We start from the raw sequence: 56760 nt of genomic DNA, 5'->3' as shown, positions 1-56760 counted from the left end.
GGCTGGTTCACCAGCGTCCACCCGGTCGTGCTGGACCTGTCCGAGGTCCCGGGGCAGGTCGACGACGCTGCCCTCGCGACAGCGGTGCGCTCGGTGAAGGAACAGCTGCTCGCGGTGCCGGACAACGGCATCGGCTTCGGCCTGCTACGCCTCGACCCGGCGCATCGGCTCACCGGTGGCCTCGGCCAGATCGGCTTCAACTACCTGGGCCGCGCGACGACCGGTCACGGGCCCGCCGAGGACACCGCCTGGCTGCCCGCCGCCGATCTCGGCGACATCGAGGTCGACTACGACCCCGCACTGCCCGCCGACACCGTCGTGGACATCAACGCGATCGCCGTCCCCACCGACGCCGGTCTCCAGCTCCGCGCCGACTTCCGTTACGCCACGGGCATTCTCGATGCCGATGACGTACTGGAGCTGGCCGACGAGTGGACGCGACAGCTGACCGCGCTCGCCGACCACACCCGGCATCCGGACGCGGGCGGCCTGACACCGTCCGATGTCGCGCTGGTGCCGGTGTCGCAGGCGGATCTGGACCTGTGGCGTCGCACCCACCCCGGTCTGACCGAGGTGCTGCCCCTGTCCCCGCTGCAACATTCGCTGCTGGCACTGGAAGAGCTCCTGGACGAGTCGGTGCACGCCTATGTCATCCAGCTCGTCGCCGAACTCACCGGCGATCTCGACACCGAGCGTCTGCGCCGTGCGGCCCGCACTGTCCTGGACCGGCACGCGAACCTGCGCTCCGCGTTCGTCACCGCCGCCGACGGAACGCCGGTGCAGGTGGTCGCCGACGCGGTCGAGGCGCCGTTGCGGATCGTCGGCGAGATCGACGAAGCCGACCTGCCCGCGCTGCTGGCCACCGATCAGCAGGCCGGATTCGATCCGGCGATCGCGCCGCTGCTGCGATTCACCGTCTACACCACCGGTTCCGGGCGCAGTCACCTCGTACTGACCGGCCATCACATCCTGCTCGACGGCTGGTCGATGCCGCTGCTGATGAAGGAACTGCTGGTCCTGTACGCGACGCACGGTGACGCGGCGCCCCTGCCGCCGGTGCGGCCCTACCGCGACTACCTCCAGTGGCTGAGCCGTCAGGATCGCGCGGTCGCCGAGCGTGCGTGGTCGTCGGTGCTGGCCGAGGTGGAGCCGAGCGTGCTCGCGCCGGAGCTGACGTGGCCGCCCGCCACTGGCACCGGATTCGGGCTGTGCGAGTTCGACTTCGATGCCGCCCGCACCGCCGAGCTCACCACGTTCGCCGCCCACACCGAGGTCACCGCGAACACGGTCTTCCAGGCGGCGTGGGGTCTGGTCGTCGCCGGGACCACCGGACGCGACGACATCGTCTTCGGCGCCACCGTCTCGGGCCGTCCGCCGCAGATCGACGGTGTCGGCGACATGATCGGCCTGTTCGTCGACGCGGTCCCGGTGCGGGTCCGGCTCGACCGGACCGCCACGGTGACCGACCTGGTGCGCGCGGTGCAGGCCGAGCAGGCCTCGGTGCTGGACCACCACCATCTCGGTCTCGGCGCGATCCAGCGGGTGGCCGGGCGCGGTGAACTGTTCGACACCATGCTGGCTTTCGAGTCCTACCCGGTCGACGCGGAAGGACTTCAGCAGGCGGGCGGTGCGCTCGACAACCTGAGCATCGACGGTCTGCGCGGGGCCGACTTCACGCACTACCCGCTCACCATCCTGGTCTTCCTGGGAGCGCGCACCCAGGTGCAGATCAAGTACCGGCGTGATCTCGTCGCCGACGCCACCGCGCAGGCGGTGACCGACCGGCTGCGCACCGCCCTGACCGACGTGATCACCGCGCCGGACACCGCGGCCGCCGAGATCGCGCATCGGCTCGCGGCCGTGCCCGCCGACCCGATTACGCGAGCCCGCTTCTGGCGCAACACCTTGGCCGATCCGCCCGGTCGGCTCGCCCTCCCCACGGCCCGGCGCGGCACCGCGGACGGGCAGGGTCGGACACAGCTGCCGATCCCGGCAGCGGTGCACCACGACCTGCGTCGGCTCGCCGATTCGGCGGGCGTGAGCTGGTCGGCGCTGATCCGCAGCGCCGTCGCCGTGCTGCTCGCGCGGCTCACCGGCACCGACGACATCGTGATCGCCGCGCCCGAGCAGGGCATGGTGGTCCGCACCCGCGTCGACTCGGCCCGGCCTTTCCTCGCGCTGCTCCCGCAGGCACAGCACAGCGAATCCCAGGCGCTCGCGCACGCGGGAATTCCACCGGCGGACCTGGCCGCCCTGCTCGGTGTCGATCACCTGGATCAGGTGTCGCTGAGCTTCGACGGTCTCGCGTCCGGTGAGCTGGCCCTCGCCGTGATCGAGCACGACGCGGGCTCGTCCATCGACATAGCCTTCGCGCGAACAGTGTTCGACGAGGAGGAAGCGCTGACATTCGGTCGGCGCCTGGTGCGGATCCTGGCCGCGCTGGCCCAGCGACCGGGGACACCGGTCGGTGACCTGCCGCTGGCGGACCGCGACGAGGACAGCTTCCTGATCCGTATCGGCGACGGCGGCACACCGTCGACCATCGCCACCCTGCCGCAGCTGCTGGTGCGCGGCACCGACTACGGACAGCACCGGATCGCGGTGCGCGACAACGGCCGCGGCCACACCTACGGTGACCTGGACGCCGATTCCTCGCGCCTGGCCCGGGTCCTGATCGCCGATGGCGTCGGGCCGGAAACCGTGGTCGCCTCGGCGATCCCGCGCGGCTACCCGGCGATTCTGGCGTTCTGGGCGATCGCGAAAGCCGGCGGCGTGTATCTGCCGGTCGACCCGAACTACCCCGCCGACCGGGTCCGGCACATGCTCGAGGACTCCGGTGCCACAGTGGGCATCACCGTCACCGGACACGCTCGGGCACTCGGTGAGTCGGCGCGCTGGCTGGTGCTCGATGATCCCGCCGTACGCGCCCGTATCGCCGGCTATCCCTCCACTGCGGTGCGGGACCGGGACCGCCGGGCGCCGCTGCGGCGCGACCACGCCGCCTACGTCATCTACACCTCCGGCTCCACCGGACGGCCCAAGGGCGTCACCGTGACTCACGCGGGCCTCGGTGCCCTGGTCACGCACTCGGCCACGATCATGGGCCTGCGGCACGACCATCGGATGCTGCACGTCTGCTCGCCCAGCTTCGACCAGTCGATCGAGGAGATCGGCACCGCCTTCCATCGCGGCGCCACCCTGGTGATCGCGCCACCGGACACCGTCGGCGGCGTCGACCTCGACGACCTGCTGCGCCGGGAGCGCGTGACCCACACGATCATCACCCCAGCCCTGCTGGGCACCCTCGATCCGGCGGGTCTGCCCGATCTGGTCTGTGTCTCGGCGGGCGGCGAGGCGACCACCGCCGAGCTGCTGGCCGCCTGGCAGCGCGGCCGCCGCTTCCTCAACGGATACGGTCCGACCGAGGCCACGATCGGCGCGACCTACGCGCGGTTACGCGCCAATGACCGGGTCACGATCGGCCGACCGGTGCCGGGGCTGCGCGCGGTGGTTCTCGACCAGCGGCTGCACCCGGTGCCCGTCGGTGTCACCGGTGAGCTGTATCTGGCCGGTTCGGCACTGGCCCGCGGCTACTACGGGCGCGGCGCCGTGACCGCCGATCGGTTCGTCGCGTGCCCGTGGGGTGCGGCAGGCGAACGCATGTACCGCACCGGCGATCTCGTGCGCTGGGTGCGTGGTGCGGACGCGGCCGACGAGCTGGAGTACCTGGGGCGCACCGATTTCCAGGTCAAGATCCGGGGTTTCCGGATCGAGCTGGGCGAGATCGACGCCGTGCTGGCGCGGCATCCGCAGGTCACCTTCGCGGTCACCGTCGGCGCCGAGAATCCGGCGGGTGAGACCACGGTGGTGTCGTATGTGACGGGTCGCGATATCGATCCCGGTGCGGTGGCCCGGTGGTCGTCGTCGATGCTGCCGGCGCACATGGTCCCGGCGGCCGTGGTGGTGCTGGACCGGATTCCGTTGACCTCCTCCGGCAAACTCGACCGCAAGGCGCTGCCCGCGCCCGTCTTCGCGGCCCGCCCCTACCGGCGGCCGGCGAGCGGGCTGGAACGCACCGTCGCCGGGGTCTTCGCGGAGGTGCTGGGTATCGACCGGGTCGGCGCCGACGACAACTTCTTCGAGCGCGGCGGCAACTCGCTGCTCGCGACCCGGCTCACCGCCCGCTTGAGCGCGGCCGTCGACGTCCGGGTCCCGGTACGGGTGCTGTTCGCGGCACCGACCGTCGCCGAGTGCGCGGCGGAGGTGTCCCGGTTGACCCGGGCGAGCCGTCGTCCGGCGTTGCGGGCGCAGGCTCGGCCGGAGCGGCTCCCGCTCTCGCCCGCCCAGCAGCGCATGTGGTTCCTCAATCGCTTCGACACCCGGACCTCCGCGTACACGATTCCGGTCGTGCTGCGCCTGACCGGTGCGCTCGATGTCGCGGCGTTGCGGGCGGCGTTCGGCGATGTCGTGTCCCGGCACGAGATCCTGCGCACGGTGTATCCGGCCGTGGATCACGCGCCGGTGCAGGTCGTGCTGCCCGCCGACCATCCTGACCTGCCCCGGCTGACGGTCCAGGCCACCACCGAGGTGGAACCCGCTGTGCTGCAGCTGGTTTCGACGGTCTTCGACGTCACCGCGGAGGTGCCGTTGCGGGCGATGCTGTTCGAGGCCGGGCCCGAGGACTTCGTCCTGGCCATGGCCATTCACCACATCGCCGGTGACGGTTTCTCCGGCGGGCCGCTCACCCGCGACCTGGTGACCGCCTACAGTGCCCGTCTCGGCGGGCATGCCCCCGCGTGGACGCCGCTGGCCGTGCAGTACGCCGACTACGCGGTCTGGCAGCAGACGCTCCTGGGCGACGACACCGATCCCTCGTCGGTGGGCGCCGAGCAGCTCGCGTACTGGCGGCAGGCGCTGGCCGGGCTGCCCGATCAGCTCGACCTGCCCCGCGACCGCCCGCGACCGGCGATCCAGTCCTATGCCGGTGGCCGGGTGCCGTTCACCGTGGACGCCGCCACCCACGCCGCGCTCACCGAACTGGCCCGCACCCAGGGTGCGACGCTGTTCATGGCCGTGCACACCGCGCTGGCGGTTCTGCTCGCCGGGCTGTCGGGGACCACCGACATCGCCATCGGCACCCCGGTCGCCGGGCGTGGCGAGGCCGAACTGGACGATCTGATCGGCATGTTCGTCAACACGCTGGTGTTCCGCACCGAGGTCGACGGCGACGCGAGCTTCGCCGAACTCCTGGCCCGCCAGCGCGAGATCGATCTGCGGGCGTTCGCGCAGAGCGACATCCCGTTCGAGCGGCTGGTGGAAGTGCTCAACCCGGCCCGCTCCACGGCCCGGCATCCGCTGTTCCAGGTCGGTCTGTCGTTCCAGAACCTCGCCGAGGTGCGGATGGACCTGCCCGGCATCAGCGTCGCCTCGATCGACACCGATCGTGAGCTCTCGCAGTTCGATCTGCACCTGATCCTGGCGGATCGCTACACCGCCGACGGCTCGGCCGCCGGAATCGGCGGCTACTGCACCTTCGCCACGGATCTGTTCGACGCGTCGACGGTGCGCGGGTTCCTGGAGCGGTTCACGCGGATCATCGACGCCGTGGTCGCCGCGCCCGGTGCACCGCTGCACCGGATCGATCTGCTCGCTCCGGCCGAGCGCACCCGGATCGTCGAACGGTGGAATCGCACCGCGCGCCAGACCGATCCGGCCGCGACCCTGGTGTCACTGCTGGACGAGACCGTGGCCGCGGACCCGCATGCGGTGGCCCTGGTCGCCGGCACCGAACGGTGGACCTTCGCCGAGCTCGACGCACGGGTGAACCGGCTGGCCCGGTACCTCGTCGCCGCGGGCGTCGGTCCGGAGACCCGGGTGGCGCTGGCCATGCGGCGCTCGGTCGACCTCGTGATCGCGATGTACGCGGTCGCTACCGCCGGTGGCGCCTATGTGCCGATCGATCCCGATCAGCCGCTCGCGCGCACCGAGTACATCCTGGACACGGCGTTGCCGATCCTCGTGCTCACCGACACCGCCACCGGATTCACGGCCGCCGGTACCCGGGTCGTGGCCGTCGACCAGCTGGATCTGTCGTCGCTGCGCGCCGCCCCGCTCACCGATCGCGACCGGCGCGCACCACTGCGGGCGGCCAATACCGCGTACGTGATCTTCACGTCCGGCTCGACGGGCCGCCCGAAGGGTGTCGCGGTGTCGCATGCCGCCGTGGTCAACCAGTTGCGGTGGAAGGCGGAGAGATTCGGTCTCACCGCCGAGGATGTCGTGCTGCTGAAGACGGCTGCGACCTTCGACCTGTCGGTGTGGGAGTTCTGGTCGACGGCGGTGTCGGGCGGCCGCCTGGTCATCGCCGCACCCGACGGCCACCGCGATCCGGCCTACCTCGCCGAGCTGATGCGCCGCGAGGGCGTCACCACCCTGCACGCGGTGCCCTCGATGCTCGACGCGCTGCCCGCCGACGCCCTGCCCGCCTCGCTGCGCCGCGTACTGGCCATCGGCGAGACGCTGCCCGCGGCGCTGGCCCGCCGATTCGAATCCGCGGCACCGCAGGCCACCCTGTTCAACGTGTACGGACCGACCGAGGCGGCGGTCTCGATCACCAGCCACCAGGTCGGCGCCGCGGACACCGTGACCGTCCCGATCGGCACGCCGGTCTGGAACAGTCAGGTCTACGTGCTCGACGCGCGCCTGCGGCCGGTGCCGGTCGGTGTGCCGGGTGAGCTGTATCTGGCCGGCGCCCAGCTGGCCGACGGCTACCTCGGCAGGCCCGATCTGACGGCGGAACGCTTCGTGGCGAATCCCTTCCACGCGGGTACCCGGCTGTACCGCACCGGTGACCTGGCGGCATGGAATGCCGACGGGGCGCTGGAGTATCGCGGGCGCACCGACTTCCAGCTGAAGATCCGGGGCTTCCGCATCGAACTCGAGGAGATCGATGCGGTGCTCGCCGCGCACGCCGATGTCGGCTACGCCGTCACGATGGGGCGGGAGAACCAGACCGGCGCAACGGTGCTGGTGTCCTATGTGGTCGCCGCGCCCGATCGGGTGGTCATCGTCGAGGATCTGCTCGAATGGGCGGCACGGTCACTGCCCTCGCACATGGTGCCCGCCACGATCATGGTCATCGACCAGGTACCGCTCACCCATGTCGGCAAACTCGACCGCGCCGCGCTGCCCGCTCCCGAACTCGCGGTCCGCGCCTACCGTGCCCCCGGTACCGCGATCGAGCAGACGGTGTGCGAGATCTTCGCCGATGTCCTGCGCCTGGAACGGGTCGGCATGGACGACCACTTCTTCGAACTGGGCGGCACTTCGCTCAGCGCCACCCGCCTCGCGACGCAGCTGAGCGACGCGGTGGCTGTCACTATCCCGGTTACCTGGCTGTTCACCACGCCGACGCCCGCGGGCATCCTCGCGGCGTTGCGTGCCGACGGGGCGGACAGCACCGGCGCCGACGCGGCGTTCGACGTCCTGTTGCCGTTGCGTACCGGTGGGAGCCGCGAGCCGCTGTTCTGTATCCACCCCATCAGCGGTGTCGCCTGGTCGTTCGGCGGGCTCGCCGCCCACCTGCATCCCGACCGGCCGATCTACGGCCTGCAGTCACCGGCGCTGAGTTCGGCCGAGCCACTGCCGGATTCGATCGAGGAATGGGCGCTGCTCTACCTCAAGCAGATCCGCGAGATCCAGGCCGAAGGGCCGTATCACCTGCTCGGCTGGTCGCTGGGCGGCGTGCTCGCGCACGCCATGGCGGTGCAACTGCAGGAAGACGGTGAAGAGGTCGCGGTGCTCGGCATGCTCGACAGCACGCTGACCGCCGCGTCGCACGGCACGACGAGCCCGGTCACCGCGGCCGATCTGCTCGGCGGGTTCACCGGTGACCTCGCCGCGGAGGGCGCCTTGGACGAGATCGCCGACGCCCGGGGTCTGGCCGATGTCCTCGGTCGGCTCGCCGCACCGCTGGCGTCGCTGGACCCTGCCCGGATCGAACGCATCGTCGACGCGGCGATCACCTCGGCAGCACTCGACGCGGCCTACCGGCCCCGCCGATTCGACGGCAGCATCACCTATTTCACCGCCGCCCAGGACGATCCGACCGGCTCCGCCGGCGCCGCGTCCTGGACCGATGCCGCCAGCCGCCCGGTGCGCAATCACCTCGTGGACGCGACGCATTGGCGGATGGCCGAGAGCCGAGCCCTCGAGTCGATCGCCAAGGTGTTGCGCGAGTGGCTGTGACGATCGCGAGTGGAAGGGATTACCGGACCGGTCATACGGAACACCGGTGAGCTGGGACGGAGTTCGCGGCCAGGGTGTTCCGGTGACCGATCGTCACACGGAACAGTCAGACGAGGCCGACTCGCTCATCTCACGTTCGAGTTCGGCGCGGATCTCGGCGATGTAGTCCGCGGGATCGGAGCGGATACGGGTGATCACCCGCTCCAGTGGTTGAGCGTGCGGTTCGTGTTCCATGCTCCACAGAGCCATCTCGAACAGCACCGGCAGCGCGTCGACGGCTCGGCTGGTCGGGACGTAGTGGACCTGGTTGCGTTCCCCCTGGCCCACCCGCGCTACCAGGTTCGCGGCTTCGAGGCGCTTGAGCCGGTCCAGCAGCACGCTGGTCGAGATCCGCTCGGCCGAATCGAGGAATTCCACCGGGCGCCGTTTGCCGACCAGCAGCATGTCGCGCAGCACCAGCAACGTCCACGGATCCCCGAACACCTCGAGGAACATGTTCATCGGGCACGTCGACTTTCCCACCGCACGTTTCATGCCCCCAGCATACCCACAACATTTGCATAACCAAAATGTTGAGGTATGGTCGGTCGGCCACCGTTCGAATGCACTGTCCGAACAGGTGAAGCGGCGTCTCCCGCCAGCACTCGAACCGAGGAATCCTTATGCAACAGAACGTGATCGACACCGTCTCCGCGATGACCGCCGCGCTGGAACGCGGTGACATCGACACCGTCATGGCCTTCTATGTCGACGACGCGGTCGTCGCCTTCGAACCGGGCGTGCCGGCGCGGGGCAAGGACCAACTGCGGGCCGGGTTCGCCGCCTTCGCCGCTGTGAAACCCGAATTCCGCTACGACAACGGACATGAGGTCATGATCTCCGGTGACACCGCCGTGCACATCGCGCCGTGGACGATGAGCGGCACCGCCCCCGACGGCATCCCGATCGCCGAGAGCGGACTGTCGGTGGCGACCCTGCGTCTCCAGGGCGATGGAAGCTGGAAGATCATGCTCGACAACCCCTTCGGCAGTCGCCTCCTTCCCTGACGACACCCCCGCCGTGACGGGTCAGCGGGCCAGGCGCCGGGCAGGCAGCGCGACCCGGTCGAGATCGTGCGCGAGCACGGCCTCGGGAAAGTCCGCCTGCTCCAGGAACAGCGGGTCGTCGGCTTCGCTGTAGCGTTCCGAGAAATGGGTCAGGACCAGGGTTCTCACCCCACACGAACGGGCCACCGCACCCGCCTGCCGGGCCGTGAGGTGGCCGCGTTCGTGGGCCTGGCTGGTCTCGGAGTCCAGGAACGTGGACTCGATGATGAGCATGTCGACCCCCTCGGCCAGCGCGTAGACGTTGTCGCACAGGCGCGTGTCCATCACGAAGGCGACCTTCTGACCCGGCCGGGGCACCGAGCACTCGTCGAGCAGCGGGCCGGACAGCTCCCGGACCGCCGCACCGGAGATCCCGTGGGCGCGTAGGCGTTCGGGCAGGAACGTCCGGCCGTCGGGTTCGGCGAGCCGGTAGCCGTAGGTGGTGATGCTGTGGTCGAGCGGCAGCGCGGTGAGGGTGAAACCGTCGGCCTGCAGCGTTTCACCGGGCCCGCTGAGCGGATGTTCCACCAGATGCGGTTCGTCGTAGTAGCTGGTCGCGTATCGCAAACGCTCCCAGTAGTCGGCGCCGTCGGCGGGGAACACCGCGTGCACGTCGTGCGGGACGCCGTCGCGGCCCAGCCGCTGCACGATGCCGGGGACTCCGAGGGAGTGGTCACCGTGGAAGTGGGTGACGCACAGCCAGTGCAGTTCGGTCGCCGACGCGCCCGCCCGCGACATCTGCCGCTGGGTGCCCTCGCCGGGATCGAACAGGACACCACGCCCGTCCCAGCGCAGGAGATACCCGTTGTGATTGCGGCGCCGCGTCGGGACAGCTCCGGCTGTCCCGAGCACGACCAGTTCGCGTGTCGACATCGGCCTATCCTCGCGGGTGCGGCCAACCGTGTCGAGAACCGGCTGGGCCGCTCCCGCTGGCCGAGCAGGACCCGAGCCGGTGGGACGCGGCGGCGATCGCCGAAGGCATCGACTTCCGGCAGGCGGCACTCGCCCGCGACCGGCTGGGCGAACTCCAGGCCCAAGCCGCCATCGCCGCCGGGACCGATCGGGTCCAGATCGTCGAGTGGTACGACGAATCCGAACCCTCAACCACCACAACGGATCACGGTGATCATCTCGGGTGAGGCCACCGCGAATCGATCACCCGACGGATGCACGGCGACCGCCGGAACCGGCGAACGGCAGATGCTGAACTCCCGGTCGCCGGTGTCCAGCTCGGGCCAGGCCGCGATCACCGCGCCGGTATTCGTATCGATCACCTTCGGGTGCCCGTAGAGGCCGAGCACACCACCGAGTACAGGGAACACGGTCCCGACCCGCCCGTCGGGACTGCACCGACTTACCCACCGCCCCTGGCTGATCGACCACACCCCGAGCGAGCCGTCGCCGAGCACGGTGCCGGCAGGATCGCCGACACCCTTCTCGTCGGGGCTCGACGTGATCGCGATCCGGTCCGCGTCGAGCCAGCAGGCCGACTCCACCTCGCCGTAGACCTCGGACGTTCCGAACAGACCGGCCTCATCTAGCGAATCCGGGTCTGCCAGGACCGCTTCGACGTCGTACACCTGGGCGATGTTCCAGGGATGCCACACCCACCCGGCCGAGATCAGCCGTCTGCCATCGGGGCTGAACGCCAGCCGGGAGTGGAAGAAGCTGGGAGCACCCTCGTGCGGGCCGGTGAGCCGGACACCGTCTCGAGATGGAGCTGGTTGTACTCGTCGGGGCAGTGGGCGATCGTGTAGAGCACCGTGTAGGCCCCCGACGGCGACCGAACGGCCCGATCGAACACGTAGCCGTAGCTGACGCGGGGACCGGTCTCGACGCCGCCGGCATCCCACCGTCGGTGACCGCCGACCGGATCCACGAGATCGTCACCGTCCCACACCAGCGACTCGGCCGGATACGTCACCGGTATCCGCTGCACGCTTGCCTCCCCGAACACGTCGGCGAGCCTAGCAACGGACCACGGTGGTCGCCGGGTGGCTGTCCGGCGGAGCCCTCCTGTCGAACGATCTGTCGGACACAAGACGCCGGCGTCCGTTCCCCGTGTGACAGCGCGGGGACAGAAAATTTCCGCCCGTAGTCGGATCTGCGGGGCCGGGGACCGGGCTAGCGTGGGTGGAGCGGTTCGGCGAAAGGCGGGGAAGCTGTGAACAGCAAGACCATCGCGCGGCAGTGCACACTGTGCGAGGCACACTGCGGAATCCTGGTGACGGTCGAGGACGAGCAGGTCACGCGGATCGAGGGCAACCCCGACGACGTGCTGTCGAAGGGCTATATCTGCCCCAAGGCGACGGCCATGGGCGGCCTGCACCACGACCCCGACCGACTGCGCACGCCCGTGCGCCGCATCGGTGACACCTTCGAGCCGATCGGCTGGGACGAGGCGTTCCGCGAGATCGGGCAGCGCTTGCGGGCGGTGCGCGCCGCCCATGGTCCCAGCGCGATCGGGATGTACATGGGCAACCCCGCCGCCCACAGTTCCTCGGTGATCTACGGCATCGCGTTGCGGACCGCGCTGCTGACCCGCAACTTCTTCTCCGCCTCCTCGGTCGACCAGTTCCCACAGGAATTCGTCGCCTGGCGGATGTTCGGCGCCAACGTGCTCATGCCGGTCACCGATATCGACCGCACCGACCGGCTGGTGGTGCTGGGCGCCAACCCAGCGGTGTCCAACGGGTCGATCACCACCATGCCCGGTGCGAAACTGCGCATCAGGGACGTCCGCAAGCGCGGCGGCACCGTCGTCGTGATCGATCCACGGCGCACCGAGACCGCCCGGCTGGCCGACGAGCACGTCGCGGTGCGGCCCGGCGGCGACGTCTACCTGCTGCTGGGGATGCTGCACGTGCTGGTCGCCGAAGGGCTGTGCGACGAGCGTGCGGTGCGCGCGCAGTGCGCGGGCTGGGAACAGCTCACCGACCTGGTCGCGGACACGACACCGGACCGGATGGCAGCGCACGCCGGCGCCGACGCCGACACCATCCGCCGGCTGGCCCGCGACCACGCCGCGGCGCCCTCGGCGGTGCTGTACGCGCGGATCGGCGTCTGCCTGCAGACCACCGGCGCGCTGACCCACTGGCTGGTGAACACGATCAACGCCGTCACCGGCAATCTCGATCGTCCGGGCGGGCAGATGTTCGCGACCCCGCCGGTCGACGTCGCCCGCTACGGCAAATACCTGCCGATGGGCTACGGCGCGTGGACCGATCGCTCCGGCACCCAGAAGTCCTTCCGTGGCGAACTGCCGGTGTCGGTGCTGGCCGAGGACATTCTCGCCGAAGGCCCCGGACCGGATCCGGGCGATGATCACCTACGCGGGCAATCCGGTGCTCTCCACGCCCCAGCGCGGCCGCCTCGACGCGGCCCTGGAATCACTGGACTTCTACGTCGCCGTCGACATGTACGTCACCGAGACCACCCGGCACGCAGACATCATCCTGCCGCCGGTCTCGCCGCTGGAGCGCGAGGACCTCAACGTGCTGTTCCCGGTGTTCAGCGTCCGCAACAATGTGCGCTTCGACGCGCCCGTCTTCGATCCGCCCGCCGACGGACTCGACGACTGGCAGATCCTGGCCCGCCTGCTCACCGAAGTGGTCCCGTTGCCCGCACGGCGCTTCACCGGCCGTGCCCTCACCGGCGTGCTCGGACAGCTCAGCCCGCTGCGGTTGACCGCCGCCGCCATCGCCGCCGGACCCTACGGCGTCCTACGCAAGGGCCGGAAAGGATTGACGGTCAACAGGATCCGGTCCGCTGTGGGCGGCGTCGACCTGGGACCGCTGGTGCCGCGACTGCGCGAGCTGATCGGAACGAAGGATCGCAAGGTCCAGCTGGCACCGCCGGATCTCCTGGCCGCGATCCACACGGTCCTCGACGAAGCCGCCACCGCGAGTACCGACGGCTACGACCTGCAACTCATCGGCCGACGTCACTTGCGCAGCAACAACTCCTGGCTGCACAACATCCCGTCGATGATGAAGGGCCGCGATCGCTGCACCGTCCTCGTGCATCCGGACGACGCCTCCGCACGCGGTCTCGCCGACGGCGATCGGGCCAGCGTCGAGTCGGCGGTGGGGACGATCGTCGTGCCGGTGGAGGTCAGTGACGACATCCGCCCCGGCGTGGTGGCCATCCCGCACGGCTGGGGCCATCGGGAACCCGGGGTCGGCTGGCAGGTGGCCGCCGCGCAACCGGGCGTCAATGTCAACCTGCTGCACGACCCGTCGCGCACCGACCCGCTCACCGGCACGGCGGCGGTCAACAACACGTGGGTGCGCGTCAGCCCGGTCGTGACCGCGCAGAACCCGGCCGACACCGAAGACGGCCGGATCGGCGTGTCCACGGCAGGCTGAACCGGCCGACGTGGTGAACCCGGCAGCCCGGGTTCACCACGATCGGATCAGCGGAAGCGCAGCGTGGTGGTGGCCAGGCCGAAGATCTTGCGGCCGCCGGACTTGGCGACGATGGCGATCACCGCGGTCTTGGTGTCGGCGTCGAGCGACTTCACCCGGCCGGTGAACTCCACCTCGCCGCCGCCCTGGAAGTCGACGATGGTGTAGTTCGACAGCCGCACGCCGTAACGGGTCACCGCGCCCGGGTCACCGGACCAGGTCGAGACGAAACCGGCACCCAGACCCATGGTGAGCATGCCGTGCGCGATGACATTGGGCAGTCCGGCGAGGCGAGCGATGCTCTCGTCCCAGTGGATCGGGTTGCCGTCGCCGGAGACGCCCGCGTAGTTGACGAGGTCACCGCGCGAGAGGTGAGCGTCGCGCAGCGGGAGTTCGTCGCCGACGGTGAGTTCCTCGAACGACAGCGTGGTGCTGGGGACGCGGGCCGCGCCGGCGGCCGAGAGCCGGATCTCGCCTTCCGGACGCAGCGGCGTCTCGGTCGCTTCCTGGGCTGCGGCGTCACCGTTGCCGAACACCTTGACGCCGTGCACCATCACGTTCTCCACCGCGCTGGTGATCTCCGGATCGACGCCCTCGCCGGTGATGCCGACGACCGTGGTGTGCATGATGTGCACCGTCTCGCCCGCTTCGTCGGCGAAGGTGTTGGTGACGGTGATCAGGTCCTTGCCCGCGATCCGGCGCACCGAGGACAGCTCCACGTCGACGACCAGCCGGTCACCGGCGACGATCGGCTTGTGCTGTTCGAAGACCTGCTCGGTCTGCACGAACATGTCGTAGCCGACGACGACCGACTCGAACAGCGGCCGGTTGGCGGCCATGGCCGGGATGGAGACGAAGGTCAGCGGCGCGACCAGACCCGGGTAGCCGAGCGCGACCGCCGCGTCCTCGTCCCAGTGCGCGGGATGGAAATCCTGTACCGCGCGGGCGTATTCGCGGATCTTCTCGCGGCCGACCTCGTAGACGTCGTCGACCCGGTAGTAATGCCCTACCTTCGACGCGATATCAGGGGCATCGACCACGGAAGTCACTTTTGGATCACCTTCGTTCGGGGAACGGACACCCGGCAGGCTATCGGACTCGTCGCGGCACCGCGCACACCTTGGCACACTTCACAGTGGCGTCGCCCGGTATGCACGCTCTTTGCGGGGCCCAGCCGAACCGTCCCGGGCCTGGTCAGCGCGCCGGCAGCATCGACACCGGACCGGCCCCTGGGCCGTCGATCGGTGTCAGATCCCGGCCCAGCACCCGCTCTCCGCAATGCGAGCACACCGGTTCGACAGTGGCGACGTGACCGCAACCGCGATGCACGGCGACGACCGGCGCGCCGTTGGGCGCCGCCCATGCGTCGCCCCACTGCCGCATCGCCGTGACGACCTGCCACAGCGAACGTCCCTTGGGGGTGAGCCGGTAGTCGTAGCGCACCGGATTGTCCTGGTAGGGCTCCTTGGTCATGATCCCGTGCTCGACCAGGCCGTCGAGCCGCTGGGTGAGCACATTGCGCGCGATGCCGAGCCGCTCGCGGAACTCGTCGAAGCGGGTCACCCCGAACAGGGCATCGCGCACGATCAGCAGCGTCCACCACTCCCCGACCACCTCCAGGCATTGGGCCAGCGAGCAGTTCATGTCCTCGAAGCTGGTACGGCGCATACCCCGAGTCTAGTGGGTTGCTTCAAAGAACTCACCCATCTACCGTAAGTTGCATGATGAAACTCACTGGGCGGCTGGGTGCCGAGTTCGCCCTTACCGCCATCGAACCGGGGCAGTGGCATGGCGTCGTCGACGAATCCTGGCGTGGCTGGACCGGCCCACACAGCGGTGCGCTCGCCGGGCTCCTGATCGACACCGCCCTGCGCGCGAGCACCCGCGACCAGCCCGTGCGCGCCGCCGACATCCGATTCCTCGGCAGACCGGCGACCGGCGCGTTCACCTTGCGCACCGCCGAGCACATCGTCGGGCGCAGCACGACGATCCTCGACGTGGTCGCCGAGCAGAACGGCGTGCCCGTCGCCGCGGCCTCGGTCACCCTCGGCGCGGCGGGCGTGACCGCGATCGCCGCCCACTCGGCCCGGCCCGCCCCCACCGTTCCCGCGCCGCAGGAATGCGCGCTGTTCCAGTTGCCGCCGGAGATCGTCCCGGTCGGCGCGCATTTCGTCATCCGGCCCGCCGCGGGCCCGCTTCCGCTCAGCGGCGCGGACGAGGCGATGATGTGCGCCTGGATCGCGCTCGATCCCGCGCTGCCGGTGGACGCGCCGAGCCTGGCCGTCCTCGCCGACGCCCTCCCACCCGGACTGTTCCCGCTGCTCACCGCGCCGGTCGCGGTTCCCACCGTCACCCTGTCGCTGCAACTGCACGCCGATCCCGCCCGACTCGGCGCGGCGCCGGTGCTGGTGCGCGCCGCCGCGGTCAGCTCCGGAGACGGCTGGTCGGTCGACGACACCGACATCTGGGACCGCGACGGGGTCCTGCTCGCCACCGCCCGCCAAACCCGCCGCGTCCTCGGCTGATCGGGAGCTTTCGCATGAATTCCGTCGCCACCGCGCGAAGCACCGATCCCCGGGTGGTGCTCGCCGTCGTCTCCACCGGTGTCCTGCTGTCGAGCCTGGACCTGTTCATCGTCAATGTCGCCATGCCCGCCATGGCCACCGATTTCGGCGCCGGGCTCACCGAGCTGTCGTGGGTGCTCAACCTCTACGCGATCGTCTTCGCCGCGCTGCTCGTGCCCGCGGGCCGCCTCGGTGACCGCAACGGCAATCGCGCGACCTTCCTGATCGGCCTCGCCGTCTTCGTGCTGGGTTCGGCACTGTGCGCGGTGGCCTGGGACGTGCCCTCGCTCGTCGGTTTCCGCATCGTCCAGGCCGTCGGGTGCGCGCTGCTGACACCATCCTCGCTGGCCTTGGTGCTGGCCGCGACGCCGCCCGAGCGACGGGCGGGCGCGGTGCGGCTGTGGGTCGCGTTCGGTGGTCTCGGCGCCGCGCTGGGGCCGGTGATCGGCGGCCTGCTCGTCGAACTCGATTGGCGCTGGGTGTTTCTGGTGAATGTGCCGATCGGGCTGGTCGCCCTGGCGATCGGCGCGCGGACCCTGCCGCGGCCACCCGCCGATCGCGGTCCGCTGCCGGACCTGCTGGGCGCGGTGGCGCTGATCGGCGCGGTCGGCTCGTTCATCCTGGCCGTGGTGCAGGGTCCGGACTGGGGCTGGACGTCTGCGGGGGTGCTCGCCGCGTTCGCCGTGGCGCTCGTCCTCGGCGTGGTTTTTGTCGTGTCGTCGGCACGTCACCACAGTCCCGTGGTCGATCCGGCACTGCTACGTGCCCCGAACTTCACGCTGGCGAGCGCCAATTCGCTGGTCTTCCAGATCGCGTTCGCGGGCATGTTGCTGTCGGTCACGCTGTGGGCGCAGAACGTGTGGGGGTGGTCGGCCTTGCGGACCGGGCTCGCGATCGCGCCAGGACCGCTGGTCGTCCCCTTCGTCGCGATCGCGGCGGGCCGGATCATCGGCCGCGTCGGCGCGGGCCCGGTGATCGCCGCCGGCGGGCTGGCCTTCGGCGGCGGGTTGCTGTGGTGGGCACGAGCCGCCGAGCTGACCCCGGACTACGCGTCCGGGCTCCTCGGCGGCATGCTGCTGACCGGTCTCGGCGTCGGCCTCACCCTGCCCACCGCCTTCGCCGCGGGCGCGGGAACCCTTCCCCCGCACCGCTTCGCGACCGGGTCGGCCGTCCTGAGCATGTCCCGCCAGCTCGGCCTCGCCGTGGGCGTCGCCCTCCTGGTCGCCCTGCTCGGCGCCCCCGAGACACCCGCCGCGACCCTCGACACCTTCCAACGCGCCTGGTACGTGACCGCGGCAGTCGCGGTACTGGCCGGCCTGATCGGCCTCGGCATCCGCCCGCCCGCGACGCCGACGCCGGTGGACCAGTCGGACGCCGAGCTGGAACCGGCACCGCAGGGGTAAGGGAGTCAGATCACGCTCGAGTACGACCGACGTCGAGCTCGAAGTTCCGCCGCGCCTCGGCCCACCTGTTCCTGGAACCGCGCGGGGTGTCGGGGACCATAGCCTCTGACAGCCCGCGCGGCTCCCCACAGCTGCACTCCCGCCGTAGCTCGGATCGGGTGAGCACACCAGCAGGCACCGGCTTCCGGCTGGTTCGCTATCCGGTGATGATGCCCGAGGGCGTACCGCTGGACGGCGAATTCGTCTGAGCTCGGTCAGATCTGGTGGGTCCAGGCGATGAAGAACAGGGCTCCGGCGGCGGTGAGGGCGATGCTGATCGGGATGGTCCACCAGGTTCCGTCGCGGCCGAGGACGGTGCGGGTCAAGCGCAGTTGCAGGCGGCCGAGGAGGGCGACGATGCCGAGGAAGGCGGGCGCCAGCAGCAGCGCCAGCGCAGCGTGGACGAGCCAGGCACCGGCGAGAGTGGGGCCGCCCCAGGAGTTTTCGTAGCCGCCCCCGGTGACCACCGGGTAAGCGAGACCGCGGACGAGGGCAACGACCGTGAGCAGGGTCAGGAACCAGGCGACCGCGCCGGTGCCCGCGGACAGGACGGAGTGGATCAGGCAGCGCGGTGGTGAGACGCGGCGGGCGGCGACAGGTTCGTGCAGGAGCAGGCGCGGGACCCGCAGCCGGGTCCGGACCGGCGACAGCGCCAGCGGCAGCGCGAGCAGCGCGTAGGTGATCGTCCGCCCGACCGCGCTCACCGTAGGGAACCTGCCGCCGCCAAGTCGTCGAAGAGCAACTGGTCGACCGGCGGCACCAGATCACGATCGCGGTAGCCGAACCAGGCCAGGGCCTCGATCTCGCTGCTGGCGGTCAGGACGCCGCGGTATTCGGCGGTGTAGCAGGCCATCCGTACGACGGTGGGGTGACCGTCGGAGATCGCGGCCTCGTAGGTGCCGACGTGCGCCGCGCTGTCGGGCGCCAGGTCGACGCTCAACTCCTCGGCGACCTCACGCACCAGGGTCTGCACATCGGTCTCGACACCCTCGCGTTTACCACCCGGAATGAAGAAGACATCCTTGCCCCGGGGGCGGGCGCACAGGATGCGCCCGTCCTCGATCAGTACCCAGGCCACGGTGTCGATCAGCTGCTGTACCGGAGAGTCCACCACGGCCCGCAGCCTACTGCGCCCGCGTCAGTGGCCGGGCAGGACGCAGACGGTGTCCAGGCCGAGCACCCGGTTGAGCCGGCCGAAGGCGAGCCACGATCCGATGCTCATGCTGAGCTCGACCACCTCGGTCTGGGTGTAGTGCTCGAACATCCTGGCCCAGAACTCGTCGTCGAGGCTGTGATGGTCGGTGGCGTAGCGCTCGGCGTATTCGGCGGCGAGCCGGGCCCGCTCGTCGAAGAGTTCGGTGGTGCGCCAGTTCGTGACGGCGTCGGCGAACTCGGCCTCGACCTTCTGCCCGTCGCGCTCGGTGCGCCAGTCCTGACAGAACAGGCACCCGTTGATCTGCGCGATCCGCAACCGGGCCGCCTCGAACTCCCGCAGCCCCAGCGTCGAGTGCTCGTAGACCGACAGCGAGAACGCGGCGGCGGCGACCCCGATACCGGGCACCATCTCGCCCCAGACGTAGCCGATCGGGTCCTTGCCCTCGGGAATGTCGATGATCATGGTGTTTTCCTTCCGAGTTTGCCGACCGCCGCCCGCAGCGGCACATCCAGTGCGTCGTAGAGGCCGGGTTCGGCCCCGACCAGCCAGTCGATGGCGTTCACCAATCGGCCCACCGCCGTGGCGTTTCCGCCCGCCGACCGGTTGCCGCCCTCGTCCGCGGCCTCCACACTGACCTCGATCCGGGGCGTGCCCTCGATGATCACGCGGTGCGCGCCGACGCCGTCGGGCGGTGTCGGCCAGTCCGGGGCGCAGCTGGGGTGGATCCGGGTGACGTGCTCGATGACGATGCGCGGCTCACCCTCGACGATGCCTTGCACCTCGAAGCGCACCGCGCCCTGGGTGCCCGCCTCGAAGTCGCCCATCTGCACGGTCTGCACCGTCGCATCGAGTGCACGCCGGTCCAGTGTCTCGCGGATCTCGTCGAGTTCCACGCCCAGCGCCCTGGCCATGAGCCGGACCTGCCCACCCCAGACCATGGTCGGTACCGAGGGCAGCAGCATCGGCGGCTGGTAATCCATCGGCTGTCCCATGCCGACCAGATAGCGCACCGAGTCGGGCTGGTCGTAGGTGGAGTAGTCGAAGATCTCCTGGCAGCGGACCACGTCGACGGTGCTCGAGAGCCCGCTGATCAACAGCGGCAGCACATCGTTGCCCCAGCCGGGATCGACGCCGGAGACGAACAGCGAACCGCCGCCCTCGGCGATCGCGGCCAGCACCGGCTCGCGCAGCTCGGCGGGCGCGTTGCGCGGGTCGTAGAGCGCGTAGAGGGCGGGTGTGACGACAACGGCTCCGGCGCGGATCGCGCGCACGATGTCGGCGAGGGCGTCATCGGGGCGGATGTCACCGGAGGCCGCGTAGACGACCGCGCGTGGCCCGGTGGCGAGCAGCGCGTCGATGTCGTCGGTAGCCGCCACCCCCAGCCCGTAGTCGAGTCCGGCCAGTGCACCGGCGTCGCGGCCGACCTTGTCGGGGTTGTGCACCAGCACCCCCGTGAGTTCCAGCGCCGGGTGGGCAGCCACGGCACGGATGGCCGCTCGGCCTACGTTGCCGGTGCCCCAGACGATCGTGGGGATCATCGCGCGAGCGTAGCAAGCGCTTGGTTTGGTGTCCGGAATATCCGTGATCCGGGTCCTGATCAGCCTTCTCGCACTGCGGCCAGTGCTGTCGACAGTGCGCGTGAGGGCAGCTGTCCACCGTCGAACATCGACACGACGATGTCGCCGTCGACGCGGTCCCAGGTCCCCGTGATCCGCCCGTCGGCCACGACCAGCGGCGAGATCCAGCCCGCCGTGCGGCTGACCTTCGCGCGATGCTCGGCCGGGAGCAGTGCGGTGTCGGCGGTGCCCGGTCCGAGGACGTACTGATCGAACGGGCCGAGCAGGTGAATCGCGCCGTCGAGGCGTGCGGCGGCCAGGTCGTCGGCGAATTCGGTCGGGATCCAGCCGCGGCGGCCCTCGACGTCGACCTCGGTGAGCGCGTCACCCATCGCGGCGAACCACCCGCGGACCACGGTTTTGCGCAGGCTGTTGCGGCTGAGCCAGGCGTCGAAGACCTCCGGTGTCGCCGGACCGTACGCGCCGAGGTAGGCGCTGATCAGGGTCGGCGCGGCGAGCTCGGGGTCGGGCACGCCCGGCCAGCCGGGGACCAGATGCCCGGGACTGGTGAAGGTGATCTTCGTGCCGCGCGCGGGACCGTGGCACAGCGCGCCCTGCCACGCCAGCGGCTTGAGCACCGCGCCCCAGCCGGAGCGCAACTGCGCACCGAGGTGGGCGAAGCCGGGCTCGGCGAGGACGGCATCGACGAGTTCGTCGCGCGTGCGGACCTGATCGGCCAGGACCGCGGACACCACCTCCACCAGCGCCGCCACCTGGTCGGGGGTGGCGCCGAAGGTCTTCTGCCACGACGGCTTCTCCCACGTCCGCGCCGAGCCGATCAGCGACAGTGCCGCGGCGGCCTGGTCGGGGACCATCGCGTGCAGGGTGCCGCGCATCGCCCAGGTCTTGATCAGGGTGCCCGCCGCGAGCGCGCCGGCCACCACGTCGGGCGCCACGTCACGGCTGCGGACCGCGACGGCCGTCTCCGCCGCCGAGGCGACCTGCGCCTGCACCCCGGCCAGTCTGCCCGCGATCGCCTCCACGCCGCCCGTGGTCGGCTCGGCGAGGAACTGCCTGCGCAACCGCCAGGCGAAAACCTGGTCCCACCCGACCTCGAGCACTAGTTCTCCTCCGAGCGCCGCGTGGCAACCCGGCGTAACGCGGCCCGTAATCCGGCGAATTCGTCGTCGCTGATCCGGTCGACGAAATGACTCAGCACCAGATCGGACCGGCCGCCGATCCCGAGCGCCTCGTGCATGAGCTGGGCGCTGTGTTCCTCGCGGGTCATCGTCGGCCAGTACCGGTAGGCGCGACCATCGCGTTTCCTGGCCAGCCACCCTTTGCGGTGCAGGTTGTCCATGGTCGACATGACCGTGGTGTAGGCGATATCGCGTTCGGCGGCGAGTTCGTCGAACAGTTCACGCACGGTGGTCGAGTCCACATCGCGATCCCAGAGGCGGTCCATCAGTACCGCCTCGAGATCGCCGAAACCACGCACCGCCTACCGTCTCCCTCATCATCGCCGACTCGCCGAAACCGGCTTCACACTACCGGCTGTCGTGCGGTGAGACCGCTATCGCACGGCAACCCTTTCTGTCGTACCCCGATGCGAACATATGTTCGTGTCCGACTCCGCTACACCCCGCCGCCCGCGCATCCAGACCCGCGCCGAGGCGTCGATCCTGCACGCCGACCTGGATTCCTTCTACGCCTCGGTCGAGCAACGCGATCAGCCGTGGTTGCGGGGCAAGCCCGTCATCGTGGGTGGCGGGGTGGTGCTGGCCGCGAGCTACGAGGCCAAGGCGTTCGGCATCCGGACCCCGATGAACGCCGGCCAGGCGCTGCGCCTGTGTCCGCACGCGGTGGTGGTGCCGCCGCGGATGTCGGCCTATGCCGCGGCGAGCAAGGCGGTGTTCGCGGTCTTCCACGACACCACCCCGATCGTGGAGGGCATCTCGATCGACGAGGCGTTCCTCGATGTCGGCGGGTTGCGGCGGATCAGCGGCGAGCCGATCGAGATCGCGCGCGTGCTGCGGGCCCGGGTCAGCAGCGAGGTCGGGCTGCCGATCTCCGTCGGCATCGCCCGCAACAAGTTCCTCGCCAAGGTGGCCTCGGCGGTGGCCAAACCCGACGGCCTCCGACTGGTGGAGTCCGGTCGCGAACTCGACTTCCTGCACCCGCTGCCGGTGGAACGGCTATGGGGTGTCGGCACGGTGACCGCCGCGACCTTGCACGAGAACGGCATCACCCGGGTCGGGCAGCTCGCCGAACTCGGCGAACCACATTTGCGGGCCATCCTCGGACCGGGCGCGGCGCGGCACCTGTTCGCGCTCGCGTGGGGTCGTGATCCCCGGCGCGTGGAGACCGGGAAGCGCCGGCGCTCGATCGGCGCGCGGCGCGCACTGGGCCGCCGCCACCGCACCCCGGAGGAGATCGCCGCCTATCTCGACGGTCTGACCGATCGGCTGGGCCGTCGGCTGCGCGCCGCGGATCGCGTGTGCCGCACCGTCATCCTGCGACTGCGCTTCGACGATTTCACCCGCGCGACCCGATCGCACACCCTGGTCGAAGCCACCGACGCCACCGCCACGCTGCGCCACGCCGCCCGCCTGCTGCTCGACACCGCGCAACCCCTGATCGCCGAACGCGGGATCACCCTCATCGGGTTGTCGCTCACCAATCTCGACGACGCCGACACCATGCAGCTGACCCTCCCGCTGGAACCCCGCGCCGAGAACACGCTCGACGCGACCCTCGACGATCTGCGCCGCAGGTTCGGCTCGGCCGCCGTCACCCGCGCCACGCTGCTCACCAGCGGGGAAGGCCTGTCGGTCCCGATGCTCCCGGACTGAACGCCCGCACCGCCTCACACGAATCGTTTGGGCCGCTTGTCCATCAGCCGCAGGATGAGCGGCGTGAAGATCAGCTGCATCGCCAGGTCCATCTTGCCGCCGGGCACCACGATGCAATTCGGCCGCGACATGAACGAATCGTGCAGCATCGACAGCAGATACGGGAAGTCGATCACCTTCGGATCGGCGAACCGAATCACGACGAAACTCTCGTCGGCCGTGGGAATGCTGCGTGCGATGAACGGATTCGACGTGTCGACGGTCGGCACCCGCTGGAAGTTCACATACGTCCGCGAGAACTGCGGGCAGATGTACTTCACATAATCGGGCATCCGGCGCAGGATCGTATCGATCACCGCCTCACTGGAATACCCGCGATGGGTCTTGTCCCGGTACACCTTCTGAATCCACTCGAGATTGATGATCGGCACCACACCCACCAGCAGGTCGGTGTATTGGGCGACATCGACGGCGTCGGTGACGGCCGCACCGTGCAGTCCCTCGTAGAACAGCAGGTCACTGCCGGGCGCCAGATCCTCCCACGGGGTGAAGGTACCCGCGGGCTGTCCGTACGGTTTCGCCTCCTCGTCGTCGTGCAGGTATTTGCGCACCTGCCCGACACCCGATTCACCGTATTCCCGGAACAGCGCCTCCAATTCGGGCAGCAGATTGGCGTCCTCGCCGAAGTGCGAGAACGTCGTATCGCGTTGCTGCTCGGCCTCGGCCATCGCGATCTTCATTTCCGCGCGGTCGTACCGGTGGAACGAATCGCCCTCCACCACCACCGCGCTGATGCCCTCGCGGCGGAAGATCTCCTCGAACGTGCGGGTGACACTGGTCGTTCCCGCGCCGGAGGACCCGGTAATCGCGACAACGGGATGCTTGACCGACATGGGCGACTCCTAAGTGCGCTGGTCGTGCTTGGCCGGACGGAACAGTGACCGCGTACCGAACAGCGAACTGTCGAAGCTCGGGCCCGCGTCCGGCTCGGAGTGATAGCGCTCGATGCGCAGAACCTCGGTGCGGGAACCGAAGATGAACGGCACCCGCTGATGCACCTCCGAGGGTGGCACGAGCATCACCCGGTCGTGCCCGGTGGTGGCCGCACCGCCCGCCTGCTCGACGATGAAAGCGATCGGATTCGCCCCGTACAGCAGCGAAACCCGCCCCGGCCGTTCGGGATTGCGCGTATCGCGCGGATAGAGATACACCCCGCCCCTGGTCAGGATGTGGAAAGTGTCGGCCACCAGCGACGCGACCCAGCGCATATTGAAATCACGCCCCCGCGGCCCGTCCAGCCCCTGCAGGCATTCCTGCACATAACGGCGCACCGGCCGCTCCCAGAACCGCTCGTTGGCGGCATTGATCGCGAACCCGGAGGTGCCCTCGGGGATGCGCATGCGCGGATGGGTCAGTACAAACGCGCCGATCTCCCGGTCCAGCGTGAATCCGTCCACGCCACTGCCCGTGGTGAGCACCAGCATCGTCGCGGGCCCGTACAGGGTGAACCCGGCACACACCTGCCGCACACCCGGCTGCAGGAAATCGGCGTCGACCGGTTCCGCCGTGCCGTCGAGCACCTCCTGCGGCGCGCGCAGAATGCTGAAGATCGAACCGACGGGCAGATTCACGTCGATATTGCTCGACCCGTCCAACGCGTCGTAGGCCAGCAGATACTTGCCGCGCCGCTGGGTAGCGGGCACCGGCAGTGCGGTGGCACGCTGCTCGGACAGCAATCCCGACAGATGGCCCGTCCACTGCGTCTGCGCCACCATGACCTCATCGGTCAGCACATCGAGGCGAGCACTCACCGACAACGGCTCCGCGTCGCTGGTCGAGCCGATGATCGCGCCGCGCGTCACCTGATTGGCGATGATCTTCGTCGCCGTGGCCACCACGTTCACCAGGGCCGAGAACTCCCCCGACGAGCCGGGATGGCGGTGCTCCTCCTCGATCGTGTAGCGGGTGAGGGTCTTCAATCCGTTCGGCATGGCGTCGTGGCCACCTCCTGCACCGTCTCGTCGAACACGCTGCTGCCGTAGACGTCCCGGTCGCACAGCGTGATCAGGTCGGTCTTCGACAGTGGCCGCGCCGCCTCGACCAGCCGCTTGGCCTGCCGCAGCCGGCACCGGTCGATCGCATTGCGCACGCTGCGCGCGTTGGAGAACCGCGGTTTGGTCATCCGCACGGTCAGGTACTCCGCGAACGCCACGTGCGCGGCCGCGTCGAACCGGAAGTTCTCCCCCGCCACCATCAATTCGGCGATGCCCATCAGCTCGTCGTGGGTGTAGTCGGCGAACTCCAGGTGGTGTGCCACCCGTGAGGACAGGCCCGGATTGGCGGAGAAGAACCGGTCCATCCGGTCGGGGTAGCCGGCGAAGATGACCACCAGATTCGCCCGCTCGCTCTCCATCTCCTGCAGCAGGATCTCGATCACCTCCTGCCCGTAGTCGCGCTCGTTCTCCGGCCGGAACAGGTAGTAGGCCTCGTCGATGAACAGCACCCCGCCCGCGGCCTTGGCGATCGCCTCCTTGGTCTTGGGCGCGGTGTGGCCGATGAACTGCCCGACCAGGTCGTCGCGGGTCACCGTGTGCACCTTGGGTGTGCGGATGTAGCCCAGCGCGTGCAGCATCTGCGCCATCCGCAATGCCACCGTGGTCTTGCCGGTGCCGGGCCCACCGGTGAAGCTCATGTGCATGGTCGGGCGCGAGGACTCCAGGCCGAAGCGGCGCCGCGCCCGGTCGATCATCAGCAGCGCCGCGATCTCGCGCACCCGCTCCTTCACATTCGCCAGGCCGATCAGCTCGGCGTCGAGCGCGGCCAGCGTTTCGGCCACGTCGTGCCCGGCCAGGTCGAGGGAAAGATCCAACAGCGCGTCCTCGCTCAGCGGTTCCTCGGTCGCGGTGGCGCCCTCGGCGGGCGGGCGCGACGGCCGGGCGTCACCGACGCCCGGCCGCGGCAACCGGAATCCTCCAGCGGCCCCGTCAGCCGCCATACCGCTGTCCCTGCGGACGACCGGTGGCGTAGGACCGCACGCTGTAGATCTGGCGCCGATCCGGCCCCTCGGCGCGCGCCAGCTCGAAACCGGGCTCCTCGGCGGGGCGCTGCACCAGGAAGCTCAGCGCCGTCGTCTGTTTCGTGTAGGTCGCGTCGTAGGCGGTGACCCGCACGTAGTGCCGGGGGAACGTGGCCCGGCACGCGTCGATCTCGGCCATCACCCCGTCGGGTTCGTCGAGGTCGAACAGCGGCAACCCCCACATCTCCCAGTAGGTGTTGCGCGGATGCGGGTCGTCGGTGTACTCGATCGAGACCGGCCAGTTGTTGAGCAGCGCGTAGCGCACCTGGGCGGCGATCTCGGCGTCGGTGAGCTCGGGCAGATACGAGAACGTCCCGTGTCGCAGATACATGGTGCTCCCTACAGGCTCGGCGTCGGCACCGCGTCGGGTGCGTCGGTGGACGTGTAATCGAAAGTGACATCACCCCAGGTCGACAGCGCGACCTCCAGCGAACGACAGGTCGAGGCCGCCGTGCGCAGCACCTCCGGGCCTTCCTTCAACAGGTCGCGGCCCTCGTTGCGCGCCTTGACGACCGCTTCCAGCGCCACCCGGTTGGCCTCGGCGCCCGCCGCGATGCCGAGCGGATGACCGATGGTGCCGCCACCGAACTGCAGGATGACGTCGTCACCGAACAGGTCGAGCAGCTGATGCATCTGGCCGGCGTGGATACCGCCCGAGGCCACCGGCATGACACCGGGCAGGCTCGCCCAGTCCTGGTCGAAGAAGATGCCGTTGCCGAGCTCGGTGGGAATGTGGTTCTCGCGCAACGTGTCGTAGAAACCGCGGGTGGTCGCCGGATCGCCTTCCAATTTGCCCACCACGGTCCCCGCGTGCAGATGGTCGACACCGATCAGCCTGCACCACTTGGCCAGGACGCGGAAGCTCACGCCGTGCGTCTTCTGCCGGGTGAAAGTCGAGTGCCCGGCCCGGTGCAGGTGCAGTAGCACCCCGTTGCGCCGGGCCCACTTCGACATCGACTGCATGGCTGTGTAGCCGACGGTGAGGTCCATCATGATGACCACCGACCCGAGTTCCTTGGCGAACTCGGCCCGCTCGTACATGTCCTCCATGGTGGCGGCAGTGACGTTGAGGTAGTGACCCTTGATCTCGCCGGTCTCGGCCATCGCCCGGTTCACGCCCTCCATCGCGAACAGGTACCGGTCGCGCCAGCGCATGAACGGCTGGGAGTTGATGTTCTCGTCGTCCTTGGTGAAGTCGAGACCCCCCTTGCAGGCCTCGTAGATCACCCGGCCGTAATTCCGGGCGGACAAACCGAGTTTCGGTTTCACCGTCGCGCCGAGCAGCGGCCTGCCGTATTTGTTGAGATATTCGCGTTCCATCACCGTGCCGTGCGGCGGGCCCTGGAAGGTCTTGACATAGGCCACCGGAATGCGCATGTCTTCGAGCCGCAGCGCGAGCAGCGGTTTGAATCCGAACACATTACCGATGATCGAGGACGTGAGGTTGGTGATCGACCCTTCCTCGAAAAGATCCAGATCGTAGGCGATGTAGGCGAAGTACTCACCCGGCCTACCCGGCACTTCGTCGATCCGGTAACACTTGGCCTGATACTTCGAGTGCGCGGTGAGCCGGTCGGTCCACACCACAGTCCAAGTGGCAGTGGAGGATTCACCCGCGACGGCGGCCGCCGCTTCGATCGGATCGACGCCGCGCTGAGGCGTCACCCGGAACACCGCGAGCACATCGGTATCCGAGGGTACGTAGTCGGGCGCGTAATATCCCATCGACGCGTAGGACTGTACGCCCGGATCCCAACGATCCCGTTCGGTTTCTTCCGCCATCGTTCCTCCTGTGGAATCCGGTGTACGCCTTGCGAATTCCAGGATGAGGCCCGCGCGGGCAGCAAACAATGTGAATGTTTCTGGGAACGCTCAACCGAAACGTTGAGTTTGCTACCGTCGGGTAATGGGCAGGGTGAGCGCGGGGCGGATGGAAACCTTCCTCGCGGTGGCCCGGCTGGGCAGCATTCGCCGCGCGGCCGCCCAGTTGCACGTCACCGAGGCGGCCGTCTCCGCCGCCGTCGCCCATGTCGAGAAGCAGCTCGGCGCCAAGCTGATCACCCGTTCCGGGCGTGGGATCGCGCTCACCGAGGCGGGCCGGGTCTATGCCGAGTACTGCCGCGGCATCCTGGGCCTGATGAAGGAAGCCCACGCCGCGGTCCGTCAGGCCGAGGCGGGCCGGCTACGCATCGGCGTCGTCGCCACGGCGGGCGAATCGGTGGTGCTGCGGCCGCTGGCCTCGTTTCGGCACCGCTACCCCGACGTGGAACTGAGCCTGTCGATCCAGCCCCGCGACGTGCTGTTCCTCGAATTGCAGCACCACGAGACCGATCTCGTCATCGCGGGCCGTCCCCCACACGAGGCGAATCTGGTGATCCAGGCGCGGCGGCCGAGCACGCTCGTCGTCGTCGGCGCGAACGATGCCCACGACCCACGCCACGACACCTGGTTACTGCGCGGCAACGGCTCCGGCACCCGGGAAGCGACCCTGGCGCTGATCGACCGCCTCCAGATCGACCCGCCCACCCTGACGCTGGGTTCGCACGGCGCGGTCATCGCCGCCGCCCGGGAGGGCCTCGGCATCACCCTCATCCATTCCGATGCCGTCGGCGAGCATCTGGAATCCGGTGCGCTACACACGATCGACGTGCCGGGCACACCGCTGGATCGGGCCTGGCACGCCGTCACGACACCGACACCCACCCCGGCGACCCGCTTGTTCCTGGCGCACCTGATCGACCCGCTCGAAACCGGAACCGACGCCTTCCACGCCGCGATCGGGCCGTAGCGGGGCAGTTTCGGCCGTTATCGAGCGACACCGAAGCGAGCCTCGAAGGCCGCGCGGTTGGCCGACACCGCCGCCCGATCCCACACGGCGAACACCACGCGGTCGAACGCCGCACCCCACTTCGCCAGTGCCGCATCGAAGGCGGCGGCCACCTGGACGGGATCGTTGCGGAACACTCCGCACCCCCACGCCCCGAGTACCAGCGCGCGCACGTCGTGCCGCACCGCGGCCGCGATCACACGTTCGGCCCGTTCGGTCAGCAGCGGAGCCACGTCGACAGTCGCCGTCCGCCGCGCCAGTTCGCCGGCATTGGGCGCGGGTGAGGTCAGGAAGGTCACCGGAAAGGGCTCGGCCAGTGCGCCCTGATCATCGCGGATCACCGGCACATCCGGCGAGACGATCACGCGGTGGCTGTAGGCGAGATCCGGCGACGCACGGTGCGCCGCATAGTAGTCCGGCGCCTCCAGCAGGCAGGTGTACAGCAGCGCGCTGCGGCACAGGTCTTCCTCCTGGGCCCGTGCGCCACGGAGGTACCCGCCTCCAGGATTGCGTGCCGAGGCGAAGTTGAGGACCCCGATCCGCCCGTCGATACCGGCGCTGTGCAGTCGCCGGGCCGTCTCCATACTGCCTTCGCCGGTCACGTCGATGGCGACCGGTCCCGCGCCGGGTGTTGTCGTGCGGACCATCTCGTCCAACCGCGACGGTGGGTAGGACACCGTTCCCTGTCGCGCCGCCATCAGTGCCGCACCGATCTCGACAGCCACTCCGTCGGCGGTCCGGTAGGTGCCTCGGTCGGAGATTTCTTCGTTCACCACGGCCACGTGGTGCCATTTCTTCGTCATCGTCGTGACCATAACCGGCGAGACTTTCAGCCCGCCACTGGTTTTTGTCATAGCAACAACAACGTGGCTGATCGGCGGCTCCGGAACCCTGTCGGTGCACCGTGTCACGATGCCGCCCATGACTCGCGACGCGGACCTCGCCCTGGAACACCGCTGGGAACTGGCTCTCGACTACGGCCAGTTCGTCCTGCACGGCGGCGAGGGCGAGGAAGACACCGAACTGGCCCTGCTCGAGGCGGCGCTCGCCGCGGGCCCGTCCGCGGGTGACGAGCCGATCGCCGCGCTCGCCGACGTCTACTCTGCTCGCGAACTGGCCGGATTCGACCGGGCTCTCGCCGAGTCGATCGCGGAGATGGACGCCGGCCAGCTCCGTGCGCTGAGTGTGTTCTGCGCCGAGCGGGCCTACGAGTACGCCGGACTCGCGGACCGACCGTGGGTCCGTCCCGCGCTCGCGGCGCTGCGATCCGGCGACCCGTTCCCCGAGCACTTCCAGGACGCCTCCGCGACCTTCGCCCGGTTGGACGTGGACGAGTACGGCCCCGACGCGGCCCAGTTCGAGTCCACCGTCCGAATAGTCCTCGACCGTCCCGCGCGCTCGAATCCCTACGACCGCGGCAACATCAGCCGGCCGCACTACGCCGTCAACACGCTGTTCCACGCACGCCTCGCCGATCCGCTCCAGGGCGCGCTCTCGGCGCTCAACGAAGCCGCGATCACGTTCGGCGACCAGGTCGAGGTCCTGTTCGCGGGCATCCGCGCCGAGTTCGGACTGCCGCCGCGGCACTGACGGCAACGCCGTGGACGGTCACCGCCGCCACGAGTACGGTCCTCGGCAGGGGCGGGTCCATCGTCTGCGCGCAATCGATCGAAGGGGTGGGACATGACAACGGAAGTGACGCTGTCGGGGGATGCGCTCGAACTGCCGGGTGGCGTGCGGGTGACGTTCGTGCGCACCTTGCGGCTGCCCGAGACGGGCACCTATCCGCTGCCGCCCGGTCTCGGCAGCTTTCCGCTGCGCCGGGTTGCCGACTACCCCGGCACGGTGCCCGAGGAGTGGCGTCGGCGCGGCGGGGTGATGCTGCCGGTGTACCAGCGTGAGGCCATGTGGCTGCGGTTCTCGGCGACCGCGCCCGCGGCGCTGAAGGTCGGCGTCGGCAAGGTCTGCGCGGTCTCCGGGAAACCGTGGAGCGAGACCATCGGCCAGGACCCGCAGAACTACCTCGCGCTGCCCGAACAGCCGTGGATGGACGGCATCAATTCCGGCGACGGCACGGTCCGGCAGTTCGTGGCCGTACCGCTCGGGCTCGGCGCGACCGTCGAAGGCCAGGTGACCGGCGTCGAGCAGTGGGGTGGCGTGCAGCTCGCCGTGCACGGACTCACCGATGTCGCGCGCGCCGCCTGGCGCGCCGCCGAGGAAGCCCGCCAACGGGCCCTGCGCGCCGTGCCCACCCCGCCCTGGCAGTCCGGGGAGCCGGTCTACGGCGCGCCGATGCCGGTCAGCGCGCCGCCGCCTGGTGCCGTGTTCTCCGGTCCCGCACCGGGCGGGCCGCCGCAGGCCGCCGCACCCACCAGCGCGGCCCGGATGCGCGGTGCGGCCAGGAAGATGGGACTCGGCGCGAGTGGCACCATGCGGCAGGAGATCTTCGCCGACCGCAGGTCGATCGAGGACTATCACGCCGAGACCGACGGCCGCGTCTTCGTTCACCTCGCCTCGGCCGCCGAATGGCAGCAGATCACGGGTGAACCGGCACCGCCGACACCGATCACCGCCCAGGCCTACGCCCAGCACAATCTCCCGTGGTTCGACTACTACGCCGCCGACGCCGACGACCTGGCCCCCTCGGCCGAGCTCACCGACGTGAAACCCACGGGCGAGTGGCTGGCCGACGAGCAGCCCAATCCGCCGATCGAACAACCACTTCCGGTGATCCCTTTGGGCGCCAAGAAGGTCCAGGACGGGGACTGGTAGCCGCCACGGGCCTGCGCTGGACTCGGTTGGCCCGCAGGCCAACCGGCCGATCCAGCGAACCTGCCACGCCGCGCGCCCGCGCGGACGTACGATCCGAGCGTGGCCGAATCGAATGGTTCCACCCCGCTGCGCGTGCTGGTCTACAGCAACGATGCCGACACCAGGCAACAGGTGATCCTCGCGCTGGGCCGTAAGCCGCGCCCCGATCTGCCGGAGCTCGACTTCTTCGAGGTCGCCACGGCGCCCGTGGTCATCGAGCAGATGGACGCCGGCGGGATCGATCTGGCGATCCTGGATGGTGAGTCCGCGCCGGCGGGCGGTCTCGGCATCGCCAAGCAGCTCAAGGACGAGATCGACCAGTGCCCCCCGGTGGTCGTGCTGACCGGCAGGCCCGACGACGCCTGGCTGGCGAACTGGTCGCGCGCCGAGGCCGCGGTCTCGCACCCGATCGACCCCATACAGCTCACGCACGCGGTGACCAGCATCCTGCTCGCCCGCTGACCGGCGATCTCCGGGGATCGTCCCGACCCTTCGGATAGTCCCACACCCCACAGTTCTGCCTATTACCACTGGTAACACCAGTGGTTATGTGGCGTGCGCCGATCCGGGATTACCCCCGGATCGCTCATGAATCGCTGTATCGAAATCGATCAAACCCCGCCCCGGAAACGCGCGGCGCACCCCCACAACGGCGGTACTCTGTGCTCTAGCTCACACGAGCGCGGGCTCCTGTATAACGCTCCGCCATCGCTGCACAGCCTTGCGCGAGCCCCGTATCGGCGGACAACGTTGTCGGCCCCGTCTCGCCAAAGCTGCCGTCCGCGGCCGGGCCACACGGCTCGACCTGCTCCAGCGAGGAGGGGAAAGCAGTCGTGAATATCGAGGTGCCCGCGCTCGTTCTCGGCGCCATCGCCGCTGCGTTCGCGGTGTTCTCCGTCATCATGGCGGCGCTGATCGGCCCGAAGCGATACAACAGGGCCAAGCTGGAACCCTACGAATGCGGCATCGAGCCGACCCCGCATGCCATCGCGGGCGGCCCCGGAAACGCGACGGGACAGCGCTTTCCGGTGAAGTACTACCTCACCGCGATGTTGTTCATCATCTTCGACATCGAGATCGTGTTCCTCTACCCGTGGGCCGTGCACTTCGATGCGCTCGGGCTCTTCGGTCTCGCCGCGATGGCGCTGTTCATCGTCAATGTGTCGGTCGCCTACGCCTACGAGTGGCGGCGCGGCGGCCTCAGCTGGGAATGAGTGGGAAATAATGGGTCTCGAAGAGAAACTGCCCAGCGGGTTCCTGCTGAGCACCGTCGAAGATTTCGCCGGCTACCTGCGTAAGGGCTCGGTCTGGCCCGCGACGTTCGGCCTGGCCTGCTGCGCGATCGAGATGATGGCCACCGGCGCGGGGCGATTCGATATCGCCCGCTTCGGTATGGAGGCGTTCCGCGCCTCCCCACGCCAGGCCGATCTGATGATCGTGGCGGGCCGGGTGAGCCAGAAGATGGCCCCGGTCCTGCGTCAGGTCTACGACCAGATGACCGAGCCGAAATGGGTGCTCGCCATGGGCGTGTGCGCCTCTTCGGGCGGCATGTTCAACAACTACGCGATCGTGCAGGGCGTCGACCACATCGTCCCGGTCGACATCTACCTGCCCGGCTGCCCGCCGCGACCGGAGATGCTGCTCAACGCGATCCTCGCGCTGCACGCCAAGATCGCCGAGATGCCGATGGGCGTCAACCGCGAGGAAGCGATCCGCGCCGCCGAACAGGCCGCGCTGGCGAGCACGCCGACCATCCGGATGGAGGGCCTGCTGCGATGACCTTCGACGCTCCCGACAACGCCGACAGCACTGCGGGACAAGACATTCCGGACGAGACTCCGTCAGCGCCCGAGCCGCCCGCCCCGCCCGAGGACGAGGTGATCGGCACCCGGCGCGGCATGTTCGGTGTCACCGGCACCGGCGACACCTCCGGCTATGGCGGCCTGGTCACTCCCGTCGCGCTGCCCGCAGGCACCCCACCGCCCTACGGCGGCTGGTTCGACGCCTTCGTCGGCACCCTGCGCGCCGCGCTGACCCACCGGGTGATCGCGCTCGACACCGCGATCGAGAAGATCGTCGTCTTCCGCGACGAGATCACCCTGCACGTTCGGCGCGAGCACCTCGTCGCCGTCGCGAGCGCGCTGCGCGACGACACCTCGCTGCGTTTCGAACTGTGCCTCGGCGTCAACGGCGTGCACTACCCCGACGACGAGGGTCGTGAACTGCACGCGGTCTATCACCTGATGTCGATCACGCACAACCGGCGGATCCGGCTGGAAGTGTCGGCCCCCGACGCCGATCCGCACATCCCCTCGCTGTTCTCGGTGTATCCGACCACCGACTGGCACGAACGCGAGACCTACGACTTCTTCGGCATCCTCTTCGACGGGCACCCCTCCCTCACCCGCATCACCATGCCCGACGACTGGCGCGGCCATCCGCAGCGCAAGGACTACCCGCTCGGCGGGATCCCGGTGGAGTACAAGGGCGCGCGGATACCGCCGCCCGACGAGCGGAGGGCCTACAGCTGATGACCGACACCGATTTCCGCCGCGACGAACCGCAGGTCGTCACCGTCGCAGGCCAGGACTGGGACCAGGTCAGCGAAGTGATCGCAGGCGGCGGCGAAGAACGCATCGTCGTCAACATGGGACCGCAGCACCCGTCGACGCACGGGGTGCTGCGCCTGATCCTCGAGATCGAAGGCGAGACCGTCACCGAGGCCCGCTGCGGCATCGGCTACCTGCACACCGGCATCGAGAAGAACCTGGAATTCCGCAACTGGATCCAGGGCGTCACGTTCGTGACCCGGATGGACTACCTGTCCCCGTTCTTCAACGAGACCGCCTACTGCCTCGGCGTGGAGAAACTGCTCGACATCACCGAGCAGATCCCCGAGCGCGCCACCGTCGTGCGCGTCCTGCTGATGGAGCTCAACCGGATCTCCTCGCACCTGGTCGCGCTGGCGACCGGCGGCATGGAACTGGGAGCGCTCACCCCGATGCTGTTCGGTTTCCGCGAACGCGAACTGATCCTCGACGTGTTCGAGACCATCACCGGCCTACGGATGAACCACGCTTTCATCCGCCCCGGCGGCCTTGCCCAGGACCTGCCCGACGACGGCGTCACCAAGGTGCGCGAGCTCCTGGAGATCATGCCGGGACGGTTGCGCGACATGGAGCACCTGCTCAGCGCCAACCCGATCTGGAAGAAGCGCACCCAGGACATCGGCTACCTCGACCTCACCGGCTGCATGGCACTCGGCATCACCGGCCCGGTCTTGCGCGCCACCGGTCTGCCCCACGACCTGCGCAAGTCTGCACCGTACTGCGGTTACGAGAACTACGAATTCGACATCCCGACGACCACCGGGTGCGACTGCTACGGCCGCTACCTGATCCGCGTCGCCGAGATGCGCGAGTCGCTCGAGATCGTCGAACAGTGCCTCGACCGGCTGCGGCCCGGCCCGGTCATGGTCGACGACAAGAAGATCGCCTGGCCCGCCGACCTGCAGCTCGGTCCGGACGGACTGGGCAACTCGCCCAAGCACATCGGCAAGATCATGGGGACCTCGATGGAGTCGCTGATCCATCACTTCAAGCTCGTCACCGAGGGGATGCGGGTGCCCGCGGGCCAGGTGTACACGGCGGTGGAGTCACCACGCGGTGAGCTCGGGGTGCACATGGTCAGCGATGGCAGCACCCGTCCGTACCGGGTGCACTACCGCGATCCCTCGTTCACCAATCTGCAAGCGGTGGCCGCGATGTGCGAGGGCGGCATGGTCGCCGACGTCATCGCCTCGGTCGCCAGCATCGACCCCGTCATGGGCGGAGTGGACCGATGAAGATCGAACTGAACCTCACCACCAGGCCGGAACCGTATCCGCCGCACGTGCGGCAACGACTCGAAGTCGACGCCAAGGAGATCATCGCCCGGTACCCGCACCCGCGCTCGGCGCTGCTGCCGCTGCTGCATCTGGTGCAGGCCGAAGAGGGATACGTGACCGGCACCGGAATCGACTTCTGCGCCGACAGTCTCGGTCTCACCGGCGCCGAGGTGACCGCCGTCGCGACCTTCTACTCGATGTACCGGCGCACCCCGACCGGGGACTACCACGTCGGCGTGTGTACCAACACCCTGTGCGCGGTCCTCGGCGGCGACGCCATCTACGAAGCGCTGCAACAACATTTGGGTGTCCGCCACGGCGAAACCACCGCCGACGGCGCCATCACCCTCGAGCACGTCGAGTGCAACGCCGCCTGCGATTACGCGCCGGTGATGATGGTGAACTGGGAGTTCTTCGACAACCAGACCCCGGAGTCGGCGCGTGCGATCACCGACGCCCTCCGCGCGGGGCACCAGGTGCGCCCCACGCGGGGCGCGCCGCTGTGCACTTTCCGGGAAACCGCCCGCATCCTGGCCGGTTTCCCCGACGAACGTCCCGGCGCCATCGACGGCGCACCGGGCGCGGCCACTCTCGCCGGGCTGCACGCCACGGAAACCACTGTCGCGGAATCCGATTCCGCCGGACAGGGGGAATGAGATGACGACCCTCACCCCCGTTCTCAGCGAACACTGGGACCGCCCGCGGTCCTGGACCCTCGACAGCTATCGCGCCACCGGCGGCTACGAAGGACTCCGTGCCGCCGTGCGGATGGCCCCCGACGACGTGATCCAGACGGTGAAAGACGCCGGCCTGCGCGGACGCGGCGGCGCGGGCTTCCCGACCGGCATGAAGTGGTCGTTCATCCCGCAGGGTCCCGGCCCCGACGGCACGACCACACCGCACTATCTCGTCGTCAACGCCGACGAGTCCGAACCCGGTACCTGCAAAGACATTCCGCTGATGCTGGCTACCCCGCACACCCTGATCGAAGGGGTGGTCATCGCCGCCTACGCGATCCGCGCCGCCACCGCCTTCATCTATGTGCGCGGCGAAGTGGTGCCGGTACTGCGCAGGCTCCAGGCCGCGGTCGCGGAGGCCTACGCCGCGGGCTACCTCGGGCGGAACATCCTGGGATCGGGATTCGACCTGGAACTGATCGTGCACGCCGGTGCGGGCGCCTATATCTGCGGCGAGGAAACCGCACTGCTCGATTCGCTCGAAGGCAGGCGTGGTCAGCCGCGACTGCGCCCGCCTTTCCCGGCGGTGGCCGGGCTCTACGCGTGCCCGACGGTCGTCAACAATGTGGAATCCATCGCCAGCGTGCCGTCGATCCTGCGCAAGGGCACCGAGTGGTTCCGGTCGATGGGCAGCGAGAAGTCGCCGGGGTTCACCCTGTACTCGTTGTCGGGGCATGTCGCGCGGCCGGGCCAGTACGAGGCCCCGCTGGGGATCACCCTGCGGGAACTGCTCGGCTACGCCGGTGGCGTGCGGGCCGGACACACCCTGAAGTTCTGGACACCGGGCGGTTCGTCGACGCCGCTGTTCACCGCCGAGCACCTCGATGTCGCCCTGGACTACGAAGGTGTCGCCGCCGCCGGATCCATGTTGGGCACCAAGGCCTTGCAGATCTTCGACGACACCACCTGCGTCGTGCGTGCAGTCCTGCGTTGGACCGAGTTCTACGCCCACGAATCCTGCGGCAAGTGCACACCGTGCCGCGAGGGCACCTACTGGCTCGTGCAGCTGCTGCGCAGGCTCGAAGCCGGTCAGGGCACCGAGGCCGACCTCGACAAACTCGCCGATATCGCCGACAACATCAACGGCAAATCGTTCTGCGCGCTCGGAGACGGCGCGGCCAGCCCGATCTTCTCCTCGTTGAAGTACTTCCGCGACGAGTACCTCGAGCATCAGCGCCGCGGCGGCTGCCCGTTCGATCCGGCCCGCGCCACGGTGTGGGCCTCGGCAGGGAATGAGGACCGATGACAGCCATCGCGCCAGGCAACAGCAGCGGCGTGGTTCCCGCGGATCTGGTGAGTGTCACCATCGACGACACCACCGTTCAGGTACCCGCGGGCACGTTGCTGATCCGCGCCGCCGAACTGGTCGGCGTGCAGATCCCCCGCTTCTGCGATCATCCGCTGCTCGACCCGGTCGGCGCGTGCCGGCAGTGCCTGGTCGAGGTGGAGGGACAGCGCAAGCCGGTGGCGTCCTGCACGATTCCGGTCACTGACGGCATGATCGTGCGCACCCAGCTCAGCTCCCCCGTCGCCGAGAAGGCGCAGCGCGGGGTGATGGAACTGCTGCTGATCAACCATCCCCTGGACTGTCCGGTCTGCGACAAGGGCGGCGAATGCCCGTTGCAGAACCAGGCGATGTCTACCGGCAGCGCCGAATCCCGGTTCGACGGGGAGAAGCGCACCTATCCGAAACCGATCCCGCTGTCCTCGGCGGTCCTGCTGGACCGCGAACGCTGCGTCCTGTGCGCGCGATGCACCCGATTCTCCCAGCAGGTCGCCGGTGATCCGTTCATCGAACTGATGGATCGCGGTGCGCTGCAACAGGTCGGCATCGCCCAGGCCGAACCGCTGGACTCCTACTTCTCCGGCAACACGGTGCAGATCTGCCCGGTGGGTGCGCTCACCGGCACCTCCTATCGCTTCCGGGCCCGCCCGTTCGACCTGGTGTCCACCCCGAGCGTGTGCGAGCACTGTGCGTCCGGGTGTGCTCAGCGCACCGACCATCGTCGCGGAAAGGTGCTGCGCCGCTTGGCCGGTGACGATCCGCAGGTCAACGAGGAATGGAACTGCGACAAGGGCCGGTGGGCCTTCACCTACGCCACCGAACGCGACCGCCTGACCACACCGCTGGTGCGCGGCTGGGACGGCGTGCTGGCCCCGGCCTCCTGGTCCGAGGCGCTGGCCGCCGCGGCGACGGGGCTGCGAGCGGCGATCGGCAACGCGGGCGTGCTCGTCGGCGGCCGGGTCACCGAGGAGGACGCCTACGCCTACAACAAGTTCGCGCGAATGGTCCTCGCCACCAACGACATCGACTTCCGTAGCCGCGTGCATTCCGAGGAGGAGGAACGCTTCCTCGCCGCCCGCGTCGCCGGGCACGGCGTGGCTGTCGACTACGCGGCGCTGGCCGCCGCGCCGGTCGTGCTGCTGGTGGGATTCGAGCCCGAAGAGGAATCCCCGATCGTCTACCTGCGACTGCGCAAGGCAGCGAGAACCCGCGGGCTGCGCGTGGTGTCGCTGGCGCCGTTCGCCTCGCGCGGCCTCGAACGGATGTCGGGCGCGCTGATCCAGACCCCGCCGTGCGGCGAAGCCGATGTCCTCGACGCCATCGCCGCCGAGACCTCGGCGGACGCGGCCGAGTTGATGGCGCTGCTGCGCAGTCCGGGCGCGGTCGTGCTGGCGGGTGAACGGCTGGCGGGCAGCCCCGGTGCGCTGTCGGCCGTGGTCCGCCTCGTCGATGCCACCGGCGCCGGACTCGCCTGGGTGCCGCGCCGGGCCGGCGAACGCGGTGCGCTCGAAGCGGGAGCCCTGCCCAGCTTGCTGCCCGGCGGCAGGCCGGTGGTCGATCCCGCCGCGCGGCAACAGGTTCGGCACCGCTGGCAGGCCGAGGACCTGCCCGTCACGCTCGGCCGCGACACCGCGGGCATCCTGGCGAGCGCGCCTCAGCTCGGTGCGCTGGTCATCGGTGGTGTGGACCCCGACGACCTGCCCGACCCGGCGGCCGCACTGGCCGCCATCGATGCCGCGCGGTTCGTCGTCAGCCTGGAGTTGCGGCACAGCGCCGTCACCGAACGCGCCGACGTCGTGTTCCCGATCGCGCCCGTCATGGAGAAGTCCGGCACCTTCCGCACCTGGGAGGGCAGGCCGCGCCCGTTCGCCGCCGCGCCGCTCGACACGACCCGCCGCGCCGCCGCGCCGCTGTCGGACCTGCGGGTGCTGCACTCGCTGGCCGCCGAGATGGGGACGCCGATCAACCTGCCCGACACCGCGTCCGCGCGCAGCGAGCTCGACCTCCTCGGCGCGTGGAACGGCACGCCGATCGCCGCGCCGGAGCTGACCAGCCAGACCCGACCGGTGCCCGGCATCGGCACCGCGGTGCTGGCCGGCTGGCGGATGCTGCTCGACGCGGGCCGCATGCAGGACGGCGAAGCCAACCTCGCCGGCGTGGCCCGCCCGCCGGTGGCCCGGCTCTCGGCGGCGACCGCCGCCGAGATCGAAGCGGCCGACGCCGATCACGTCATCGTCTCCACCGACCGCGGCGAGATCACCGTGCCGCTGATGATCACGGACCTGCCCGACCGGGTGGTGTGGCTGCCGCTGCACTCCGCCGGTTCGACGGTCGCCGCCACGCTCGGCGTGACGCCCGGCGCCGTGGTGCGCCTGCGCCGCGCCGACGACAGGATGAAGGAACACCGTCATGAGTGATCCCGTGCTGCACTTGGCAGCCGACGCCGCACCTGTCTTCGGCACCGACCCGCTCTGGCTGGTGATCGTCAAGGCGCTGGGCGTGTTCATCTATCTGATGCTGGTGCCGCTGATCGCGGTCTACGCCGAACGCAAAGTCGTCGCGTGGATGCAGATGCGCGTGGGCCCCAACCGGATCGGTCCCGGCGGCATGTTCCAGTCGATCGCCGACGGCGTGAAGATGGCGCTCAAGGAAGACATCATCCCGGCCATCGTGGACAAGCCGATCTTCGTGCTCGCCCCGATCATCTCGGTGATCCCGGCGTTCATGGCGTTCGCGGTGATCCCGTTCGGCCCCGAGGTGTCGATCTTCGGCCAGCGCACCGCCCTGCAACTGACCGACATGCCCGTCGGTGTCCTCTACATCCTCGCCATCACCTCCATCGGCGTGTACGGCATCGTGCTCGCCGGCTGGTCGTCGGGCTCGACGTATCCGCTGCTCGGCGGCCTGCGCTCGACCGCGCAGGTGATCTCCTACGAGATCGCGATGGCGCTGACCTTCGCGACGGTGTTCCTGCTCTCGGGCACCATGGCTACCTCCGGCATCGTCACCGCCCAGGAGGGCACCTGGTACGTCTTCCTGCTGCTGCCCTCGTTCCTCATCTACTGCGTGTCCATGGTCGGCGAGACCAACCGCGCGCCGTTCGACCTGCCCGAAGCCGAAGGCGAGCTCGTCGGCGGTTTCCACACCGAGTACTCCTCGCTCAAGTTCGCGATGTTCATGCTCGCCGAGTACGTGAACATGGCCACCGTGTCCGCGCTGGCGACCACGCTGTTCCTCGGTGGTTGGCGGGCGCCGTTCCCGATCAGCCTGTGGGAGGGCGCGAACTCCGGCTGGTGGCCGCTGCTGTGGTTCACCCTCAAGGTGTGGACGTTCCTGTTCGTCTTCGTCTGGCTGCGCGGCACCCTGCCCCGCCTGCGCTACGACCAGTTCATGAATCTGGGCTGGAAGCTGCTCATCCCGACCTCGCTGGTGTGGGTGATGATCGTCGCGGGCGCCCGCGTCCTCGACATCGAGGGCATCCCCGGCCAGACCGCGATCCTGGTGACCGTCGGCATCGTCATCACCGCCGCGATGATCGGGATGTTCCTGCGCGCGGGCCGGGCCCAGGGCCTGCCACCGCTCCCGGAGGAGCCGGCGAAATCCCCGGTGTTTCTGGGCTTCCCGGTTCCGCCGATGCCACCGCGCCCCGCCGATGATCAGCCCGAGATCGGCCTGTTCGAACCCCTCGCCGGTTTCGCGGTCACCGCGGCGACCATGTTCAAGAAGCCCAACACCGAGTCCTACCCCGAGCAGAAGGTGCCGACCGCGCCGCGCTACCACGGCCGCCACCAGCTCAACCGGTACGAAGACGGCCTCGAGAAGTGCATCGGCTGCGAACTGTGCGCGTGGGCCTGCCCCGCCGACGCCATCTTCGTCGAGGGCGCCGACAACACCGAGGACGAACGCTTCTCCCCCGGCGAACGCTACGGCCGTGTCTACCAGATCAACTATCTGCGCTGCATCGGCTGCGGTCTGTGCATCGAGGCGTGCCCGACCCGCGCGTTGACGATGACCAACGAATACGAGCTCACCGACGACAACCGCGCCGACCTCATCTACGAGAAGGACCGCCTGCTCGCCCCGCTGCAGGACGGCATGACCGCCCCGCCGCACGCGATGGCGCCCGGCACCGACGAGGCCGACTACTACCTGGGCCGGGTCCGTCCCACCACGTCGGAAGAGGTGCTGCGATGACCACCGCACTACTGGCTGCCGAAGTCGCGTCCACCTCCACCGGGGAGGCGGTGCTGTTCTGGGTGCTCGCACCGATCGCGGTGCTCGGCGCGCTCGGCATGGTGACCGCGGCCAAGGCCGTGCACTCGGCGATGTGCCTGGCCGCCACCATGATCGCGCTGGCGGTGTTCTACATCGCCCAGGGCGCGCTGTTCCTCGGCGTCGTGCAGATCGTGGTCTACACCGGCGCGGTGATGATGCTGTTTCTGTTCGTGCTGATGCTCGTCGGCGTCGACTCGGCCGAATCGCTGCGCGAGACATTGCGCGGCCAGCGGATCGCGGCCGCCGTCGTCGGCGTCGGATTCGGGTTCCTGCTGATCGGCGGGATCGGCGCGGCCCTGCGTGGCAGCGGAATCACCTTCCCCGGCCGCGGTTTCGGTGGCCGTGACGTCATCGCCGAACTGGCCGAACTGATCTTCCTGCGCTACGTGTGGGCGTTCGAGCTGACCGGCGCGTTGCTGATCACGGCGACCATCGGCGCGATGGTGCTCGCCCATCGCGAACAGTTCACGCCGCGGCGCGGGCAGCGCGAGATGTCGCGCGACCGTTTCCGGACCGCGGGTGAACGCGCCACCCCGCTCCCGACCCCGGGCGTCTACGCCAGGCACAACGCTGTCGACAGCCCCGCCCAACTCCCCGACGGCACCTTCGCCGAACTCTCGGTGAGCACGATCCTGCGCCACCGCCGCACCCGCGCGCACACCGAGGCCGCCGCGCTCTCGGTGAGCGCCGGCAGCGACGTCATCCCGACGGTCGACGAGGAAGGCAACCGGTGAACCCCCAGAACTACCTGTTCCTGTCCGCCCTGCTGTTCACCATCGGCGCCGCGGGAGTGCTGTTGCGCCGCAACGCCATCGTGGTGTTCATGTGCATCGAGCTGATGCTCAACGCGGTGAACCTGGCCTTCGTCACCTTCGCCCGCCTGCACGGCAACCTCGACGGCCAGGTGATCGCCTTCTTCACCATGGTCGTCGCCGCCGCCGAGGTCGTCGTCGGCCTGGCCATCATCATGACGATCTTCCGTGCCCGCCGGTCGACCTCGGTCGACGACGCCAACCTGCTGAAGTTCTGACATGGGCACCGCGACGTTGTGGCTGCTGCCCGCCTTCCCGCTCGCCGGCGCGATCCTGCTGCTCCTGCTCGGCCGGTTCGCCGACCGGTGGGGTGTCTATCTCGGCACCGCCGCCGCGGTGGCCTCGTTCGCCGTCGCCGTGATCGCGTTCATCGGCATGCTCGGCCGGTCCGACGCCGACCGTGCCATCCACCAGCAACTGTTCGAATGGGTGCCGGTCGGTGACCTGCAGGTCGGGTTCGGACTGCAACTCGACCAGCTCTCGATCTGTTTCGCGCTGCTCATCACCGGCGTCGGCTCGCTGATCCACGTCTACTCGATCGGCTACATGAGCCACGATCCGGGCAAGCGCCGGTTCTTCGGCTACCTCAACCTGTTCCTGGCCGCCATGCTGGTGCTGGTCCTGGCCGACAATTACCTGGTTCTCTACCTCGGCTGGGAAGGCGTCGGCCTGGCGTCCTACCTGCTGATCGGGTTCTGGTACGAGAAGCCCTCGGCCGCGACGGCGGCCAAGAAGGCGTTCATCGTCAACCGGGTCGGCGACATGGGTCTGGCCATCGCCATGATGACGATGTTCGCCGCCTTCGGCTCGTTCGATTTCCGCACCGTGTTCGCGGCGAGCCCGGGCGCGAGCGAGGGGACGCTGACCGCAATCGGCTTGCTGCTGTTGCTCGCCGCGTGCGGCAAATCGGCCCAGGTACCGCTGCAGTCCTGGCTCGGTGACGCGATGGAGGGCCCCACCCCGGTCTCGGCGCTCATCCACGCCGCCACCATGGTCACCGCCGGCGTCTACCTGATCGCCCGCTCCAACCCGATCTACGATCTCGCGCCCGATGCCCGCACCGCGGTCATCGCGGTCGGCGCGGTGACCTTGCTGTTCGGCGCGATCGTCGGCTGCGCCAAGGACGACATCAAGAAGGCACTCGCCGCCTCGACCATGAGCCAGATCGGCTACATGATCCTGGCCGTCGGTCTCGGACCGGCCGGCTACGCGGTCGCGATCATGCACCTGCTCACCCACGGTTTCTTCAAGGCCGGGCTGTTCCTCGGCGCCGGTTCGGTGATGCACGCGATGGACGACGAGACCGATATGCGGCGCTACGGCGGTCTGCGCACACTGTTGCCGATCACCTTCGCCACCTTCGGTCTCGGCTACCTCGCCATCATCGGTGTGCCGCCGTTCTCCGGGTTCTTCTCCAAGGACAAGATCATCGAGGCCGCGTTCGACCACGGCGGGACGACCGGAATCCTGCTCGGCGTGGTCACGCTCGTCGGCGCCGGGCTCACCGCGTTCTACATGACCCGCGTGATGCTGATGACCTTCTTCGGCGAACGCCGCTGGAAGCCCGACACCCACCCGCACGAAGCTCCCGCGGTGATGACCGGGCCGATGATCCTGCTCGCGTTCGGCTCGGTGTTCGCGGGTGGACTGTTCGTGTGGGGTTCGGCGCTGCAGAACTGGCTCGCCCCGGTCGTCGGCTCCCACCACGGTGAACCGGTCGTGCCCGCGGGCGTGGTGACGGGGCTGGCCCTGACCTCGGTCGCCATCGGTGTCGCGATCGCCTACCGCAAGTACGCCGAAAGCCCGGTCCCCGAGACCGCGCCCGAACCGGTCACGGTGTTCACGACGGCCGCGCGCAAGGACCTCTACGGCGACGCGATCAACGAGGCCGCCTTCGAGCGGCCCGGCCGTCACCTCACCCGCGCCCTGGTGTTCCTCGACGCGCGCGGCGTCGACGGGATCGTCAACGGCACGGCCGCCGGCATCGGCGGGCTCTCCGCGCGGGTCCGCCGGATCCAGACCGGTTTCGTGCGTTCCTACGCCCTGTCCATGTTCACCGGCGCGGCCCTGGTGGCCGCTGCCCTGCTGGCGGTGAGGTACTGGTGAACTCGTTTCCCTGGCTGACGACGCTCTGGCTGGCCCCCGCGGTCGGCGCGGCGGTAGTGCTCGCCGTACCCGCCGCGCGCCGGAATGTGGCGCGTGGGCTGGCGTTCGCGGTGTCGATCGGTGTGCTCGCACTGGCGGTGAGCCTGGCGCTGCGGTTCCATCCCGGCGGCGACCAGTACCAGTTCGTCGAAGCGCACGAATGGATTCCGGCGTTCGGCGTCGGCTACACCCTCGGCCTCGACGGCATCGCCACCGTGCTGGTGCTGCTGACCGCCGTGCTGATGCCGTTGCTGATCCTGGCGGGCTGGCACGACGACACCGCGGCGGGCGACGGCCGCAAGACCGCGCACATCTACATGGCGTTGATGCTGCTGGTCGAGTCGATGGTGCTGATCTCCTTCCTCGCCCTCGACATCCTGCTGTTCTACGTGTTCTTCGAGGCCATGCTCATCCCGATGTACTTCCTCATCGGCGGCTTCGGACCACGTACCAGCGACGCCGCCGTCCGCGCCCAGCGCTCCCGGGCCGCGGTGAAGTTCCTGCTGTACAACCTGTTCGGCGGCTTGATCATGCTGGCGGCGGTCATCGGGCTCTACGTGCTCACCGCGCAGGCGGGCCTGGGCGACGGCACCGCGGGCACCTTCGATCTGCGCACTGTCGTCGCCGCGGCCAACAACGGGCAGCTCGGCGGCAGCACCGCGGTGGTCAACGCGCTGTTCCTCGGGTTCATGTTCGCCTTCGCCGTGAAGGCGCCGCTGTGGCCGCTGCACACGTGGCTGCCCGACGCCGCGGTCTCGGCCACCCCGTCGAGCGCGGTGCTGATGATGGCGGTGGTCGACAAGGTCGGCACGTTCGGCATGCTCCGGTACTGCCTGCTGCTGTTCCCGCTGGCCTCGGACACGTTCGCGCCGTTGGTGATCACCCTCGCGGTGATCGGCATCCTCTACGGCGCGCTGCTCGCCATCGGCCAGACCGACGTGATGCGGCTGATCGCCTACACCTCGATCTCGCACTTCGGGTTCATCATCCTCGGCATCTTCGCGATGACCACCCAGGCGCAATCCGGTGCGACGCTCTACATGGTCAACCACGGACTGTCCACCGCCGCGCTGTTCCTCATCGCCGGATTCCTCGTCTCGCGGCGCGGCACCAGGATGATCGCCGAGTTCGGTGGCGTGCAGAAGGTCGCGCCGATCCTGGCAGGCACCTTCTTCATCGCCGGTCTGGCCACCCTGTCACTGCCGGGCCTCGCACCGTTCGTCAGCGAATTCCTGGTGCTCGTCGGCACCTTCGGCAAGTACCAGGTGGCGGCGGTCGTCGCGACTGGTGCGCTGGTGCTGGCCGCGATCTACGTCCTGTGGATGTACCAGCGGATGATGACCGGTCCGGTGAAGCAGGGCAACGAACACCTGCGTGACCTGGTGCCGCGCGAACTCGCCGTGGTGGTGCCGCTGCTGGCCGCCCTGCTGGTGCTCGGCTTCTACCCGAAACCGATTCTCGATCTGGTGGATCCCGCCGTGGGGCACACCCTCTCGACGATCGGTAAGCACGATCCCGCTCCGACGGTTCCCGCTCCCGAAGCAGGTGCGGCCACCCGCCCCGCGGGCGGACACAAATGAGGACGGACTCCGTGACAATCAACGAGCTCGCGGCCACCCTGCCCGCACCGAGCATCGAATACCACCTGCTCGCGCCGATGTTGATCGTGTTGGCGGTCGGCGTCGTCGGCGTGCTGGTCGAGGCGTTCGTGCCACGGCCGTATCGGTACCTCACGCAGCTGATCCTCGGGATCGCCGGGGTCATCGGCGCGCTCATCGCCGTCGTCCTGCTCGCGGGCACGACGGGAACGGCCGTGGTCGGCGCGGTCGCCGTCGACGGGGTGACCTTGTTCCTGCAGGGCACGATCCTGTCGGTCGCGCTGCTGGGTCTGCTGTTGATCGCCGAACGTGGTGCGGTGCCGCGCGCCCGCAGCGGGCCGGGCACCTGGAGCCGGGCGGCCGCCGTGCTCGATCGTGGCGTCGACGCGTTCACCCCGCAGGCGTCCGCGGTCCCGGGCAGCGCGCACGAGCTCGCCGCGGTGCGGGCCGGGGTGTCGACCACCGAGGTGTTCCCGCTGACCATGCTCGCGGTCGGGGGTCTGCTGCTGTTCCCCGCGTCGAACGATCTGCTGACGATGTTCGTCGCGCTGGAAGTGTTGTCGCTGCCGCTGTATCTGCTGTGCGGGTTGGCGCGGCGCCGGCGTTTGCTCTCGCAGGAGGCGGCGCTCAAGTACTTCCTGCTCGGCGCGTTCTCCTCGGCGTTCTTCCTCTACGGCGTCGCCCTGCTGTACGGGCAGACCGGGACCGTGTCGCTGCCGGGAATCGGTGCGGCGCTGGACAAGCAGCCCGAGAACGCGACGCTGGCCTTGCTCGGTCTCGGGATGCTGGCCGTCGGACTGCTGTTCAAGGTCGGCGCGGTCCCGTTCCAGGCATGGGTGCCCGATGTCTATCAGGGTGCCCCGACGCCGATCACCGCGTTCATGGCCGCGGCCACCAAGATCGCCGCGGTGGGCGCGACAATACGAGTGCTGATGGTGGCCGTCGATCCGCTGCGCGATGATTGGCGGCCGGTCCTCGCCGCGGTGGCGGTGGCGACGATGGTCGTCGGCGCGGTCATGGCGATCACCCAGACCGATGTGAAGCGGATGCTGGCGTACTCCTCGATCGCGCACGCGGGCTTCCTGCTCGTCGGCCTGGTCGCCGCCGACGACGCCGGTGTCGCCGCGGTCCTGTTCTATCTGCTGGCCTACGGCTTGGGGACGGTAGGCGCGTTCGCGGTCGTCACCCTCGTGCGGGACTCCTCCGGTGACGAGGCGACGGCACTGTCCCAGTGGGCAGGCTTGGGCCGCCGATCCCCGTGGCTGGCTTCGGTGTTCGCGCTGCTGCTGCTCTCGTTCGCGGGTTTGCCGCTGACCAGTGGTTTCGTCAGCAAGTTCGCGGTGTTCGCCGCCGCCTCGGGCGCGGGCTACACATTCCTGGTGATCGTCGGCGTGATCTGCAGTGCGATCGCGGCGTTCTTCTACATCCGGGTGATCGTGCTGATGTTCTTCACCGACCCGCCCGCCGACGCCCCGACCGTCACGGCCCCGTTCGCGACGACCCTGGTGGTGGCGTTCAGCGCGGGCGCCACCCTCGTGCTCGGTGTCTTCCCGCAGCCGCTCCTCGACCTGGCCGAGCGCGCGGCCACCTTCATCCGCTGACATGAGTTCATACGACGACGACCCGCTGTCCGACCGGCCGCCGACCAGTCACGAGCGGCAGTCGGGTCAATCGTGGGACGCGTCCTATCGTGACGGGCCCGCGCCGTGGGACATCGGTCAGCCGCAACCGGCCGTGGTCCGGTTGGCCGAGTCGGGCGGGTTCACCGGCGAGGTGCTCGACGCGGGGTGCGGCACCGGCGACAACGCCCTCTATCTCGCCTCACTCGGATTCACCGTGCACGGTGTCGATGTGGCGGCGACCGCGGTGAGCGCGGCGCGCAAACAGGCCGAGAATCGTGGCCTCACCACCACCTTCGAGGTAGCCGACGCTCTTCACCTCGAAGGTCTGGAACGCCGGTTCCGGACGGTGCTGGACAGCGGCCTGTTCCATACCTTCGACCGCACCGAACAGGCTGTCTATGCCGTCAGTCTCGGTGCGGTCGTCGCCGAGGGCGGGACCCTGTACGTCTTGTGCTTCGGCGATGTCGGCACCGACCCCGGCCCGCACCCGGTCAGCCGGGCGGCGCTCACCGTGGCCTTCGATCCGGCCGAGTGGGACATCGCCGCCATCGAACAGGAGAGTCTGCGCACCCGCTTCAGCGCGGCCACTCCCGCCTGGCTGGCCACCATCCACCGCAGGTAGTCCTGTTGCGCGCGGGTCCGCGCCAGGAGTACGTTTCGGCCACAACCACATTCCCGGCCCCGCCGATCACTCTTCCAGGGTCTCCACTGTGGATGCGAACGGTCAGCGGCCGATGGTGCTGGGCTCGGACGTACGCCTCCGCTCGGCGCGCGAGGCCTGATCCCTGACTCCAGTACGCGTGTTGTTCATCGGTAGACGTATTTGCCCAGCACCCTTTGCAATTCGATCAGGTCCGGATTCGAGAACAGCCATTGCCGCTCGTTCGGCGCGAACCGCACCACGATCGGGCACCCGCGGTAAGCGTCCCCGCGAATCACCTCGGTGCCCAGCAGCTTTGCCGACTTCGCCTCGTAGACCTTGGCGACGTATCGCCCACGGAACAGCGGTAACCGCTTGTTCCCGACGAATTCGCAGGCCTGGATCAGCTCGCCGCCGTCCTGGCTGGTTCCCAGACATACGACAAGCTGATATCTGAGCGGGTCCGACTGGTTCATCCACTCGGGAGGTTGCAGCGGCGTATTCCAGATCGCGCCGTACTCGTTGTCGAATACCGCGACCGGATGCGGTGCGGGACCGTCGTAGGCGTCCGCCGCCGGATAGAAGCCTGGTTGCGGGAAGCAGGGTTGGTTCATGCTCCCGATGCCGCGCGGCTGTGCATGGACGGCCGTCGGGATCCCGGGCGCGCTGGTCGCCACGCCCGTGGTTCCCCGAGACGCTCCACAGCCGGCGAGTGCCATCACCACCGATGCCGCTACCGCCCATCGGAAGACGAGTCGACCCTGCTTCGCTGTCACGCGCATTCTTGTGCTTTCTTGCCTGCCACGCCGAGGTATTCCCAGTGGCAGGTTAGCCTCCGGGCGGTCGGCTGCGGTGCTCGGCTGAAACAGCACCCCCGGTTACCCCGACCCACCGTCGGGTGGCACAGCCCCAACCACGCCACTCGATCAGGGGCGTTCGGTAGGTATTTCGCCGTAGAGCTGGCGGGCGCGGGTGATCAGCAACGGCAGCAGAATGGTGCGCCAGGTCGGCAGGTGCACCGCTTCCGCTCGTCCTTCGACGACGAAGGACGGCTCGGCGGTCGCGTCGGCATCGTCGATGTTCACGCCCGCCACGAGGGCGAACTCGCGCCGCAGCAGCGCCGCGAAGTCCGTCGCCGTCGCCGGCGGGCCGGCCGCACACACCCTGTCCCGCACCGCATCCCACGCGAACGGATCCGCGGGCGAACCCCACTGGCGCGGCCGCCGGTCGAAGAGCCGAGCTATGTCGGAGGTATCTGGCACGCGCCGAATCCTACCGAGGAGCGCCGCCAGGGCAACGGTCACCGCTTGCGTTCGGCGCCGATGCTGCCGACGATGAGATCGGCGAGTGCGTGCACCGACGGTGGTGGTGCCCCGATTCAGTTCGGCGCCCAGGGTTTCCGCGGCGCCGAGGACGACGACGCAGCGCAGCCGTAGCGCGATCCGAGTACGGCAGCAGTGTGGCGGCCATCCAGTCGCGGTAGCTGTCGAGCATGGCGTGCTGGATCGCCAGGACCTCGGGATTGCCTTTCAGCGCCGCCGAGACCGCGTCGAGTTCGGGCATGTCGGTGGCACAGGCGAAGTAGGCGGCGCTCATCACGCGCGCTATCTCCTTCGCGTTCGGCGGGGCCGCGCGGACGGCCTGTTCGGCGGCGAGCCGGTGCCGTTCGTCGAGTCGCCGGTACAGGGCGAGCAGCAGTTCGGGGCGAGTGTCGAAGTGATCGTAGACGATCGGCCTGCTCACGCCCGCGGCCTCGGCGAGGGTGACGAGGGTGAGCCCGTCGGTGCCGTGGTCGCGCACCAACGCCAGCGCGGTGTCGAGCAGCTGCTCACGCCGAGCCGCCTTGGGCATGCAGGCGGCTGCTGGGTCTGCGCGGCGGCACGGTGGCCCCGGGCACCTACACCCCGGAGGCGTTGATCGACCCCGGCTACGCCGCTGCGCGGATGACCGAGGTCGGCGCGGTCTTCGTCGAGGCGTAGACCGGCCTACAGCACCGCCTGCGTCTGGGTGGTCTTCGCGACGAGTTTGCCCGCGTCGTCGTGGATTTCGGTCTCCACGACGATGAAACTGCGGCCCGCGTGCAGTGGACGCGCGGTGGCCACGGCGTAGCCGGAGCGCACCGCACGCACGAAGTTCGTCTTCGACTCCACGGTCGTGGTCCCCTGCTTGCCCTCGGGCAGGTTGAGAAAGGCGCAGACCGCGCCGGTGGCATCGGCCAGCGACATCAGCACGCCACCGTGCAGCGCGCCGCCGATCGTGCAGACGGTCTCGTCCCAGGCCAGCCTGCTGCGCACCACATCCGGCCCGTGTTCGAGGACCTCGACGCCGAGTTTCTCGGTGAACGGCATGGACGCGTGGAACAGTGTCGTGCCTTCGGTATCGGTCATGACCCGAGCATGCCAGGACCCGGCGGCCCGCGGTCCTCGATCGCGGGTGCCAGTCAGCGCAGTGGCCGGAAGAATTCCCGGATGTCGTCGACGAGCAGATCGGGTGTCTCCATCGCCGCGAAATGCCCACCGCGGTCGAATTCGGTCCAGCGCACGAGGTTGTTCTGTTTCTCGGCGATGCCGCGGATGGTGGTGTCGCCGGGAAAGACCGCGATGCCGGTCGGCACCCCGGAGCTGGGCAGGTCGGCGCCCCACTGCTGGGATTCCTTGTACAGGCGCATCGAGGAGCCCGCGGTGCGGGTGAACCAGAGGACGGCGATCTCGGCGAGCATCGCGTCGCGGTCGAGGGAGTCCTCGGGCAGCGCGGCGGACGGGTCCTTGTAGGTGTTGACGACGTCGACGACCCAGCCGAGCAGACCGGCGGGCGAGTCGGTGACCGCGTGGGCCAGGGTCTGCGGACGGGTGCTGTGCACGCTCGCATACGAGGAGGTCTCGTTGCTGTTCCAGTCCTGCAGGGCGGCCAGCTTCTCCTGATCCCGCGCGGAGTAGCCGGCACCGTCGTCGTCCCAGGCGGGAATCGTGATGGCGGCGTTGAGGTGGACTCCGGCGATCCGCTCGGTATCGATCCGGCCCAGGTGCGGGGCGATGAACGAGCCCGCGTCGCCACCTTGGACGCCGTAGCGTTCGTAGCCGAGGCGGCGCATGAGCTGGGCGATCAGGAGGGCGGACTGCTCGGTCGCGGCCTGGCCCGGCTGCTGGGTGGGGCCGGAGAAGCCGAAGCCGGGCAGGGTCGGGATCACCACGTCGAAGGCATCGCGCGGGTCGCCGCCGTGGGCCGCGGGGTTCGTCAGGGGTCCGATGGCCGCGCCGAAATCGGTGAACGGCCACCCGTGCACGAGGACCAGTGGCAGCGCGTCGGGTTCGGGTGACCGAACGTGGGTGATATGCAGTCGCTGTCCGTCGAGTTCGGTGACGAACTGCGGTCGCGCGTTACGCGCGGCTTCGGCGGCCCGCCAGTCGAATCCGGTGCGCCAGTAGTCGGCGAGACCACGTAGGTAGGCGGTGGGCAGACCGTAGGTCCAGCCGGTGCCGGGCAGGTCGTCGGCCCAGCGGGTGCGGGCGAGGCGCTCGTGCAGATCGTCGAGGTCGGACTGCGGAATGTCGATCCGGAAGGGGTGGATGTCGTTCATGCCCACCACGCTAGGACGCACTTAGGTCGGGATCGGTCCTAAGTCGCGGGCATGCTGGAGGCATGTCCGCGACCTCCGCCCGCCTGCTCCGTCTGCTGTCGCTGTTGCAGACCCATCGCGCGTGGTCCGGTGCCGAACTCGCCGCGGAACTGGCGGTCACCGCGCGCACGGTGCGTCGCGACGTCGAGCGGCTGCGCGGCCTCGGCTATCCGGTGCACGCGTTGCAGGGGACAGCGGGGTACCGGCTGGGCGCAGGGGCGTCGATGCCGCCCCTGCTGCTCGACGACGAGGAGGCGGTGGCCGTGGCGGTCGGGCTGCGAACCACCTCGGGTGGCACGGTCACCGGGATCGAGGACGCGTCGCTGCGGGCGCTGGCCAAGCTGGAACAGGTGCTGCCCTCCCGGCTGCGACACCGGCTCACCACCCTGCAGCAGTCGATGGTGCGGGTCGCCGCCGAGGCGCCGCGGGTGAGTCCGTCGACGCTGCTGGCGATCGCGGAGGCGTGCCGTCGGCACGAGCGGCTGCGGTTCGACTACACCGATCACGGGGGCCGGGTGTCACGGCGCGATGCCGAACCCGACTCGCTGGTCAATGTGAGCAGGCATTGGTACCTGGTGGCGTGGGATGTCGATCGCGCGGATTGGCGGTCGTTCCGGGTCGACCGGCTCCTTCCGCGCGTCCCGACCGGCCCGCGCTTCACCCCGCGCCCGCTGCCCGGCGGTGACGCGGCCGCGTACCTGTCGCGCAGGCTGTCGGTGGCATCGTGGCCGTGGCGCACAGTTGTCACCCTGCATTGCCCGGCCCCTGTGCTGGCCGAGCGGCTGTGGCCGGGAACCGGTGTTCTCGAAGCGGTCGACGACGCCACCTGTGCGCTGCATCTGGGCGCCGACTCCCCCGCCTCGCTGGCCTGGATGATCACCGCCCTCGACACCGATTTCACCGTCACCGGTCCACCCGAACTCCTCGCGGCCTTGCGTCGATTGAGTGCGCGCTGCCGCGACGCCGTTCCCGCTGCACCCGATGCGTAGTTGCATCGACTGCCGAATCGGAGCCCGGCGTCACGGCTCGTCGATGACTTCCTGCAGCCGGACCGCGAATCCCGCCGGGTCACCGACGAATCCGGTGTGATCGCCGGGGAACAGCACCGGCTCGCTCCGCAGCTCGGTGGCCAGGGCGCGCGAGGTCCGGTCACAGAACTGGCCGGTCGAATCGGCGCCGATACCGACGATCACCCGGGTGGGCACCGCGCGCAGCAACGGCGGGTCGGGAACCCAGCCGGTGGTGGCGCGCAGTTCATGGTCGAACCAGTGGCGCTCACTGGCGACCTGCTGGGGGTCGCGCGCACCACCGAACATGTGCTCCACCACCTCATCCGGGATCGGCAGGGCGGCTTGGGCGAAGAACTTCCGCCACGCGCCGACCACGTCACCGAGGTCGTAGGTGGCGATGATGTCCTCGGTGACGGCCCGCTGCTCGGGTGCGTCGGGCAGCAGTTCCCGCAGGGGCGGTTCGTGTGCGACGACGGTGGTGACCCGGTCGGGGTTGGTCTGGGCGAGGGCCAGCGCGCTGACCGCGCCGCCGCTGGAACCGAAGACCACGGCGGGACCGGCGTCGAGGTGGGCGATCAGGCGGGCGAGGTCGTCGGCGCGGGCCAGGACCGTCGAATCCTGGCGCGGATCGTCGAGGGGGCTGGCGAAATGGCCGCGCGGATCGGTGGTGAGCACGGTGTTGGTGGCGGCGAGCTGTTCGGCCGCAGGCGCGAACGAAGCGGCGTTCATCGGCGCGCCGACGAGCACGAGCAGCGGCCCCGACCCGCGGACCTCGTAGTACAGGCGGGCATCGGGCACCACAAGGGTGCCGGTGGTGACGGCGGAACTGGCGGTCATACGATTCTCCCGGATCTCGGCTACAGGTAGCACTCATTGAGACGGGACCAGACCGGCGAACTCATCGCTGCGCCCGAAATCTTTTTCGCGCCACCTCCTTCCACAGGTCAGGACGTTTTCGTCGGCGCGAGTCACGCCTGCCGAACCGGTCGGTATAGCCAGCGCCCCTACCGGATGGCCAGACTCCTTGCCCAGTCCTTGGGCGCTTAGGTCCAGGCCGTGAGAGAGCATGTCGTCGCCGACGACGGTGGCTCCGCCTATGGCCTTGCCGCAATCCACCCCGATGGAAGGCCCGTGAAACACACGACGCCCTGGGCGGCGCTTCCGTGTGGTGCTGTTCATAGGCGGCCACCCAGAAACACGCAAGGCACCCGGGGGACGTAATGCAAACCGCTATCTCGGAGTTCCTTGCCCACCTTGTCTTATACATACGGTCGTATGTATGGTTTTTCTTGTCGGGTGCCACACATCCGGCAGGACGAGCTACCAAAAGGATGATGACCATGGACAGTCACCGCATGTTCGAACTGGCCCAGGCCTTGGCCACGGCCAAGAGCAGGCAGGATCTATCCGCTGCGCTTCGACTGCTCCACCCGGACATGGTGTTGGAAACGCCGGCATTCGGAACCACGGCTCGCGGCTTGGCGGAGAACGAGCGGGCGCTGGCGCGGTTCTTCGCGTCCTTTCCGGACTATCGGGTCGAGCTGGCCGGCTTCGCCGACAACGGCGAGACACTCGTTTGCTGGGGTACAGCTCGAATGACCATGACCGGCAACAGATTCGGGGTCACCTCGAATGGCGTGCGGGCCGAGGTTCCGGTGTTCATCGGATTCACCTTCGCCGATGACCTGATCGCCAGCGAACGGTTCTTTTTCGACCTGTCTGTCCTGTGCGCCCAGTCGGGGGTGTCCACCGACGCGGTGCGACGTTCCTTGTTCGGCTCCGCCGAGCTGGAAGGAGCCCGGCGGTGACCACCGAAACGCGCATCAAGTCTGTCGAACCAACTCGGACCGCGGCACTTTTCGACATCGTGGTGGATCTCAACCCCCCATTGAATTTCGGCGACAACAGCCAGCTGGGCCGTCGTGTGCTCTACGGTGCGGCGGGCGGATCGTTCGCGGGCCCGCGGCTGCGCGGCGAGGTAGTCGCAGGCGGCGGCGACTGGGCACTCTTCCGCCCCGACGGCACGATGCTGCTCGATGTCCGTCTGACGCTGCGCACCGACGATGGCGAGCTGCTGCACATGACCTATCAGGGCCGCTGGGTGATCCCTTCGGACGTGCGCGCCGAGATGGCCGACCCGGCCGCCCGACACCGGATCGACCCGGCGCGGTACTACTTTCGCACGAACCCGCTGTTCGAAACCGGATCCACCCACTACGCGTGGCTTAACGACATCGTCGCCGTCGGAACGGGATACCTGGTCGACGGCGGTGTCGCCTACCACGTCGAGCAAGTGCTGTGAGGGACGCGCCGGTCAAGTCACAGGCACCGCCGCTCGCGCCCGCCGCTCCGCCACTTCGACTTTCGCTGCCGCGCCGACTGGTCGCCGAGGCGCTGGGCACCGGGTTCCTGCTCATAGCCATCGTCGGCTCGGGCATCCTCGGTCAACGACTCGCAGGCGGCAACACGGCCGTCGCCTTGCTGGTGAACGCATTGGCTACCGCCGCGGCGTTGTACGCGCTGATCGAATGGTTCACGCCGGTGTCGGGTGCGCACTTCAATCCGGCGATCACCGCGGCCCTGACCGTCCGGGGCGACATCTCGTCACGCACAGCCCTGGCCTTTATGGCCGCGCAGATCGGCGGCGCGGTCGGCGGTGTCGCCCTGGCGAATCTGATGTTCGGCGAACCGGTCTGGGCATGGTCCGCCCGCCCGCGGCACGGGGCGACGCAGCTACTCGGCGAAGTCGTCTCGACATTCGGCCTGGTCGGTGTCGTATGGGTCTGCACGCGCACCCGCCCCACAGCAGTGGCCGGCGCCGTCGCCGCGTACATCGGCGGCGGGTTCTGGTTCACCCCGACCGGTTTCGCCAATCCGGCGGTAACGGTCGCCCGTTCATTGACGAACACATTCTCCGGCATCCGTCCGGCCGACGTGCCGGGCTTCGTGCTCGCTGAAGTTGCCGGTGTCACCGCAGCTATTCTCGTGTTCGGCTGGCTCCTGCCGGTCTCCCCGAATACCGAGAGGCCACCGCGTCGATGACCGAGCACACCCCACCTCACCCGGCCCCGAACAGTGATCGGCGTCGGCAGCGGGGTGCGCGGTCACGACA

The 56760-nt window shown here is 69.2% G+C and carries 53 protein-coding genes and 3 pseudogenes (2 of these 56 cut by a window edge); 31 read left to right on the top strand and 25 right to left on the bottom strand.

What is annotated here, in order from left to right:
* A protein-coding gene (locus tag NV348_RS33670; RefSeq protein ID WP_447150518.1) for a non-ribosomal peptide synthetase crosses the window boundary here: on the top strand, window positions 1-8247 show its 3' portion. The gene continues 7947 nt to the left of window position 1, outside the view; 8247 of the gene's 16194 nt are visible here — the last part of the coding sequence; the start codon falls outside the window, past its left edge; its stop codon occupies window positions 8245-8247.
* A 93-nt stretch (window positions 8248-8340) separates the two neighbouring features.
* On the opposite strand, the gene NV348_RS33665 is transcribed toward NV348_RS33670, so the two are convergent.
* Window positions 8341-8781, bottom strand: coding sequence for a winged helix-turn-helix transcriptional regulator (locus tag NV348_RS33665; RefSeq protein ID WP_447150517.1), 441 nt, complete (start codon window positions 8779-8781; stop codon window positions 8341-8343).
* A gap of 128 nt (window positions 8782-8909) precedes the next feature.
* Between NV348_RS33665 and NV348_RS33660 the strand changes: the two genes are divergently transcribed.
* Window positions 8910-9293 (top strand): YybH family protein, encoded by a 384-nt coding sequence (locus NV348_RS33660; protein WP_447150516.1) that lies wholly within the window; start codon window positions 8910-8912, stop codon window positions 9291-9293.
* A 21-nt stretch (window positions 9294-9314) separates the two neighbouring features.
* Here NV348_RS33660 and NV348_RS33655 read toward each other — a convergent pair whose 3' ends face one another.
* Window positions 9315-10205, bottom strand: a complete 891-nt coding sequence (locus NV348_RS33655) for a ribonuclease Z (RefSeq protein ID WP_447150515.1) — start codon at window positions 10203-10205, stop codon at window positions 9315-9317.
* 38 nt (window positions 10206-10243) lie between these two features.
* Here NV348_RS33655 and NV348_RS33650 point away from each other — a divergent pair.
* Window positions 10244-10423, top strand: a pseudogene (locus tag NV348_RS33650) (RNA polymerase subunit sigma-24); the annotation flags it as partial.
* Between the two features lie 9 nt (window positions 10424-10432).
* On the opposite strand, the gene NV348_RS33645 reads toward NV348_RS33650, so the two are convergent.
* Together NV348_RS33645 and NV348_RS33640 are read right to left on the bottom strand one after the other, a co-directional pair.
* A complete protein-coding gene (locus NV348_RS33645) occupies window positions 10433-10912 on the bottom strand; it encodes a hypothetical protein (RefSeq protein ID WP_447150514.1) in 480 nt (159 codons plus the stop codon).
* Window positions 10913-10953: 41 nt separating this feature from the next.
* Window positions 10954-11289, bottom strand: coding sequence for a C2 domain-containing protein (locus NV348_RS33640; RefSeq protein WP_447150513.1), 336 nt, complete (start codon window positions 11287-11289; stop codon window positions 10954-10956).
* Window positions 11290-11496: 207 nt separating this feature from the next.
* Here NV348_RS33640 and NV348_RS33635 point away from each other — a divergent pair.
* A pseudogene (locus tag NV348_RS33635) lies at window positions 11497-13699 on the top strand (molybdopterin oxidoreductase family protein).
* A 47-nt stretch (window positions 13700-13746) separates the two neighbouring features.
* Here the strand turns inward: NV348_RS33635 and NV348_RS33630 are convergent.
* Both NV348_RS33630 and NV348_RS33625 read right to left on the bottom strand, forming a co-directional pair.
* Entirely contained in the window at window positions 13747-14787 is a 1041-nt protein-coding gene (locus tag NV348_RS33630; RefSeq protein WP_447150512.1) for a fused (3R)-hydroxyacyl-ACP dehydratase subunits HadA/HadB, read from the bottom strand.
* Window positions 14788-14932: 145 nt separating this feature from the next.
* Window positions 14933-15406 carry a winged helix-turn-helix transcriptional regulator gene (locus NV348_RS33625; protein WP_447150511.1) on the bottom strand — a complete coding sequence of 158 codons (474 nt, stop codon included), beginning with the start codon at window positions 15404-15406 and terminating at the stop codon, window positions 14933-14935.
* A 53-nt stretch (window positions 15407-15459) separates the two neighbouring features.
* Between NV348_RS33625 and NV348_RS33620 the strand changes: the two genes are divergently transcribed.
* A complete protein-coding gene (locus tag NV348_RS33620; protein WP_447150510.1) occupies window positions 15460-16263 on the top strand; it encodes a thioesterase family protein in 804 nt (267 codons plus the stop codon).
* A gap of 14 nt (window positions 16264-16277) precedes the next feature.
* The gene (locus NV348_RS33615; RefSeq protein ID WP_447150509.1) at window positions 16278-17705 is read left to right on the top strand and encodes an MFS transporter; all 1428 of its coding nucleotides are present in this window, start codon (window positions 16278-16280) and stop codon (window positions 17703-17705) included.
* A 254-nt stretch (window positions 17706-17959) separates the two neighbouring features.
* Here NV348_RS33615 and NV348_RS33610 read toward each other — a convergent pair whose 3' ends face one another.
* Genes NV348_RS33610 through NV348_RS33585 form a run of 6 tightly spaced genes read right to left on the bottom strand, consistent with a single transcriptional unit; the run spans window position 17960 to window position 21954 of the window.
* Window positions 17960-18448 carry a hypothetical protein gene (locus NV348_RS33610; protein ID WP_447150508.1) on the bottom strand — a complete coding sequence of 163 codons (489 nt, stop codon included), beginning with the start codon at window positions 18446-18448 and terminating at the stop codon, window positions 17960-17962.
* Window positions 18445-18858: an NUDIX hydrolase gene (locus NV348_RS33605; protein ID WP_447150507.1), complete on the bottom strand. Its 414-nt coding sequence runs from the start codon at window positions 18856-18858 to the stop codon at window positions 18445-18447. The genes NV348_RS33610 and NV348_RS33605 overlap by 4 nt, the downstream gene beginning before the upstream one ends.
* Before the next feature lie 24 nt (window positions 18859-18882).
* Window positions 18883-19362 carry a carboxymuconolactone decarboxylase family protein gene (locus tag NV348_RS33600; protein ID WP_218720174.1) on the bottom strand — a complete coding sequence of 160 codons (480 nt, stop codon included), beginning with the start codon at window positions 19360-19362 and terminating at the stop codon, window positions 18883-18885.
* Entirely contained in the window at window positions 19359-20438 is a 1080-nt protein-coding gene (locus NV348_RS33595; RefSeq protein WP_447150506.1) for an NAD(P)H-dependent amine dehydrogenase family protein, read from the bottom strand. The genes NV348_RS33600 and NV348_RS33595 overlap by 4 nt, the downstream gene beginning before the upstream one ends.
* A 59-nt stretch (window positions 20439-20497) precedes the next feature.
* Entirely contained in the window at window positions 20498-21577 is a 1080-nt protein-coding gene (locus NV348_RS33590; RefSeq protein ID WP_447150505.1) for a winged helix DNA-binding domain-containing protein, read from the bottom strand.
* The gene (locus tag NV348_RS33585) at window positions 21577-21954 is read right to left on the bottom strand and encodes a BlaI/MecI/CopY family transcriptional regulator (protein WP_447150504.1); all 378 of its coding nucleotides are present in this window, start codon (window positions 21952-21954) and stop codon (window positions 21577-21579) included. The genes NV348_RS33590 and NV348_RS33585 overlap by 1 nt, the downstream gene beginning before the upstream one ends.
* Window positions 21955-22072: 118 nt before the next feature.
* Here NV348_RS33585 and dinB point away from each other — a divergent pair, with 118 nt between their 5' ends.
* Window positions 22073-23308 (top strand): DNA polymerase IV, encoded by a 1236-nt coding sequence (gene dinB / locus NV348_RS33580; protein ID WP_447150503.1) that lies wholly within the window; start codon window positions 22073-22075, stop codon window positions 23306-23308.
* A 14-nt stretch (window positions 23309-23322) separates the two neighbouring features.
* Here the strand turns inward: dinB and NV348_RS33575 are convergent, their stop codons facing one another.
* The 5 genes from NV348_RS33575 to NV348_RS33555 are packed head-to-tail and all read right to left on the bottom strand — an operon-like array spanning window position 23323 to window position 28166.
* Complete coding sequence (locus NV348_RS33575) at window positions 23323-24201, bottom strand: phosphoribulokinase (protein WP_447150502.1); 879 nt, start codon at window positions 24199-24201, stop codon at window positions 23323-23325.
* Window positions 24202-24210: 9 nt separating this feature from the next.
* Window positions 24211-25299, bottom strand: a complete 1089-nt coding sequence (locus NV348_RS33570) for a class 1 fructose-bisphosphatase (RefSeq protein ID WP_447150501.1) — start codon at window positions 25297-25299, stop codon at window positions 24211-24213.
* Entirely contained in the window at window positions 25284-26303 is a 1020-nt protein-coding gene (locus NV348_RS33565) for an AAA family ATPase (RefSeq protein WP_447150500.1), read from the bottom strand. The genes NV348_RS33570 and NV348_RS33565 overlap by 16 nt, the downstream gene beginning before the upstream one ends.
* Window positions 26293-26715: a ribulose bisphosphate carboxylase small subunit gene (locus NV348_RS33560; protein WP_447150499.1), complete on the bottom strand. Its 423-nt coding sequence runs from the start codon at window positions 26713-26715 to the stop codon at window positions 26293-26295. Before NV348_RS33560 ends, NV348_RS33565 begins: the two co-directional genes overlap by 11 nt.
* Window positions 26716-26723: 8 nt before the next feature.
* Window positions 26724-28166, bottom strand: coding sequence for a form I ribulose bisphosphate carboxylase large subunit (locus NV348_RS33555; RefSeq protein ID WP_447150498.1), 1443 nt, complete (start codon window positions 28164-28166; stop codon window positions 26724-26726).
* Window positions 28167-28290: 124 nt separating this feature from the next.
* On the opposite strand from NV348_RS33555, the gene NV348_RS33550 reads away from it, so the two are divergent.
* Window positions 28291-29172, top strand: a complete 882-nt coding sequence (locus NV348_RS33550) for a LysR family transcriptional regulator (RefSeq protein WP_447150497.1) — start codon at window positions 28291-28293, stop codon at window positions 29170-29172.
* A gap of 17 nt (window positions 29173-29189) precedes the next feature.
* Here the strand turns inward: NV348_RS33550 and NV348_RS33545 are convergent, their stop codons facing one another.
* The gene (locus NV348_RS33545; RefSeq protein ID WP_447150496.1) at window positions 29190-30014 is read right to left on the bottom strand and encodes a TIGR02452 family protein; all 825 of its coding nucleotides are present in this window, start codon (window positions 30012-30014) and stop codon (window positions 29190-29192) included.
* 118 nt (window positions 30015-30132) lie between these two features.
* Here NV348_RS33545 and NV348_RS33540 point away from each other — a divergent pair, with 118 nt between their 5' ends.
* The 18 genes and pseudogenes from NV348_RS33540 (at window position 30133) to NV348_RS33455 (ending at window position 49004) form a co-directional block, all read left to right on the top strand.
* A complete protein-coding gene (locus NV348_RS33540; RefSeq protein WP_447150495.1) occupies window positions 30133-30801 on the top strand; it encodes a hypothetical protein in 669 nt (222 codons plus the stop codon).
* Window positions 30802-30894: 93 nt separating this feature from the next.
* Window positions 30895-31983: a hypothetical protein gene (locus NV348_RS33535; RefSeq protein ID WP_447150494.1), complete on the top strand. Its 1089-nt coding sequence runs from the start codon at window positions 30895-30897 to the stop codon at window positions 31981-31983.
* Window positions 31984-32082: 99 nt separating this feature from the next.
* Window positions 32083-32484 (top strand): Rv3143 family two-component system response regulator, encoded by a 402-nt coding sequence (locus NV348_RS33530; RefSeq protein ID WP_447150493.1) that lies wholly within the window; start codon window positions 32083-32085, stop codon window positions 32482-32484.
* Window positions 32485-32855: 371 nt separating this feature from the next.
* Window positions 32856-33236: an NADH-quinone oxidoreductase subunit A gene (locus NV348_RS33525; protein ID WP_189028737.1), complete on the top strand. Its 381-nt coding sequence runs from the start codon at window positions 32856-32858 to the stop codon at window positions 33234-33236.
* 10 nt (window positions 33237-33246) lie between these two features.
* Complete coding sequence (locus tag NV348_RS33520; RefSeq protein WP_019047013.1) at window positions 33247-33801, top strand: NuoB/complex I 20 kDa subunit family protein; 555 nt, start codon at window positions 33247-33249, stop codon at window positions 33799-33801.
* Window positions 33798-34553, top strand: a complete 756-nt coding sequence (locus NV348_RS33515; RefSeq protein ID WP_447150492.1) for an NADH-quinone oxidoreductase subunit C — start codon at window positions 33798-33800, stop codon at window positions 34551-34553. Before NV348_RS33520 ends, NV348_RS33515 begins: the two co-directional genes overlap by 4 nt.
* Window positions 34553-35866 carry an NADH-quinone oxidoreductase subunit D gene (locus NV348_RS33510; RefSeq protein WP_447150491.1) on the top strand — a complete coding sequence of 438 codons (1314 nt, stop codon included), beginning with the start codon at window positions 34553-34555 and terminating at the stop codon, window positions 35864-35866. Before NV348_RS33515 ends, NV348_RS33510 begins: the two co-directional genes overlap by 1 nt.
* Window positions 35863-36564 carry an NADH-quinone oxidoreductase subunit NuoE gene (nuoE, locus tag NV348_RS33505; RefSeq protein WP_447150490.1) on the top strand — a complete coding sequence of 234 codons (702 nt, stop codon included), beginning with the start codon at window positions 35863-35865 and terminating at the stop codon, window positions 36562-36564. Before NV348_RS33510 ends, nuoE begins: the two co-directional genes overlap by 4 nt.
* Window position 36565: 1 nt before the next feature.
* On the top strand, window positions 36566-37891 hold the full coding sequence (gene nuoF / locus NV348_RS33500; protein WP_447150489.1) for an NADH-quinone oxidoreductase subunit NuoF: 1326 nt from the start codon (window positions 36566-36568) through the stop codon (window positions 37889-37891).
* Window positions 37888-40347 (top strand): NADH-quinone oxidoreductase subunit G, encoded by a 2460-nt coding sequence (locus NV348_RS33495; RefSeq protein ID WP_447150488.1) that lies wholly within the window; start codon window positions 37888-37890, stop codon window positions 40345-40347. Before nuoF ends, NV348_RS33495 begins: the two co-directional genes overlap by 4 nt.
* Window positions 40340-41569: pseudogene (gene nuoH / locus NV348_RS33490) on the top strand (NADH-quinone oxidoreductase subunit NuoH); the annotation flags it as partial. The gene NV348_RS33495 and the pseudogene nuoH, both read left to right, overlap by 8 nt.
* Window positions 41564-42124, top strand: a complete 561-nt coding sequence (gene nuoI, locus NV348_RS33485; RefSeq protein WP_447151208.1) for an NADH-quinone oxidoreductase subunit NuoI — start codon at window positions 41564-41566, stop codon at window positions 42122-42124. The pseudogene nuoH and the gene nuoI, both read left to right, overlap by 6 nt.
* Window positions 42121-42939 carry an NADH-quinone oxidoreductase subunit J gene (locus tag NV348_RS33480; protein ID WP_447150487.1) on the top strand — a complete coding sequence of 273 codons (819 nt, stop codon included), beginning with the start codon at window positions 42121-42123 and terminating at the stop codon, window positions 42937-42939. The genes nuoI and NV348_RS33480 overlap by 4 nt, the downstream gene beginning before the upstream one ends.
* On the top strand, window positions 42936-43235 hold the full coding sequence (gene nuoK / locus NV348_RS33475; RefSeq protein ID WP_447150486.1) for an NADH-quinone oxidoreductase subunit NuoK: 300 nt from the start codon (window positions 42936-42938) through the stop codon (window positions 43233-43235). The genes NV348_RS33480 and nuoK overlap by 4 nt, the downstream gene beginning before the upstream one ends.
* Window position 43236: 1 nt before the next feature.
* A complete protein-coding gene (gene nuoL, locus NV348_RS33470) occupies window positions 43237-45123 on the top strand; it encodes an NADH-quinone oxidoreductase subunit L (RefSeq protein WP_447150485.1) in 1887 nt (628 codons plus the stop codon).
* Window positions 45120-46742, top strand: a complete 1623-nt coding sequence (locus tag NV348_RS33465) for an NADH-quinone oxidoreductase subunit M (RefSeq protein WP_447150484.1) — start codon at window positions 45120-45122, stop codon at window positions 46740-46742. Before nuoL ends, NV348_RS33465 begins: the two co-directional genes overlap by 4 nt.
* On the top strand, window positions 46739-48361 hold the full coding sequence (nuoN, locus tag NV348_RS33460) for an NADH-quinone oxidoreductase subunit NuoN (RefSeq protein ID WP_447150483.1): 1623 nt from the start codon (window positions 46739-46741) through the stop codon (window positions 48359-48361). Before NV348_RS33465 ends, nuoN begins: the two co-directional genes overlap by 4 nt.
* A gap of 1 nt (window position 48362) precedes the next feature.
* Window positions 48363-49004: a class I SAM-dependent methyltransferase gene (locus tag NV348_RS33455; RefSeq protein WP_447150482.1), complete on the top strand. Its 642-nt coding sequence runs from the start codon at window positions 48363-48365 to the stop codon at window positions 49002-49004.
* Between the two features lie 185 nt (window positions 49005-49189).
* Here NV348_RS33455 and NV348_RS33450 read toward each other — a convergent pair whose 3' ends face one another.
* The 5 genes from NV348_RS33450 to NV348_RS33430 form a co-directional block, all read right to left on the bottom strand.
* Window positions 49190-49699 (bottom strand): hypothetical protein, encoded by a 510-nt coding sequence (locus tag NV348_RS33450; RefSeq protein WP_447150481.1) that lies wholly within the window; start codon window positions 49697-49699, stop codon window positions 49190-49192.
* 249 nt (window positions 49700-49948) lie between these two features.
* On the bottom strand, window positions 49949-50284 hold the full coding sequence (locus NV348_RS33445; protein ID WP_447150480.1) for a hypothetical protein: 336 nt from the start codon (window positions 50282-50284) through the stop codon (window positions 49949-49951).
* 10 nt (window positions 50285-50294) lie between these two features.
* Complete coding sequence (locus tag NV348_RS33440; RefSeq protein ID WP_447150479.1) at window positions 50295-50873, bottom strand: TetR/AcrR family transcriptional regulator; 579 nt, start codon at window positions 50871-50873, stop codon at window positions 50295-50297.
* A gap of 134 nt (window positions 50874-51007) precedes the next feature.
* Window positions 51008-51409, bottom strand: coding sequence for a PaaI family thioesterase (locus tag NV348_RS33435; protein WP_447150478.1), 402 nt, complete (start codon window positions 51407-51409; stop codon window positions 51008-51010).
* Between the two features lie 53 nt (window positions 51410-51462).
* Complete coding sequence (locus NV348_RS33430) at window positions 51463-52599, bottom strand: epoxide hydrolase family protein (RefSeq protein ID WP_447150477.1); 1137 nt, start codon at window positions 52597-52599, stop codon at window positions 51463-51465.
* A gap of 62 nt (window positions 52600-52661) precedes the next feature.
* On the opposite strand from NV348_RS33430, the gene NV348_RS33425 reads away from it, so the two are divergent.
* Window positions 52662-53627, top strand: coding sequence for a helix-turn-helix transcriptional regulator (locus tag NV348_RS33425; RefSeq protein ID WP_447150476.1), 966 nt, complete (start codon window positions 52662-52664; stop codon window positions 53625-53627).
* 30 nt (window positions 53628-53657) lie between these two features.
* Here NV348_RS33425 and NV348_RS33420 read toward each other — a convergent pair whose 3' ends face one another.
* The gene (locus NV348_RS33420; RefSeq protein WP_447150475.1) at window positions 53658-54485 is read right to left on the bottom strand and encodes an alpha/beta fold hydrolase; all 828 of its coding nucleotides are present in this window, start codon (window positions 54483-54485) and stop codon (window positions 53658-53660) included.
* 33 nt (window positions 54486-54518) lie between these two features.
* Window positions 54519-54827, bottom strand: coding sequence for a hypothetical protein (locus tag NV348_RS33415; protein WP_447150474.1), 309 nt, complete (start codon window positions 54825-54827; stop codon window positions 54519-54521).
* Between the two features lie 176 nt (window positions 54828-55003).
* Here NV348_RS33415 and NV348_RS33410 point away from each other — a divergent pair, with 176 nt between their 5' ends.
* The 4 genes in view from NV348_RS33410 to NV348_RS33395 are tightly spaced (each overlapping or abutting the next) and all read left to right on the top strand, a layout consistent with a single transcriptional unit that may run on beyond the window.
* Window positions 55004-55456, top strand: a complete 453-nt coding sequence (locus NV348_RS33410) for an ester cyclase (RefSeq protein WP_447150473.1) — start codon at window positions 55004-55006, stop codon at window positions 55454-55456.
* Window positions 55453-55950 (top strand): DUF3237 domain-containing protein, encoded by a 498-nt coding sequence (locus NV348_RS33405; RefSeq protein ID WP_447150472.1) that lies wholly within the window; start codon window positions 55453-55455, stop codon window positions 55948-55950. Before NV348_RS33410 ends, NV348_RS33405 begins: the two co-directional genes overlap by 4 nt.
* Complete coding sequence (locus NV348_RS33400; protein ID WP_447150471.1) at window positions 55947-56690, top strand: aquaporin; 744 nt, start codon at window positions 55947-55949, stop codon at window positions 56688-56690. Before NV348_RS33405 ends, NV348_RS33400 begins: the two co-directional genes overlap by 4 nt.
* A protein-coding gene (locus tag NV348_RS33395; protein WP_447150470.1) for a TetR/AcrR family transcriptional regulator crosses the window boundary here: on the top strand, window positions 56687-56760 show its 5' portion. 553 nt of this gene lie beyond the right edge of the window; 74 of the gene's 627 nt are visible here — the first part of the coding sequence; the start codon lies at window positions 56687-56689; the stop codon falls past the right edge of the window. The genes NV348_RS33400 and NV348_RS33395 overlap by 4 nt, the downstream gene beginning before the upstream one ends.

The sequence above is a fragment of the Nocardia fodinahabitans genome (assembly GCF_052983615.1).
This window is presented reverse-complemented; position numbering and strand designations above follow the sequence as displayed.

What these genes read in the sequence shown, in the direction of transcription:
- NV348_RS33665 (WP_447150517.1), bottom strand. Translation starts at nt 8,781, where the DNA reads ATGAAACGTGCGGTGGGAAAGTCGACGTGCCCGATGAACATGTTCCTC.
- NV348_RS33660 (WP_447150516.1), top strand. Translation starts at nt 8,910, where the DNA reads ATGCAACAGAACGTGATCGACACCGTCTCCGCGATGACCGCCGCGCTG.
- NV348_RS33655 (WP_447150515.1), bottom strand. Translation starts at nt 10,205, where the DNA reads ATGTCGACACGCGAACTGGTCGTGCTCGGGACAGCCGGAGCTGTCCCG.
- NV348_RS33625 (WP_447150511.1), bottom strand. Translation starts at nt 15,406, where the DNA reads ATGCGCCGTACCAGCTTCGAGGACATGAACTGCTCGCTGGCCCAATGC.
- NV348_RS33620 (WP_447150510.1), top strand. Translation starts at nt 15,460, where the DNA reads ATGATGAAACTCACTGGGCGGCTGGGTGCCGAGTTCGCCCTTACCGCC.
- NV348_RS33615 (WP_447150509.1), top strand. Translation starts at nt 16,278, where the DNA reads ATGAATTCCGTCGCCACCGCGCGAAGCACCGATCCCCGGGTGGTGCTC.
- NV348_RS33600 (WP_218720174.1), bottom strand. Translation starts at nt 19,362, where the DNA reads ATGATCATCGACATTCCCGAGGGCAAGGACCCGATCGGCTACGTCTGG.
- NV348_RS33595 (WP_447150506.1), bottom strand. Translation starts at nt 20,438, where the DNA reads ATGATCCCCACGATCGTCTGGGGCACCGGCAACGTAGGCCGAGCGGCC.
- dinB (WP_447150503.1), top strand. Translation starts at nt 22,073, where the DNA reads ATGTTCGTGTCCGACTCCGCTACACCCCGCCGCCCGCGCATCCAGACC.
- NV348_RS33575 (WP_447150502.1), bottom strand. Translation starts at nt 24,201, where the DNA reads ATGTCGGTCAAGCATCCCGTTGTCGCGATTACCGGGTCCTCCGGCGCG.
- NV348_RS33570 (WP_447150501.1), bottom strand. Translation starts at nt 25,299, where the DNA reads ATGCCGAACGGATTGAAGACCCTCACCCGCTACACGATCGAGGAGGAG.
- NV348_RS33565 (WP_447150500.1), bottom strand. Translation starts at nt 26,303, where the DNA reads ATGGCGGCTGACGGGGCCGCTGGAGGATTCCGGTTGCCGCGGCCGGGC.
- NV348_RS33560 (WP_447150499.1), bottom strand. Translation starts at nt 26,715, where the DNA reads ATGTATCTGCGACACGGGACGTTCTCGTATCTGCCCGAGCTCACCGAC.
- NV348_RS33555 (WP_447150498.1), bottom strand. Translation starts at nt 28,166, where the DNA reads ATGGCGGAAGAAACCGAACGGGATCGTTGGGATCCGGGCGTACAGTCC.
- NV348_RS33550 (WP_447150497.1), top strand. Translation starts at nt 28,291, where the DNA reads ATGGGCAGGGTGAGCGCGGGGCGGATGGAAACCTTCCTCGCGGTGGCC.
- NV348_RS33545 (WP_447150496.1), bottom strand. Translation starts at nt 30,014, where the DNA reads ATGACGAAGAAATGGCACCACGTGGCCGTGGTGAACGAAGAAATCTCC.
- NV348_RS33540 (WP_447150495.1), top strand. Translation starts at nt 30,133, where the DNA reads ATGACTCGCGACGCGGACCTCGCCCTGGAACACCGCTGGGAACTGGCT.
- NV348_RS33535 (WP_447150494.1), top strand. Translation starts at nt 30,895, where the DNA reads ATGACAACGGAAGTGACGCTGTCGGGGGATGCGCTCGAACTGCCGGGT.
- NV348_RS33520 (WP_019047013.1), top strand. Translation starts at nt 33,247, where the DNA reads ATGGGTCTCGAAGAGAAACTGCCCAGCGGGTTCCTGCTGAGCACCGTC.
- NV348_RS33515 (WP_447150492.1), top strand. Translation starts at nt 33,798, where the DNA reads ATGACCTTCGACGCTCCCGACAACGCCGACAGCACTGCGGGACAAGAC.
- NV348_RS33510 (WP_447150491.1), top strand. Translation starts at nt 34,553, where the DNA reads ATGACCGACACCGATTTCCGCCGCGACGAACCGCAGGTCGTCACCGTC.
- nuoE (WP_447150490.1), top strand. Translation starts at nt 35,863, where the DNA reads ATGAAGATCGAACTGAACCTCACCACCAGGCCGGAACCGTATCCGCCG.
- nuoF (WP_447150489.1), top strand. Translation starts at nt 36,566, where the DNA reads ATGACGACCCTCACCCCCGTTCTCAGCGAACACTGGGACCGCCCGCGG.
- NV348_RS33495 (WP_447150488.1), top strand. Translation starts at nt 37,888, where the DNA reads ATGACAGCCATCGCGCCAGGCAACAGCAGCGGCGTGGTTCCCGCGGAT.
- nuoI (WP_447151208.1), top strand. Translation starts at nt 41,564, where the DNA reads ATGCCACCGCGCCCCGCCGATGATCAGCCCGAGATCGGCCTGTTCGAA.
- NV348_RS33480 (WP_447150487.1), top strand. Translation starts at nt 42,121, where the DNA reads ATGACCACCGCACTACTGGCTGCCGAAGTCGCGTCCACCTCCACCGGG.
- nuoL (WP_447150485.1), top strand. Translation starts at nt 43,237, where the DNA reads ATGGGCACCGCGACGTTGTGGCTGCTGCCCGCCTTCCCGCTCGCCGGC.
- nuoN (WP_447150483.1), top strand. Translation starts at nt 46,739, where the DNA reads ATGAGGACGGACTCCGTGACAATCAACGAGCTCGCGGCCACCCTGCCC.
- NV348_RS33455 (WP_447150482.1), top strand. Translation starts at nt 48,363, where the DNA reads ATGAGTTCATACGACGACGACCCGCTGTCCGACCGGCCGCCGACCAGT.
- NV348_RS33440 (WP_447150479.1), bottom strand. Translation starts at nt 50,873, where the DNA reads ATGCCCAAGGCGGCTCGGCGTGAGCAGCTGCTCGACACCGCGCTGGCG.
- NV348_RS33435 (WP_447150478.1), bottom strand. Translation starts at nt 51,409, where the DNA reads ATGACCGATACCGAAGGCACGACACTGTTCCACGCGTCCATGCCGTTC.
- NV348_RS33430 (WP_447150477.1), bottom strand. Translation starts at nt 52,599, where the DNA reads ATGAACGACATCCACCCCTTCCGGATCGACATTCCGCAGTCCGACCTC.
- NV348_RS33425 (WP_447150476.1), top strand. Translation starts at nt 52,662, where the DNA reads ATGTCCGCGACCTCCGCCCGCCTGCTCCGTCTGCTGTCGCTGTTGCAG.
- NV348_RS33420 (WP_447150475.1), bottom strand. Translation starts at nt 54,485, where the DNA reads ATGACCGCCAGTTCCGCCGTCACCACCGGCACCCTTGTGGTGCCCGAT.
- NV348_RS33415 (WP_447150474.1), bottom strand. Translation starts at nt 54,827, where the DNA reads ATGAACAGCACCACACGGAAGCGCCGCCCAGGGCGTCGTGTGTTTCAC.
- NV348_RS33410 (WP_447150473.1), top strand. Translation starts at nt 55,004, where the DNA reads ATGTTCGAACTGGCCCAGGCCTTGGCCACGGCCAAGAGCAGGCAGGAT.